The organism is Alteromonas infernus, assembly GCF_902705815.1.
The window spans coordinates 115,343-172,834 of record NZ_CACSIG010000054.1 but is presented as its reverse complement, the minus strand read 5'-3'; the positions used below and the strand labels follow the sequence as shown (position 1 = coordinate 172,834).

Sequence of the window (57,492 nt, the reverse complement as noted above, 5' to 3'; positions counted from 1 at the left end):
CTGTTTTCTCATTAGATCAGTTCCCTGAGCGCGGTGAAGCTGACCAAACCTCAATTGAACTTCAGCTTAACGGCTACATCAACGAGTACACTGACTTTGTTGCTGGTCTTTACTATTTCAATGAAGAAGGTAGCAACCGCCAAGGCGACGACTCTAACTTCGACGGCGGTCCAAACTTACTTGAGCTAGACCAAGAAACCACATCTAAAGCGGTATATGTAAATGTGCGTCGCGACCTAACTGATGAGCTAAGCGTGTCAGGTGGTCTTCGATACACCGAAGACGAAAAAGAAGCCTCTGCTAACGTGTTTTCAGCACTTGGTACAATCTTCGACTCAAACGAATGGGATGAAGTTACTTGGGAACTTGCTACCAACTATACGTTTGAAAACGGCATGACAGGTTACGCAACTATTCAGTCTGGCTATCAGTCGGGTCAGTTCCCAGCACGTCCTTACTGCCTAATCGGCCAGTTTTTCGGTGCGGGTGGCTTCGATGATATCGAAGGTGCGCAAGCTGCCGTACGTGCTAATAACTGCTTCACAGCGTCTGACAACATTACTGCAACTAACTATGAAGTGGGTATTAAAGGTCGCGTTAACGATTACTTCGATATCAGTGTTGCTGTCTTTAACACTGAGTTTGAAGATCTTCCTTACCAAGTAAGTCGCGTGAGCGAAGGTGGCTTCGACACCGCAAACCTTGTGGTAGAGCAAACATCTCGTGGTGTTGAAGCTGACGCTACATTTACCTACGGCAACTTCAGCATGATGACCAGCATTGGTTACATGGATGTTGATGTTGAGGAGCAAGACGGTTTCAACCCTGTTGCACCACTTACGCCAGATCTTACGCTAGCGATTGGCCCGCAGTATACCTTTGAACTAGATGGTGGCGATTCAATTCGCGTACGTGCCGATTACTCGTACCGCGCAGAAATGTATGGCGAGCCAACATCTGCACCTGAACGTATGACGAAGCTAGACAGCCGTGAGCTGGTAAACTTCAACATCGCCTACACGCCAGCGAATGACGCTTACACCGTAGCACTTTACGGTCGCAACATTTTCGATGAGCGTTACGACAACGCGCGCTTGAACACAGGTGACTATATCCTGCAAATTCTAAGCAATGACGCGAGCGAGTTCGGTGTTAGATTCTCAACTGAATTCTAATATCAACAACGAGTTATAATAACAAAGCCAGTCTTACGACTGGCTTTTTTTTGCTTATTTTTTCTTGTTTTATCTTCATTATTAGCATAATTTTAAAACTGTTCTAGCAATGTCCGACGATTATCTATGAAAAAAAGAGCGCTCTACGGCATTACTTTACTTGCAGTATCTATGCTTGTATTTGGCTGCACTTATACTGCGTATCTACCTGACGATGAAGAAAATCACGCTAACAAATACGGCGGAGTAGCGACTGCTAAACCAGAGTTTGGTAATCAATGTCGCTATAGTGGTGATGGCGAATACGGCGTATGCCCTACGTCAAATGGTGAAATGGTAGGAACTTCGTGTTCGTGCCCCACACCGTCAGGGCAAATTATGGGAACGGTGTCGAAATACTAAAGGCGCTTATAGTCGTGAGACCTATCAATCATACGGAGTTGAAGCGTGGGGTTGTTTACCAGTTTTAAGAAATCGAGATTAGAGAACAAATTCAAGAAAAAGGAATGGGTAATTATTCAGCCTATTCCATTCGCTCAATTTGAACAACTTATTATCGACCATGTTGACAGTGGTTGGGAGATTGAGGATGACTATGAAAGGCTGGCAGAAAATACGTCAAAGTGGCAATGCGAATTACGCAAAGGAACCAGTATTCTCACCTGCATTTGGACAGCTAACCACCAAGGTATTGTATATGGGCCTGAACGGGTGCTTACAGGACTATCTGAAAAGCTAAAAGTCTCTACATCTAAAACTATCACGACACCTTGGTTTTAAACTAGCATTTTTGGCCATCGATTAGAGCCAGCCTTTTTGTTTCGCTATGCGGGCAGCGTCTACTCGGTTTGTGGCGTCTAGCTTAGATATCGCTTCTGACAAGTAGTTTCTTACGGTTCCTTCAGATAAAAACAGCGACCGGGCTATATCTTGAGTTTTCAGCCCTTCTGATGCCAGCTTAAGAGCCGACATTTCTTTTTTTGACAGCGGGTTGTTGTCATCTAATGCCATGATCGCAAGCTCGGTGGAAATTACCTTTTTTCCGGCAGACACATCGTGAATTGCCTTTATTAGATAGTCGCTATCCGATTCTTTTAAAATAAACCCTTTAACCCCTAAACTTAACGCCCGCTTGATATAACCTGGTTTTGAAAACGTGGTCATAAGGACCATCTTGGTACTGAGGCTTCCATTGGCGATATGAGCCGCTAAATCTAGTCCAGATACCAGCGGCATTTCTATATCGCTTAAAATGATATCGGGCGCAGGGTGTTCATTTAAGTAATTAATCGCTTCTTGTCCATTGCTGCACTTATCGACAACAGTTAGGTCGTCTTCTAATGACAAAAGCATGGCTATGGCATCGCGAACCAAAGACTGATCTTCAACAATCAAAATAGTAGTGACTTTTGAATTCATAGCGCAGCCTTCATCGACGAAATTTGATCAACATTGAGTTGGAGAATCACAATAGGGTGGGGAGCAAAGGAAATGTCCACATTGGCATGGATAGATGCGGCGCGCTCTCTAATTCCCATTAGGCCGTTCCCTTCTTTTATCGACCCATTGCTCTCAATAATGCCATGGTCTTTATAAGTCACTTTCACTGTCTGCTCGTTAACTTCAACATTGAGTGACACCGTATTTCCTGTTGAGTAGCGCAGTGTATTTGTCGTCAGTTCCTTGATAATAAGAGAGAGCTGACTTTCTTGTTTTGCACTTAAACGTGCGTCTACTTTGTCTTCAATATTGGTAATAACGGTAAAGCCATTTTCTTCTAAAAGCGCCTTATCTTTGGCTATTTCATCGCAAAGCGAAAGCTGCTTAATATCTGATACTGCTTGGCGAATATCGCTTAACAAAGACTGCGAAAGCTGGGCTAATGCTCTCACTTCACGATGAGCCTCTTCAATTTTGTCTTTACTTATCAGTTTATCGGCCAACTGTGCCTTCAAGGAAATGGAGCTGAGAGCGTGTCCTGCTACATCATGTAAATCTCGACCTATACGCTCACGCTCGGCTATCGCTGATAGAACCCGAAGGGCTTCCGCCTGCTGACTTTCTTTTAAGCCGTGAAGCGTTTCTTTTCGCTCCATAACGCCAAAGCCAAATAGAACGATGCTGTTCAACAAGGAGGCAAGAAGGAGGAAACCAGCACCGTTAAATACGGAAAAGTTTAACGATGTAAGTAGTACCATCATGGTGCTGATGGTAAGTATGCCCGTTCTCAGCGAGTTATAGTACCCGACGATGAAAGCAATAAAACCTACAATTGTTGCAGCTCCTGGATTTTGGAAGCTGCAAGCCACTGATAATAAAAACATCAGCAGCAAATAGCTCGGCAGTGTTTTAGCGGGTTGTTTTATAGCTTTAATGTAAAGAGTAACGAAGCAAATATATCCTGCTGATTGAAATATCCATGTTTCAACAGGTAGTGGGCGTGAAATAATTAGTGGGACAAAGAAAAACAGCGAAAAAAACAAACTGCCGTGCGACCAGCGTTTTTTGCGTCCATTTCCCAAAAGCGGCATGACCGGCGCCATTTCGTTCTTGTCTACATGGCTTATAGATTCACCCATTTTCGCAGTGCCTTCACCTACATGAGCGGTAGGCACTGCGCTGGTGTTATTTATTATGTGGTTTTGGCTGCGCATTGCGAGTATTTCGTCCTTACTGAAATACAACGGCTGACTTGCTAGTGATAAGCAAGGTGCCCGAGATAATTAACATAATACCTAGCACGGCATAAATGTCGAAAGTTTGTTTCCAAAATACCACTGATGCAGCGGTGATTAGCGCGATACCCATACCTGACCAAATCGCATAGGCAACGCCAATTCCCATATTCTTTAGTACCATCGCAAAGAGCATCCCTGAGACGGTGTAGAAAAAGATAGCGCCGTAGCCGAACGCCCACTTTTCCCAGCCATTAGACATTTTAAGTAGCAGGGTAGCGGTAACTTCCGTAACGATAGCAATGGCTAATAATAAGTAAGTCATGATGAATTCCTTTTGGTTGTTTTGTTGTAGAGCGTATTCTATTGCGGTAAATCGTGCTTAAATTGATATCTGAGCATTTGCTCTTTTCTTCTCACTGCAGGTTTGAAAGCGACGTTCGAGTGCAATTAAAGAGACGATATAAACTGAAACTATGACCGCAGATATGGCTTCGACACGAGCATCCGGGAACAGATACCAAGCGCCAACAATGCCAAAGGTTCTTGCGATAGTGTGGAAATAACCTACCCAGTGTTCAATAGCCCAAGATAATGGCATCCACATCAGTCCAGCTAAAATTCCTATGCTAAGAGAAACCGTTGTATGGTCTATCGCCGCAACCGGAAGTGCGATGGCAAACACCAAAAGGCTCATTAGCATGCCAACGAAAAAAAGGCGATCGAAGCTATTTGATGTGGCCTTTTTAGCAAAAAATTGCTCGCCAGTGAGGTATGAAAGACCAGCACCTAAGTAAAAAATAGCGCCAGTACCGATATACAGCATCCACGTGATTGTTAATTCTGATACAAAGGGAGCGCTCGCGCCTAATATTGCCCAAACAATAGTACCGGCCAGCGGCATTGCGATGAACCTGTTCTGTTTGAAGCTTTCGCGTTGCTGTTCAAGTGTTGGCTGAGTTCTTTTTAAGCTGACAGCTGTGCGAGATGACGATACCTGTTCCATTTCTTTCTTACCTTTCTTGGTTATTTCGATAGGGCAAGTATGCGTGAGTGTCGTGCTTTGGGTTAGTCACAAAAATCATCAATAGTATGTGACATTTGTCACCAAATGCTTAGAACAGGCTAATTGAAAAAGGTCGAATGGCGAGAATAAATAATTGCTTAGTTTAAGTTACTGCAAGTACTTTAAAGATTATTGCGTTTGATGCTTTTTCTTTGCTTTGCGTTTATTTAACACTGATACACCGTCCTCTTTTGAAAGTAGGAGGCTGTCGTAAATACTGACAAGCGCTATCGCTCCCATAAACAGCATTGCGATAGAAAATGTTTGCAAGTTAGGTGTATCAGGGCTTTGTTCCAATATAAGCGCTGCAGCAGCGATTGCAAGCGCTGATAAGGTAATACCAAGGCCGCGATTCATTTGCATTAGAATAGCGCCTAGCGTGTTCGCATCTCGCAGTTTTTTTTGGAGGGACATCGGCGAAGGCTATGGTGTTTAAGAGCGTTAAGTGCATTGAGCGAGTCATACCATTTACAAACAGTATTGTGGCAATAGCGAAGGAATAAGTATTTTGGTTAACAAAAGCAAATGCGACAAAACCAAGGGCTATTAACACGCCGTTTACTACAAGTACGCGTTTGAATCCGAAGGTATTCATGATCCACGTTGTCGCTGGCTTTATTGCTAGGTTTCCAGCAAAAAGCCACAGTAACAAAGAGCCAGCCTCTACAGGCGAGTAGCCTAGCCCTAGCTGTAGCATTAGCGGTACAAGAAACGGGGCGCTGCCAAGTGCTACACGCACAATAGAACCACCGTAAACAGAAAGCCTGAACGTTTTGTGCTGCATGGCATCAAATGAAAATAGCGGGTTTTTGGCTTTTTTGACATGCCGTATTGCAAATACCATGAGCACTAGGCCAATGGCGATGATGCCTAGCGATTGAAGAAGTTTATCGCTGGTGCTGGCAAGAAATTCAATACCTGCCATAAACAGCGCGAAGCCGACGCCGGTAAGTAGAAAACCTTTAACGTCGAATTTACCCACATCGCCTTTGGTATTTCTAAGCAGATAGAGAGACGCGATGATGGCAATGATACCCAGTGGAATATTCATATAAAAAATCCACTGCCAGCTAAAGTGAGTCGCTATATAGCCGCCTAACACGGGGCCTAATAGCGGTGCACTCAAGGCGGGCCATGTGATAATGGCTACGGTTTTTACTAGTTTTTCTTTGGGCAAATCCCGCAGAACCACTAACCTGCCCACGGGGACCATCATGGCGCCGCCTAAGCCCTGCAGAATTCGAGATAGGGTAAATTCGAATAAGGTTGTGCTTAAGCCACACAGCACCGACGCCAAAGTAAAAACTGGCTATCGCCGCTATAAATATTGTGCGAGCACCAAATTTGTCAGCAGCGTAGCCGCTTAAAGGAATGAAGAGCGTAACGGCCACTAAATAGGCCGACACGCCAATAGAAAGGTGGGCTGCCGGCACATTAAAGTCAGCAGCAATAACAGGGAGCGCCGTTGTAATTACCGTGGCGTCCAGAATTTCCATAAAGAGTGCCCCTGCAACCAGAAGGGCAGTGGCTAACTCTCTATTGAACAATTTCAAAGGCTCTAACGACGCGAGCTACACCCGTGATATTGCGAGCAATATCTACAGCGGCAGTGGCTTCAAGATTAGTTAAACGACCCATTAAAAAGACTTCTGAATCTTGCACAACCACTTTAATTTGAAGAGCAGGAACGCGCTCATCTGCCACAATTTTAGTACGCACCTTTGATGCAAGCCAAATATCGTTAGCTTGTGTTCCCGCGCCGATGGGGTCGCCTATGCGAATTTGATTGTGTATCTTCTTAATATAACTTACTTCCTGAGCGCGCCTAACGGCTTCATCGATGAGACTTTGACTTGGCGCTTGCCCAGTTAACAGCGCTACGCCGTTATATAAGTCCACTTGAAGATTGGCTTGCTCTTTCAGTGCGTCGCTTTTAGACCATTGATAGGATACCGCTGCATCGGCGTTTTGATCGTCAAGCTGCGTACCCACAGTACGTCTGTCATTAGCCACTTTTGCAGCCATGGCACCGGCAGCGCCTACGGCCACAACGCACCCTTGTAATGTAAGAATCAGGGCTAATAAAGAACCCAGTAGTCCTAATTTTTTCACATGCTTCCTCATAGTCTACTTATTTACTCATCGCCGTGATCGGCAGGGAATAAACTGTCATCAATACATTCACATAAGTTGTGAATGACCAACAAATGCACTTCTTGTATACGCGCGGTACGGTTAGAAGGAACGCGAATTTCCACATCGTGTTCGCTTAAAAAGCCCGCCATTTCACCGCCGTCTTTACCGGTAAGCGCAACAATTGTCATATCACGGGAAAGGGCAGCTTCCATTGCCGCAATAACGTTACGCGAATTACCGCTAGTTGAGATAGCTAGAAGGATATCGCCAGGCTGACCAAGCGCGCGAACTTGCTTAGCAAAAATCTCGTCGTAGCTGTAATCGTTGGCGATAGATGTAATTGTCGAAGTATCTGTGCTTAACGCAATGGCCGGTAGGCTCGGTCGGTCGCGCTCGTAGCGGTTCAACATTTCAGAAGAGAAGTGCTGTGCGTCGCCTGCAGAGCCGCCATTACCACAGCTCAATACTTTATTCCCTCTAATTAAGGCTTCAACGATCATGTACGCCGCTTTCTCAATATGCTCTGGCAATATTTCCGATGCCGCTATTTTGGTTTGTATGCTCTCGGTAAAATTCGCTTTTATCTGTTCAATCATGTGTCATCTCTTTGTTTTCACCAAACGGCAGACCATTTAGTGAAATTTTTTGCGCTGCATTACAGCGTCTTGATTTTTGTAATGGCCAGTATCTGAAAGTCAGAGGTTTAAACTGTGGCCTCAGCGCGAGAGAGAAACGGCCTAACGTTTATCACTCGCGATAATCAACCCGCATTTACTATTGAAGCGTGCGAAAAAACTCAACCAGGTTTCTTGCTTCATCTTCAACTTTAAAATTTTTCACAACGTGTTCGCGTCCGGCTTTGCCCATTTCTGCAAGTTTGTCCATATCTGAAAGCAGTAAATCCATCTTTTCTGTGACAGCTTGCTGATCTTTGGTCGGTACAATATACCCATCAACGCCTGGCCTAATGATGTCTTCCCATGCGCCCGCCTGAGTAGCTAATACCGCAGCTCCAGCACTCATGGCTTCAGGTACAGTTAATCCAAACCCTTCGTTATAGCTAAGTGCACTTACTAATGACAGTGCACTGAAGATTTTAGGAATTTGCTCAAACGGCAACTCACCGGTGAAAACAATTCGGTCAGTTAACCCGGCTTTAGAAATTTTTTCTTTAAGCTCGTTTACAAATTCTTGGTTACTCGAGGATATGGCACCTACAACTACCGCGTTCACGTCAGGGTATTTGGGCAATACTTTGATACACGCGTCAACAAATAGGTGAACGCCTTTTTGCTCTCTAACTCTGCCCAGAATACCAATGCCGTACTTGCCGCCGTACCCTAATGCTTGCCATGCTTCTTGCTTGTTTTCTGCTGGCGTGTAGTTGTCTATTTGCACACCGTGGAGATTTATCTTGGCGGGGGGCTTATTTAGATATTTTGCAGAGCGATTACTCATTGCAATAACCGCATCCATTTTATTGCTTAACCACACCGTAGAAGCCGAACGCTTTCGCTGAGCGGCAGAGCTAAATACAAGCTTTATCTTGGCGCGAAACACGTATTTGAGGATCACACCCTGAATCATCTCGTCAACGCGACGCGCATGAAAAATTCGCCACTTACCATTACTAAGCGGGCGTCGACACATCTTGGCGACCTCCCAAAAAGTAATAGTCATTGATGGGTCTGGAACAAAATGCTTGCCCATTATTCGCAAATTAATCATGTGTTTTTGAAGCGATGTCACTTGCAGCATGGTAGACGTTACACCAGAAAAGTTGGCGCTGGAGTTGCCGACTATCAATTCAATTTCTTGGTTATCAACGCTGCTTAGCGAAGTCTTGTTATTGGGATGACTCATTATTTGTGGGAACCTAAGACACTTTCATCAAACAGACAAAAGGGTGCAAATCATAAGATAAAAAAACGAAATATTACTAGCATAAAGACGTTTTCATTGATTCTCGAACGCGATTACCTTTGGCATACGCATTCAGTTCGCTTTCGGCAACGTCAGCCATAGTGCTTTATGTTGTCAGTCTTTAGCCTACGCTCTTCAGCCATTCGAGGTTGTCTCCGTCTATGGCAATAACGTCTATCCTTAAGGGGGTAGACGCTGGATTTAGACCATTATCTAACAAATAGAAACCAAACGCAGCCTGAATTCGCTGAAGTTTTTTGGCCGTGACAAATTCCACTGCACTGCCAAAGCGATTTTGCTTTCGATATTTCACTTCAATACACACTATGGTATTCCCGTCTTGCATTACAATATCGAGTTCACCACGCCTTGTATGGTAGTTGCGACAACGAAGAGTGAGGCCTTGTTGAAGTAAATATTCACAGGCCTTGTCTTCTGCTGCATTCCCTTGCAGTTTAGACATTTCTTTACTCCGAAAGCATGTGCACTTTTTCGTTACGAATAATGGCTTGGGGTTGTTTGCGTATCACTTCGCCTTTCTGGTTGAGTGAAAGTGTTCCTGTCAGCCCGTCGTGGGATAAATAATTCAGCGTGTTAAGCATGCCTAGCTGTGGAAGGAGTTTGTAGGCATCAAAGCCGAACGCAAACAAACGCTTTTGCATAGTATTTTGATTATCCCACGCTTGCTCAACTTCTTTTTGCAACGGCTGCCACTTATGTGAAGGCATTAACCACGGCATATCGATAAAGTGAACGTTTTGCAGATCCCGCCACTGGTTTTTACCACTATCGTAATCCATTGAGCGAGAAGTAGCATAAACAGGCACTTGTTTACCGTCGTAGGGGTTTAGGCTTGCTTCAATAATTGGGTTGAGCAGTTCGGTGTCTTGCGGTGAAGCAAAAGCAACGATAGCGTCGATGTCACGGCGACTACGAGGCATGTTATACACTTCGTCGTTGGTCATGTACTCAATTTGATTAATGCGTTCGTTACTTTGCGCAACGTCTAGCGCTTGGGTAATACCCTCTCGAAGTGAATTACTGTCGTTAAACGTAACAGAGGTAATATTCGTACGCTGCTTGTTCTCTGCGCTATTTAAGGTTTTCCAGTGTTTCTTGAACGTATCATCCATTCGCTGGTACAAGCTACTTTGCGCAGCAATAACGATGGGGGCTCTATACCCCTTATTAAAGATAAATTCGGCAAGCTGCTTTGCTTCATCCTCGGGCGCAAGCCCGTAGTAGTTCAAAGAGGTGGGTAAACCTAATTCACTGAATTCACTTTGCATACTTGGCTGTTTAAGCGCGGTGGCTTCGGCTTTATTATCTGCACGTAATACCTGTGTTGCTGAAGCATCCAGTGGGCTTTTTGACTCACTATGTACTGGTAAGTCATCGGGGCGATTCAAAGCCAGTACATTGACGCCAATGGGTAAATTAGGCACTAAATGCTCGATAGTATCTTTTAAAAGCGGGCCAATGACGAACTTGGTGGAACCAATCTCATCGACGAGCTGTTGGCTATCTGCGCCGTGAGTGTCAATAAATCGCAATCTAGGTAGAAGCTTTTCATCTTGGCGTTTTTCTACATCGGTATAATATGCGGCCATAATGCCGTTTTTCACCACTTGGCCGGTGCGAGCTAACCTTCCTGAAAGAGGAAGAAGCACTACAATGTCATTCGCGCCAGCTTCGGTAAGCTGGGTTGCTTCAAGAACGTTTTCTGGTAACGATGTCGCTAGCACGTGGCCACGATATACTTGTTGGAATTGCTGTAGGTTTCGCGCTAACTCAGCGGGTGATGCGGCATTTTCTTCGGTCAGTTTGCGCAGTGTTATAAAGGGCGAAAGTGCCGGGTACGTTTCTCCTACCCGCGCTAGAGACTCTTTGGGTATTGCCGTTATCCATTGCCACACTTGCTCTACTTTTTGCGCATCAGGCATATTGGTTTTTAGTACACTATTTGCTGCCGCAGCCAAATTACCCTGCTGTGAATAAAGCTGTGCTTGCAACTGTGCTTTTTCGTAACCAGTTTCGCCAGTGCTATCCACACTGTCTAACATCGCAAGTAATGCATCAGGTGACGCATCAGGCATGCCAGCATATGTTCTCGTTACCAGTAAGGAATAGTAAGCGTTGTTCGCATTTGAAACCCCGTCTTCTTTCACTTCATAAAGCACTTGTTGTGCTAAAACAGGCTGATTATTTTGAATGTATAAATCCGCCGCTTGAAGTAAAAGTGCATCGCGCTTATTTTTGTCGCGAGTGCGCTCCCAAGCTCTTTTGGCTTCAAGAAGCTTGTGCTCTGGCGTGACGTTTTCTTCAACCTTTGTGGTTTCAATAGGCGTAGGATTTACCGCCACAGGTTTAGATTGCGGCTTTGGGGTGCTGCTACAGCCCGATAATACCAACACAGAAGCAACGGCTGATAGCGTAAAAATTTTTCCAGCTTGTCCGAGATGACGCACAGTTTCATTCCTTTTACATCGTTATAGGCCAAGTTTATCTTAACCACTGTGAAAATCTACGCTTGCCAGCATAATCTGGACTAATGGCGTGTTACACTTGTGGCATTATCTTCATATTTAACGAAAGACTACACCACTGCTATGACAGACACCGCCACCTTATATATTGTTCCTACGCCAATCGGCAATTTAGACGACATGAGCGCACGAGCAATTCGTGTACTTAGTGAAGTTAACTGGATTGCTGCTGAAGACACTCGCCATAGCGCTCGTCTGTTACAACATTTTAGTATTGGAACCAAAACCCTTTCGCTTCATGAACACAACGAAGATAAGCGAACGGCCATGCTTTGTGAGCGGTTGAAGGGCGGCGAGTCTGTGGCGCTTATTAGTGATGCAGGTACCCCGTTAATTAGCGATCCCGGCTTTATTTTGGTGCGTAAGTGCAGAGAACTGGGTATCTCAGTGAGTGCGCTTCCCGGCCCGTGTGCGGCAATCACGGCGTTAAGTGCTTCGGGCCTACCCACAGATAAATTTATATTTGAAGGCTTCTTACCGGTTAAAACCCAGGCGCGAGAAGGCGCATTGTCAGCGCTTTTAGACAGACCTTTTACCACGGTTTTCTACGAAGCCCCTCGCCGTATTCTCGATACGGTTACCGATATTCAGCGGGTATTAGGAGAGCGCAATATAGTAGTCGCTAAAGAGCTTACTAAGACATTTGAAACCTACGCTAGTGGTAGTGCGCAAGATGTCATCGACTATCTAACCGCAGAACCTGCGCACCAAAAGGGAGAGTTCGTGGTGATGATTGCGCCGGCTCAAATAAATGAACAGGCAATTCCAAGCGAAGCAATGTCGCTATTAAACACGTTATGTGAACATATGCCGCTTAAAAAAGCGGCAGCCGTGGTAGCCAGCCATTACGATTTAAAAAAGAATGCGCTGTATCAAGCAGGGCTCGATGCAAAAGCATAAGCCCTGTTAAGCAAGATTGATCTTAAGTGCCTTTGGCAAAATACAAAGTAGTACGTTCTACGTTAGCCCTCGGTAAATGAAAGGCTAAGTGCTAAAGGAGATGCAGATGATAAAGACACTTAAAATTACTATGCCTGACGGTAAATGGCTGGTAGATATATTTTCTCAAGCCAACGACTCTGGCGTTTACGATTTAATTCATCCAAACGGTGTTACGGACGTTTCATTAAACGAAGGTGAGATGTACGGATTTCGCTATAGCCTGCAAGGCAAGCCAGGTACATCTTTCAAAATCGAGCTAGATAATGAAGTGTTAGCTGAAGGCGAGATTGATAACTCTGAAACCGCGTCGGGAAGCGGCGTGGTTTAGTCGTAAAGCTTAGACAAACAAAACCCGCCAACTGGCGGGTTTTGTGTTTGTAACGTGTTTACGACAAACGTCCTTTAAAGTCTTCGTAGCTGAATTCGCGAACCAGTTCAAAGTCGCCATGAGCTCGTAAAATACCAATAGCAGGGTGCTCTACACCGTTAAAGAACGTGGTTTTTACCATGGTGTAGTGCATCATATCTTCAAACTGCAAGCGGTCACCGGCTTTTAGCGGCTCGTCGAAGGAGTAGGTATCAATAACATCGCCTGCAAGGCACGAATTACCACCAAGCTTCACGTTATACGCTTTTTCATCGGGCATTCCGGCGCCCAGAATTGTAGGGCGGTAGGGCATTTCCAGTACGTCTGGCATGTGTGCTGTCGCTGAAATGTCCAAAATGGCGATATCCCCGTCGTTTTCCACCATATCCACGACCTCACAAATAAGCGGGCCTGTTTGCCACGCAACGGCAGACCCTGGCTCTAAAATCACATCTAAATGAGGGTAGCGCGTTTTGAAATCTTTCAAAGTAGATATAAGGTGGTCAACATCGTAACCTTCGCTCGTCATTAAGTGTCCGCCACCTAGGTTCAACCATTTCAATTGACCGAGCCATTTGCCAAAGCGCTTTTCGATAGCTTCAAGGGTGCGTGCCGTGGCAAAAGAATCACACTCGCAAAGATTGTGGCAGTGAAAGCCCTCTATACCCGTCAGATCCACATCTTCTAGCTCGCTAGCGCGTATGCCTAAGCGCGAACCTGGCGCCGCTGGGTCGTATAAGGGTGTATCGGCTTCTTGATGCTCTGGATTGATGCGAAGACCTAGTGAAACATTAGCTAAGGCTTCTTTATGCGTGTTCCATTGACTAAGGCTATTGAACGATAAGTGATTAACTAAGCCTGCTAGTTCTTTTGCGTCGTTTGCTTTATACGCTGGAGAGTAAGCATGCACCTCTTTCCCCATTTCAGCGGCAAGTTTAGCTTCCCATACCGAACTCGCCGTCGCACCGTGTAAATACTGTTTAATAATGTCAAAGCATGACCACATCGAAAAGCCTTTCAGCGCTAAAATAATGCGGGCACCAGACTCCTCTTGGACTCGCTTCATAAGCTCAAGGTTTCGAATTAGCTTAGCTTCCTCTAACACGTAGCAAGGAGAAGGGATATCAGTGCGTTGGGTTAAATCGGTCAATGGGGTAAAGCTCCAAAAATAAAACTGCTTTTAACATTTAAGAAGCACTACTGTATTACACCTTTTCTCATAGCTCAAAGTGACAATGAGTGAGATTTATATCTGAGGCTTCAATTAAAAAGGGCGCTTAATAAAGCGCCCTTATGTCTTACTTATTTGGTGAAAGGGCTGCTTTCACACTCAAGTACGTGCCATGGTAGGCCGTGCTCGTTAAGCATATCCATGAATGGGTCTGGATCGAATTGCTCCATGTTCCAAACACCGGCTTCTTTCCAAGTACCGTTAAGCATAAGTGCTGCGCCAATCATGGCCGGTACGCCCGTGGTGTAAGACACCGCTTGTGCGCCTACTTCTTCGTTGCACTTAGCATGCTCACAGTTGTTATAAATAAAGATGGTCTTTTCTTTGCCATCTTTAATACCCGTAATGTAGGTGCCAATGCACGTCATGCCGCTATAGCCTTCAGCAAGTGAACCTGGGTTAGGAAGTACCGCTTTTAAGAACTCTAACGGCACAATCTGTTGACCTTGGAATTCCACGGGCTCAATGCTCGTCATACCAATGCCTTCAAGTACACGCAGGTGGTTTAAGTAAGCATCGCCAAATGTCATCCAGAAGCGTGCACGCTTAAGGGTAGGGAAGTGCTTAACAATAGATTCCAGCTCTTCGTGGAACATTAGGTAAGACGCGCGAACACCAATGTTCTGATAATCCAGATCTTCACGAACGCTTAGCGGATCGGTTTCTTTCCACTCGCCATTTTCCCAGAAACGACCGCGCTGGGTAATTTCACGAATGTTGATCTCTGGATTGAAGTTAGTCGCAAAAGCCTGACCGTGGTCGCCGCCATTACAGTCTACGATATCAAGGTAGTGGATCTCGTCGAAGTAGTGCTTTGCTGCATATGCCGTGTAAACGTTAGTTACGCCTGGATCAAAGCCGCTGCCTAGCAGCGCCATAATACCTGCATCTTTGAATTTGTCTTGGTAAGCCCACTGCCACGAATATTCGAATTTCGCTACGTCTTTAGGCTCGTAGTTAGCAGTATCAAGGTAATGCGTATTGGTCGCAAGACACGCGTCCATAATAGGAAGGTCTTGGTAAGGCAACGCAAGGTTGATTACTAGGTCTGGTTTTACTTCGTTGATCAGTGCTTCAACTTCTTTTGCATTGTCGGCATCAACAGCGAAAACGCCTTTTACGCGGTCGGCACCCACTTCTTGTTGAAGTGCTTCACACTTAGATACTGTGCGACTGGCTAAGTAAATTTCGTCGAAATGCTGCGGTAAACGTGCACATTTTTTCACAGTTACCGACGCAACGCCGCCAGCACCAATAATTAAAACGCGAGACATAATAACTAATCCCTAATTTGGCTAATGAAATTTGGGCTGAATGCTAGCAGACCAAGGGGATTTGGCAAGCAAAGACAGCCCAAAAAATTTTAATCGTAACAACGAATGTAAAAGGTAGTACACACCCTGCTGTGTAAACGTTAACGCGTTACTGTGTCAATGGGGGGTGAGATAACTATCTTATTATCTACTCTATAGTAAGGGTAAAGGATAAGGCGTTCCTCGTGATTAGGGGTAGCTGTTGCGATAGCAATGGCGTCTAAGGTTTTGCTGTCCTGTGTATTCACTGTTGCAGCGTATACCAACACACTGTAACTATTTGTATCAGTGGTAGTATCAATAATGCGCCATTGCAGCTGCTCTATAAGCTGAGACTCTCGCTTTTTTTTGCCGGTTTCATCGGCAAAAATACAGCCAATCCGACCATTCTCGTAAATAGCGGCAAAGGGGTAAAACACATCACATACGGGTAGCATGAGCTCACACAACTCTAGTGACTTAGTCACCAGTGTATTTAAAGGCGTTGGCAATGTAACTGGACGGTCGATCATAGCGTATCTCCTTTGAGTTAGCGTTGCTTGACACTTACCAATTCCTACGCTTCCACTGACACATTAGTTTAATAATCGCTTAAGCGATAGTGAAATCAGTCTTATTTTTGGTCGGTAGCCCGCGTTTTTTGCCCTGTTCTGTGACTTTTGGGAAACTTTGATTAGAGTTTTTAATATGTGCGCAACCAAAACAATGCAACGCAACGCTAAAGCACAGTACTCCTGACACGCAGGTTTTGTGTTGGCGCTTATTTAACTAATTGCTTTTGATACCGCAAAGGGGTAGTTGAATACCACTTTTTAAAGGCGTGAGTAAACGAGGACTGCTCCTTAAACCCAAGTAAATCTGCGGTGTCAGCAATGGAGTGGTACGTTAGCAGTTTGTCTAAGCGACATTTTCTTTCATCGTTGAGCAACTGTTGAAAACTAGTTCCGCTTAGCTTTAGTTTTCGTTGTAAGGTGCGAGGGCTAATGAAAAGTGCGCTAGCAATAAGCTGTTGGTTGCACCCTTTTAACGTCGGCTGGGCTTTTAACAGCGCCTCAACGCTAACTCTAATGTGTTCAAATGCATCAGTTTCACCCGGTGAATTACCCTGCTGATAGCATCGACGAAGTTCTGTCTCTGTTACTGCTATAAGCGCGCTAAACATTGCCCTATTTTCGCTAGTAAAGGGTATATGTAATACCGACTGGGGGAAAATGATGGCATTGGTATCAGCTTCACCCATCACATCGCAGTTGAACCACGCTTCCAGCGTGCCCCGTTCACGAACACTGAGCGCAAAGGTAAACGTGATAGCATGTATTTGGCACGCCTGCCCCAATATTTTGTAGACGGTGGCAACCCAAGCGGTTGTATTGCGCAATACCATTTGTTTGCATTCGTCACTTTTTGGTTTCCAATTGATATGCACGTTGGTCGATTCATTAACGACGGTGGTGTTACCTATGTTTGCCACTAATGCGTCGAAGCGAGTTAACGCTTGAATGGCCTGAGCTAAATTTTCACAACTTTCCACCAAGTAGCCGAGTACGCCGTAGTCTTTCGCTTGAATATGTTTACCTAGCTCAAAGCCGAACAGGGAATTATTGGTAAGTAATGCGCCTTTGTTTAATAGCGAAACATAGTCCTGCATAGAAACCCGAGAGGAAGAAGGGGAAACTGCTGGCGCGCTGACTTGGGTTGTAATTTCTATTTCATTAAACCCTAAACTTACAAGATAGTTCACTATACTCTGGGCATAAGGCGGTGAAACTGATGGCATAGGCTTGTCGCAAAATAACAAAAACACTGACGCATTAGCGCAAGATAAATAGTGAATGTCAAATTATGCTTGATAGCGTTGGAGTCACAATAAGAAAAAAAGATAAGTGTCAAATGGTCAATGTTTATTACCAGAAGAAAATAGCAGCGAAACCCCAAGCGCTGCGTGATATTTTGCTAGACCACCACAACTTGAGTGATTTTTTCAACGCCTCTTTTAGTGTGTTACGGCAAGAAAATACAAATGAAATAAGCGGGGGGAAAGGCTGCGTTCGAGAAGTATCAATACTAGGCGTTCGGTTTAAAGAGGAAATGGTTCACGCTGATGATAAGCGTATTGAATATCGTGTTGTCGGTGATTTCCCCGTAAAAGCGCATACAGGGTCTATCGAGTTTGTGCCTCAAGAGAACGCTACCTTGGTTTCTTATCAAATAACGTGTCGTGCGCCTTGGTATATACCACGCTGGCTGCTTCAACGCCTTTTACAAAACGATATTGAGCAATGTTTGAATAGATTAGGAGCCCGTTTTGATTCCCGTTGAGCTTATTTTACTTGGCTTAAGCCCGGTTTTTTTACTTTGTGTTTTTGTGGAGTTCAAAAAAGCACGGCAGTTTTATAACGTAAAAGACAGTGTGAACAATGCCTTACTTGCACTGCTTCATCAGGGCTCTGATGCTTTGGTATTACTACTATTAATGCCTTTGTTTCTATGGTTACACCAGTTTTCGTTATTTAACATAGAGCTTACGGCATTATCACTTTTTGCAGGTTTCATCCTGCAAGACTTTTTGTATTATTGGTTTCACCGAGCTTCACACAACATACACTGGTTTTGGCTGGCTCATGTGGTTCATCACAGCTCAACAAAAATGAATTTCACCACGGCGTTTAGGCAAAGCATTTTGTACCCATTTGTGGGAATGTGGCTCTTTTGGGTGCCAATGATTTTAATTGGGTTCACGCCAAGCTTAGTTTTTGCCATTGTGGCTATAAATTTGGCCTATCAGTTTTTTGTTCACACGCAAACAATTGGACATCTAGGCTGGGTTGAACGTATTTTCAATACGCCTACGCACCATCGCATTCACCACGCGACGAACGCTCCCTATATTGATAAAAATTACGGTGGTGTGCTTATCATTTGGGACAAGCTATTTGGCACCTTTGTTCGTGAAGACAAAACGATAACGATAAAGTACGGCATTGTTGGGAAGATGCCGAAGGATAACCCACTTAGCGCCAATCTCAGTCAGCTTGGCGTACTTGTTGACCAGCTTCAGCAGGATAAAGGATTAAAAGCCAAGCTCAAAAGGCTGTTTGGTTACCCTGTGGCGGATTAATAAAGTGCCGCATAGCGCGACACTTTTTTTACAAATGCGCTTTACTCTTTGCTTGCGATTTTCTGCAAATTGCCGTGAATTTTAAACAGTACGATAAGTAGTTCACACCAGATTCTCGCGCCAATACAGCCAGATACTAAAATAAATAAACCGTAAACAAAGCTAGCGTCGTATCCAACAAACATTGTAGATACGCCACTGACTACAGAGCCCAATAATAGCAGCCAATAGACAAAGGTGATTATTTTGGGAGTAAGCATAGAGTCGAAAAAGAAAATATCTTTCATGATCAGTCCTTGATGAAGTTTGCAGGTAGCAAGCTTTTTTGTGTTTATGCCGCATCCTGCGACAAACTTCTTGTTGTTTTGTTATTAATGATTACGCGGGATTAATCGTCCCACGTGACTAGTTTTAGCACTGCCATAAAAACTATACAAGACTTTGTTATAAAAAGATTTTATCTGGCACCCTGTAAACCACCTGTATGTAAAATAACAATTCGTGCGCCGTCGTTAAATGCGCCTTTTGCAAGCAGGTCTTTCACTGCCCAAAACGCCTTTCCTGAATACACGGGCTCTATCTTAAATGGCATGGTGTTATTAAAGTCGCAGCAGAACGTTTGAAGTTCAATGGGGGCTTTAGCATATCCACCAAAATGGTAGTCGTGATTGATATGCCAAAGCTGTGCCTCTTGGTTTCGGTCAGGTATTTTTGAGCGCTCGCCAGCAGGTATGTTTTGTTGAACTTCACGGCGGGGTGAGTCTGGAAGAAACTGTTCGACCAAGCTTTCCAAATACCCTTCACCCTTGAGTACGCCAACGCCTATAGCTTTACGCTGTGGTGTAGGGGAGGCGTTTTTAATCGAGCCCGTGTTAAAGGTTTTTAACGCATTAACTATCCCCGCCAAGGTTGCGCCGCTTGCGACGGGCGCGACGATAAAATCAAAGTCTACCTCGATTTCATCGACCATATCTTTTATCCCTTGAAGCGCTTGGGCTTGGCTTCCGCCCTCTGGAATGATAATCGCATCGGGAAACTGCAGCTTTAGTTCATTTAAATAAGCGCTATCGCTACGTTTTTTGTAGGTTATACGGTCCACATATTCAATGTGAGTTTGCCACTGTATCAAGTCTTTAATCATCGGTGAGGGGGTAGCCGAATAGTCACCTCGAATAATCGCGGTGAAAGGGATACCCAGCTTAAAGCAGATAAAGCCTAGGGCGTGGAGGTGATTAGAGAAACCGCCCCCGAAACTCACTATTGCCTTGGGTAGAGAAGGGGGAAAAGCGTTTCTTAACTTGCGCCATTTGTTCCCCGACATAATAGGGTGTATGGCGTCGTCTCGCTTAACGAAGAGCGATACCTTCTCAGCCCCTTTCCATTTTGGAAAAAACGGTTCTACAGGCGAAGGAAGTGTGAGTGAAGTTTTGAAATCTTCAAGGGATAGCACGGTAAGCGCCTATCTGTTATTGATCAAATGCATGGTGGAAAGAGTATAACCAGATAGCGAGTTAAGAAAAGAACCTAACTATTATTACACCTAATTCGAGCAAATTTATGGCTATAAAATCGACGTTGATATTTTCTATAGCGCTCATTGCGGGGGCGATGTTCATGGAAGATAACGCTTTTGCGGGGGAAGCGAGCTCAAAACAAGTGCAGTCTGAGCCTATTTCGCAGTATGTGCCTAATGCCAAATTAGTGGGCAAAGGAATGTTTTCTTACTACTTTTGGGATGTTTATACCGGAGAGTTAATCGCGCCTAACGGTACGTACAACAACGAACCGCCCTTTGCGTTGCGTTTAACTTATCAGCGTGACCTTGAAGGGAAGAAAATAGCCAAGCGCTCCATTGATGAAATGAAAAAGCAAGGTGATGTATCTTCGGACAATGCCGAGCGATGGCTGGCGTTGATGGAAGATATTTTTCCTGATGTGACAGAAGGCGATGTCATTACCGGTATTGCGACAAAAGGCGGTAAAAGTGTGTTTTACGTCAATGGGGAAATATCAGATGAAATTCAAGACGCGACATTCACCCAGCGCTTTTTCGATATTTGGCTGAGCGAGAAAACATCAGAGCCTAAGTTTAGGAAAAAGTTACTCGGGGAAGGATAAGAGAATCATCTTCCTTTTAAAATATTGCGGATCTTTTGGTATGTCAGGAATATAACAATGATAAAAAATGCGATGAAAGTAGTGCTGGGTTTAAGCATAGCTAGTTTAAGTGTACTAGGCCTTTCGGGCTGCTCTGTGTCAGTTGAAGGGGAAGATTATCAGTCGATAGCCCCTACGTTTAATATTGAACAGTTCTTCGATGGAAATGTGAAGGCATGGGGTATTGTTCAAAATCGCTCAGGCGAGGTGGTACAGAGGTTTGTAGTTGATATTGACGGTTCAATTAACGGCAATACACTCACGCTAGACGAAACGTTTGATTACGGTGTAGGCGAGGGGCCGGGTTCACGTACCTGGAAAATTGTGAAACAGAGTGATAATACCTATGTAGGGCGGGCTGGTGACATCGACGGACCGGCCAAAGGCACAAGCTACGGCAATGCGTTTAACTTTCACTACGAAATGGATTTACCGGTGGATGACACAACCTATTCGGTGACCTTTGACGATTGGTTTTGGGCATTTGATGACAGCACCATGATGAACCGCTCGTACATTCGTAAGTTTGGTATTGTCATGGCCGAAGTGACCATATTTATGCAAAAGCAGCCTTAAGGCTGCTTCTACGTTAACGTTTGAATGTAAACACGACGCCCAGGCCATGCCCTTTCATTAAAGGGTCGTGGACGAACCATGTTTTCCCTTCATGAAGCCTTACAATAGCCGATACAAGAGATAAGCCCAGCCCATTTCCTTTGGTGGTTCTGCTGCCATCTGCGCGATAAAAACGGCGCTCTAAATTGATAATTTCGTTTTCACCTACGCCCACCCCTTCATCAAAAACAGATATAACGAAATGGTGAGGTGTTTGACATAGCTCAACGGTAACTTCGCTATTGTCATTAGAGTATTTGATGGCGTTATCAAGTACGTTAGCCACTGCTTGAAAAAGCAAATTAGGGTCCACCGTCATGGTGACCGGTGCAAGGCTGCTTGATAAATGAATATTACGCTCTTCTGCCAGTGGATGATAAAGATCGACAACGTCCTCGACAATGGCACGGACATCGGTTGTGCAAAACCCTTCTTTTTTGTTTGTTGTCTCAAGCCCACTAATACGCAGCAAGCTGTTGAACATGTTAAGTAAGTTGTCGGCTTCTTGCGTAGTGTCGATGCGAAGTTCGTCGTCTTCAATTTTTTCTAGGGTGTTGCGAAGTCTTGAAAGCGGGGTACGCAAGTCATGTGCGATGCTATCGGTTACCGACTTGATGTTGTTTACCGAGCTTTCGATAGTATCGAGCATTTGATTGAATACAATGGAAAGGCTGCTTAAATCATCCCAGTTGCTGTCAATTTGAAGTCGCTCCTGCAGGCTACCGGTTTTAATGATTTTATCTGCAGTTTGAGACATACGGTTTATTCGATTCACCACGTAAACCGCAATAGCAAAACTAAGAATACTCAAGGTGCATAAAAGGACAACAATAATCCAGCTGAAGGTTTTTCCAAACCACTGGGCGCTGTACAAATCATCAATGCCACGTCCAACATAAAGCGTATAGTCGCCAAGGGCTTCTTCTCTCATTAGGGCTTGATGGAGTGTTTTGCGAGCCGCGTTACCAGGGCGGGTAATTACTATTTCTGCGGTATCGAAGCTTGCCCCAGTATGGCGTTCTAACACCAATGGAATGGATGATAAATTGCCCGCTACAATCTGGTTATCTTTGCTAAGTACTACGAAAGAGCGTGTATTATCAGAGGGTTGACCATGAGCGGTATCCGAGGCAGTAACGCCAGATGTGAGGCTATTAGAGGCAATAGCCGTTCTCACTGCCTCAATGCCAAGGCTTTCGTACAGGGTGACAAGCGCATTTGTTTTGGCGTTAACGGCAGCATTAGATTCGGAAATAAATAAATCGCTACTCGTTAATCGCCAAAAATAAACAATTAGAACAATGGCTATGCAAGCTAGGGTTGTGAGCAATACGCCTACGCGAAAACTGGAGCTACGCGTAAAGTCGCGTATCGCTATCATGCAAGCCCATCCGCTATGCGATAACCGGTACCGCGAACGGTTTCAATAAGCGGAACATTAAACGTTTTATCAACTTTTTGTCGCAAGCGGCTAATATGCACGTCGATAACATTGGTTTGCGGATCGAAATGATAATTCCAAACTTGCTCTAGCAGCATGCTCCGGGTAACAACCTTACCCTTGTGACGAAGCAAACACTCTAAGAGCTGAAACTCTTTCGATTGAAGATCAATTTCTTGATCGCCTCGCAACACTTTGCGATTTACTAAATCGAGGGTGAGATCGCCGACTTTGATGAGGGTTTTATCTTCGCCGTCTTTGTTGCGGCCAGCTAAACCTTCAACACGCGCCAACAATTCCTCGAAGGCGAAAGGTTTGGTCAGGTAGTCGTTTGCGCCTGTGCGTAGACCTTTTACCTTGTCTTCAACTTGGCTCTTGGCACTTAATAGCAGAATGGGTGTGGTGTTACCTTCCTCTCGTAGTTTTTCCAAGACAGAAAAACCGTCAAGTTCCGGCAGCATTACGTCTAAAATTACCGCATCTAACTCATTACTTGAGGCTTCGTTGAAGCCTGATGCGCCGTCACCAACGGTAATACATTCATGCCCTTCACCCAATAGTCCATTTGCAATGTGCGAGGCAACTTTAGGATCATCTTCTACAAGTAGCACTTTCATTATTACGCTTCTTTTGTTTATCTACATTCACACGCTTGATTGGCATTGCTGCTACCCTAAAAAGGAGATTGTTTTACAGCAAGCGAACTCAAACAGTCGCAAAGCATTAACGCTTTCTTATGCTTTTACGAGTGTTAAGTAATGAAACGATCACTTTTAAGCCTTGGTATGTAGCTCGGAATTAGTCGTGTTTACCAAGGCTTAGACTTATGGCTAAGCCTTACTCGTCTCGGTCAAATCGCCTGTTTGCCCGGTATGGCGTAAAATGTTGAACATCGCCCCGGGCGCACTTTTTTTGTACTTCATGCCAGTACTCGGGGGTCATAAGGTCACCATGTAGCGACTTTAGAATATCTTTAAACTTGCGCTTCCCTACAATGAAGTGTTCGAATTGTTCGGGAAATACGTCGTTTGGGGCCACGGAAAGGGTATCAATAGCATACGGGTCATCCGACTTTGGCAATGTCCTAAAGTTACGCTCATTCATTAAACATATTTCATCATAGTCGTAAAATATCACACGGCCATGACGGGTGATGCCAAAGTTTTTGTGTAGCATGTCTCCCGGAAATATATTGGCCATTGCTATTTGTTTTATGCAAAGCCCCAACTCGTCTAACGCTCGTGTTACCTTTTCTTCGTCTGTTTCTTGCTGTAGATATAAGTTAAGCGGCGTCATTTTCCGCTCAATGTACATATGTTTAATGATGAGTTCAGATTCAGTGAATTCTAAGCTCGAGGCGCACGTCTCTTTTAGTTCTTCGATTAATTCAGGCTCAATTCTATCTAGCGGAAATCTAAAGTTTACGTATTCGTGGGTGTCAGCCATTCGGCCCACGCGGTCTGACATTTTTACCAGCTTGTAGCATTCTTTAACGTGCTGGCGCGTGATCTTTTTACTTTCAGCGAATTCGTCTTTGATGATTTTAAACACCACACCATAAGAGGGTAGGTGGAATACCATCATAACAAGGCCGCGTATTCCCGGGGCCGCTTCAAATTTATCGGTTGACTCACTCAAGTGCTGCAAAAAGTTACGGTAGAAAACCGTTTTGCCGTGTTTGTAGTGGCCCATCGACATATAAAGCTCAAAGTGCTTTTTGTTGGGAAGTAGTTCTTGAAGAAAGGCAGCCACTTCTGCAGGGTTTTGAGTATCAGCCATAAAGTAGCTGCGGGCAAACCCGAATATAACGCTTAAATCTTTGCGGTCGGTAAGCAGTGCATCAACGAACATGTTGGGGTCATTGTATCGTCGCATGGCGATAACAAAAGGCAGGGTTTCATCTGGCATGCAAATACGCCCAATGAGGTAAGCTGCTTTACCTCTGAAAAACGTAGGTTTAAGAATTTCTACTGCCTGAACACTTGCTAGTTGCGCTTTGTCAAGGCGTGCGCGAAGAGCTTCTTCTAAGTGCTGAAGGTCGCGCTCAAAATTCTCGAATGGAATATTGTAGCGGTAAATTTTGAAAATAGACTCGTACATCTCACGCACGGTTGTTGTTGTATCGAAGCTATTAACTACCTTGTCCCTGTCTTGCCCTGGTAAAAAGCAACGGCTGGGCAATACGAACATCATGTCATTGTCAATTTTGCGATGCTTGAAAAGTCTGCCGATAACAGAATTATAAAAGGTTTCTGCCAACTCGAACTGCGGGTGGCCCTCTAGCTGTAAGGCGAACACTTTTTTAAGCTGTTGCCAGAAAGCGTCGTCTTTTTGATGGACCTGCGTTAACTGATAAATTTCAGCAACGGCATCAGATAAACTTTGCTCGTATATGGTGATGCGTTCTTTTGAGGCGAGTTGGGTTTCTTTCCAATTGCCCTTTTCAAACCGCTCTTGAGCGCCACGGGTGATGCGGGTGAACCACCGATAACTCTTGTCGAAATGGGATAAAATTTGATAGGCCACCTTTCGCACCAAATTCTTATCTTGGCTTGCAGCTAACTCTTGCATGGGCATGTATTCCTTTTTTCACTCCACGTTATATCTACCACAAAACCGGCCCTTAAGTGAGGGGAGTTTGCTGAACATAGCGCGTAAGTAGCCATAAATCAGGTACTTTTTGTTTTATTATACTTTCGTTTAAGGTATTCTGATGACGGATTAATAACCAATTATACGATTGAAGCTGATGGGTTTTAATATATTAATTTGTGATGACTCAGCGCTCGCACGAAAAATGGCAAGAAGCAATTTACCTACGGGCTTTGCTGAAACCATTTATGAAGTGTCTAACGGTATGGACGCTTTAGAAGTACTAGCGCATCACACCATAGATTTGGTATTGCTCGACCTCACCATGCCTATCTTAGGTGGTATTAGTGTTCTAAGTGAAATTAAACACCGTCAGTTAGAAACCTTTGTCATCGTGGTTTCCGGCGACATTCAGCCAATGATGCAAGAAAAGGTAATGTCGTTAGGTGCATTGGGCTTTATAGAAAAGCCCATTAAGCAAGACGAGTTAAAAGCCTTGTTACACCGCTTCGGTTTTATTCTTCCTGATACCTATCAAACTGCTATTGCTGTGTAGCTGCAAAACCGCGTAACTGGTTAAAAAAGAAGGGCGAACCCATGGTTCGCCCTTCTTTGTTATCTCTTCGTTAAAGCGCTGCTTTTACAATCGCGCTGGTATCCACAATGTTACACCAGCGCAGTGTTTACTGGTCTGAAACGATATCAGTTCGCCCCATCGAACCAGTGACGCGTTCTGTTAGCAAACCACACAAGCGACAACATTACTGGTACTTCAACCAGAACGCCCACTACGGTCGCTAACGCGGCACCGCTGTGTAGCCCGAACAGGGAAATTGCTACGGCTACGGCCAGTTCAAAAAAGTTAGACGTACCAATCATGCATGCAGGGGCTGCAATGTTGTGAGGCAGCTTCAGGCGTTTTGCGGCAAAATAGGCGATAGCAAAAATACCGTAGGTTTGAATAAGCAAAGGTATTGCTATTAGCACAATATCCTGTGGCTGCGAGAGAATAGTTTCTGCCTGCAGGCCAAACAGAATCACAATGGTCAAGAGCAAGCCAATAACTGAAAACGGCTTAAACTTATTTACCAGTGCATCGATAGCGCCTGTGTCTGTGCCAGCATTTTGGCCTGACGTAGTCGCCTTCTTCTTTTCTAAACTACGACGGGTTATATAGCCAGCTACAAGGGGAAGTACCACGTAAAGGGCCACCGAAAGAAGCAGCGTATCCCAGGGTACCGTAATATCTGTTACGCCCAGCAGCATGGCGGTAAGTGGCGCAAACGCAATAACCATAATAAGGTCGTTAATCGACACCTGAACCAGTGTGTAGTTAGCATCACCTTTGGTTAAATGACTCCATACAAATACCATGGCTGTGCAAGGTGCTACACCAAGTAAGATCATACCGGCGATATATTCAGTGGCCGTTTGCGGGTCTACCCAGTCGGCAAAAATGCCTTTAAAAAATAGCCAGCCTAAAAGGGCCATGGTAAAGGGTTTGATTAGCCAATTCACAACAAGGGTAAGCACTAAGCCTTTTGGCTTTTTACCCACGTCTTTGATAGAGCCAAAGTCAATCTGCACCATCATCGGGTAAATCATTAGCCAAATAAGTACGGCAACCACTAAGTTAACATGCGCGTATTCTAACGCCGCAATCGACTCGAATAGGTCCGGAACAGCATAGCCTAAGCCAACCCCGGCTATAATACAAAGGCCGACCCATACCGATAAATAACGTTCAAAAAATCCCATTTTATAACTCTCTTATATCGATTTTTGGTTAACGCGTTTGCTGACTTCTTCGGCGCTTTCGACGCGCTCAGAGTAGCGATCAACCAAGAACGCTTTGTTGTCGCGGGTAAGCAAGGTGAATTTAACTAACTCCTCCACCACGTCTACTATGCGGTTATAGTAGGGAGAAGGTTTCATTCGGCCATCTTCTTCAAACTCGAGAAACGCTTTTGCTACCGAAGACTGATTAGGAATAGTTAACATACGCATCCAACGACCTAAAATACGCATTTGGTTTACCGCGTTAAACGATTGAGACCCCCCTGAGACCTGCATAATTGCCAAGGTTTTACCTTGCGTAGGGCGCACGCCGCCAAGGCTGAGCGGCACCCAATCTATAATGCTTTTCATGATCCCAGTAATGCTGCCGTGACGCTCTGGTGAGCACCATATTTGCCCTTCAGACCACATCATCAATTCCCGTAGCTCTTTAACCTTCGGGTGTGAATCATCTTCGGTGTCGGGTTGGGGTAAACCGCGAGGATCAAAGATTTTGGCTTCTGCACCAAAGTATTCAAGCAAACGCGCGGATTCTTCAATGACCAAGCGGCTGTATGAGCGTTCGCGAAGTGAGCCATAAAGCAATAAAATACGGGGTTTATGCTGTGAGAACGTTGAAGCAAAGTTTGCCATTATGGGTTTGTGCATGTGTTCCATTACCGCATTATCAGACGGTGATTGCACAGAAGGTGTGCTGTTGTTTGATACCTCCTTGCTCATTAATTCGCTCCTAAATTTGATAGCGCCTCTTTAAGCGCGGATTTATCTAGATTTTTGTCAGCAAGCTCAGCTAACGCGGCAACACGCTTTTCGATAATATCGATGGTGGTATTGAACGCCTTCGCTTTTTCTTCCTCTGTGCCTTCTAGTTTCGAAGGGTCTTCCAAGCCCCAGTGAACTTTAAGTGATTTACCAAAATACACGGGGCACGATTCGCCTGCTGCCGAGTCACATACCGTCACCACAAGGTCGGCATTATAGTCTTCAAACTCATCCCAAGATTGGCTTCTAAGGCCCTGGGTATCAATCCCACGCTCGGCCAAATATTTAAGGGAGAGCGGGTGTACTTCACCTACAGGCTGGCTTCCCGCGCTGCGTGCTTCCACATTACCTTTAGATGCATTGGTGATAGCTTCGCACAGGATGCTGCGACAACGGTTATGCGTACAAATATATAGAATCTTCATTAAGCACCTTTTAATAGTCTTGTGTTACCGAAGTAACCTCTATAGATATGAAATGGTTGATGGTGAACACCGGTCTTAAACTAACGTTTTATGGTTAATGTTGTGGGTAGAAATATTAACAGTCTGCGCACGTTAAATTGGCCAATGGGCCGTTGATGTACTCACCGTTGTGTGAGGCTGTATTGGTTATAACCTCTAATGCCCAAGACGGTAATTCAGGGTGGAGTTTGTAGTACACCCATTTACCTTTACGCGTATCAAGCACTAAGCCGCACTTGCGAAGGTCTGCAAGATGTCGAGAAATTTTTGGCTGGCTTAATTGCAGGGCATCGGTAAGGTCACACACACACAATTCACCTTTCACGCTAAGCATAAGAAGCGTTTTTAGACGGGTGTCTTCCGACAGGCACTTAAAAAATGTTAAGGGCGAAAGTAAGCACGTAGACATAAGTTTCATCACATATGAAATTTCGTATGTGATGTATCGTATATGAAATTTCGTATGTGTCAATAAGGCATCTGAAATTTCATATATGTGTAATAGGAATGAAGTGGTTTAAAAACTAATTAAGGAAGCGCTGAAATTTATTGGCTTTCAGAGGCGGCCTCAAACGACATCGCTACTTGTTTACCGTTTACCCCATTGTAGTGAGTGATAACTTCATTCATAAAGGCATACCACGTAGGGTTAGGGTGCCAAATAGCCATAAGATCTTTCTTGGCAGTTTGTTCATTTTCTCCAAGTACGTTAATTCTGTATAGGTAGGTAAAAGCGGCACCCCGCCAATTCAGTTTACAGTGAGTGAGTACCTTATCTTTATTGACATCTACGTTTTGCATAAACGCTGCGTAATTTAAAAAGTTAGCGAGCGTAGGGCCTTCCCAATCAACGGGTACATTAAAGTAATCAAGCCCTAATTCTGAGGTAGTTAAAATCTCACTCGCTCGATCTCCCGGGATCAAATCTATAACGTGAGTTACCCCTTTCTCTTTTAGCAAAGAAAGATGAGAGGCATCAGGCAAGCCAGAAGAATACATAAAGGGCGCGTTTTGTTGGTAGTTGGTGAGTGTTGTAAGGGTCGGTGCGGTACTCATCGGCGTTTCGTCACTTGCTTGCTGTGTTGAACTGTCTTCATGATAAGCGTTTGCGCATAAACTCAATCCTAGCCCTACGCTAATACACGCAATAGTAACAACGCGACCTAATTTAGACTTTTGAAGCGATGGTGTATTTTTCATTTTTGCAAGTACTGCAAGTTGGGTCTTTTTCATAATGGAAAGCTCAATGCTGACAAGGCTAAATAGTGACGTTGTTAATACCTTCTTACGTTACACATTTGCTTACTTATTGTCCAAGGTATAAAAGCCATTGTTAAGTATTTACTATCGGCTTTAGCATTAAGTACCATGGGGCGTTAGAGCAGGGCGTGATTTGAAGAGAATAAAAAAAGGAGAGGTCTAACCTCTCCTTTGCGTTCTTACAAGTAGCTAACGCTTACTTATCCATATGCACAACAGAGCGAATACTTTCACCTTTGTGCATTAAGTCGAAGGCGTCATTGATTTCATCAAGGCCCATGGTGTGAGTAATGAACTCTTGAAGACCAAAGTCACCATTGAGGTATTGTTCAACAATGCCAGGAAGCTCTGAACGACCTTTTACACCACCAAAGGCAGAGCCGCGCCATACACGACCTGTTACTAGCTGAAATGGACGAGTTGAAATTTCTTGGCCCGCACCGGCTACACCGATAATTACTGACTCGCCCCAGCCTTTGTGGCAGCACTCAAGGGCAGAGCGCATTACGTTCACATTACCGATACACTCAAACGAGTAGTCAACGCCACCGTCGGTCATTTCAACAATGACTTCCTGAATAGGCTTGTCGAAATTGTTAGGGTTTACTACATCAGTTGCGCCAAGCTGTTTGGCTAGGTCGAATTTGCTTTCGTTGATATCAATACCAATGATGCGACCCGCGCCTGCCATGCGTGCGCCGATAATGGCTGATAAACCGATGCCGCCTAAACCAAAGATAGCAACCGTGTCACCTTCTTGAACCTTAGCCGTTTTAAGTACTGCACCCATACCTGTAGTTACACCACAACCCAGTAGGCAAACTTCGTCCAGCGGGGCATTTTTGTTTACTTTCGCTAGCGATATTTCAGGTAGAACCGTGTACTCAGAAAACGTTGAACAGCCCATATAGTGATAAATTGGCTCGCCATCTTTAGAGAAACGGCTTGTGCCGTCTGGCATTAGGCCTTTACCTTGGGTTTCGCGTACCGCTTGGCAAAGGTTAGTTTTACCTGATTTACAGAACTTACACTCGCCACACTCAGCGGTATAAAGTGGAATAACATGATCGCCAACGTTTACACTAGTAACACCTTCACCGACCATCTCAACGATACCGCCACCTTCGTGCCCTAAAATGGAAGGAAATACGCCTTCTGGGTCGTCACCTGAAAGGGTAAACGCGTCAGTGTGGCATACGCCAGTTGCAACGATGCGAACGAGAACTTCGCCTTTTTTAGGCAGCTCTACATCGACTTCTTCCATTTTAAGTGGCTCACCTGGGCCCCAAGCAACGGCGGCTTTTGACTTAATGTGAGTTTGACCTTCTTGCAACGAATCTTTGAACGATGCCATGTTATGACTCCTTTATATCAATTATTTGATAACGCTTTATAAGCCAAAGTATAGGAGACAGATTACTATTGATAAATACAATTTTAGTAAATCACTTTTGCATATTTGTAATAATGTCGACGAATGAATAATATTAGGGGAGTGGAGCGCGACGTGCGTGTTAATGGCTGACGAATTTACGGGTAGCATTGATGAAATATTTAGAGGGCATAGCGGAGTTTTGCGCCGTTGCTGAGGTAGGTAATTTCACCGGCGCAGCTAATAAGCTTGATACGTCGGTGGCACAAATAAGCCGAAAAGTGGCGTCTTTAGAAAAGCAGCTTGGCGTAAAATTACTGCATCGTACTACGCGAAGCGTTTCACTCACCGAAGCCGGTACTTTATATTGTGAACAAGCACTGCCAGCATTAAAGGCGCTCGAAGATGCCCAGCTATCAGTTAGCGCTTTGCAAAACTCACCGCAGGGTTTAATTAAACTCACAGCGCCTGTAGCATTTGGCGAAGCATTTATAGCACCGCTACTCAATGCATTTATGCAGAAGTATTCAGGTATTAGCGTGCAGTGCATATTCTCGAATGAAAAGCTCGATATCGTGGATATGGGCCTCGATTTAGCCATTCGCATTGGAAAGTTGGAAGACTCGACGCTGGTGGCTAAAAAGCTTGCCACACGTCATTTATACGTGTGCGCAAGCGAGCAATACTTTAAGGAAAATGGTCGTCCAAAGACCTTAGAAGACTTAAAAAAACACACACTATTGGTGGGGTCGCAGCCCTATTGGCGTTTTCTAGTTGATAAAACCATACGTGCGCTACCGGTACAGGGGCGCGTTAGATACAACAGTGGAAATGCGCTGTGCAGTGCAGCTATTGCAGGTTTAGGGCTCGCCCAGCTGCCTGGCTTTTATGTGCGAGAGGCGTTGGCTTCGGGTAAGTTAATTGAAGTATTTCCCCAATACAAAGATAAGCAAGAAGCGATATGGGCGGTGTTCCCTTCAAACCGTAATGTCGCACCTAAAATTAGATTATTAGTGGATTTTTTGGCTCAACATATCGTCTCAGATAGTTAGCAAGCTGCCTGATTTACTGATCGAAAAAAAGCCAAAATCTCTACACACTATAACGTCTGTCGGCCTTTACATTGTTAAAAAGGGCCGCAGTTTCAGTGCAAATAACGATATAGGTGAATAGGTGCATAAGGATGAAGGGCGAATTCAGATACGCGGTGCTCGCGTACATAACTTAAAGAATATCAACGTTGATATACCTCGAGATTGCGTTGTCGTTTTTACCGGCGTATCTGGCTCAGGCAAGTCCTCGTTGGCGTTTGGTACGCTGTACGCCGAGGCGCAGCATCGTTATTTAGATTCCATATCGCCCTACGCCCGGCGTCTAATAGAACAAGTCGAAAAGCCAGAAGTTGATGCCTTGGAGGGATTACCGCCAGCCGTTGGCTTACATCAGCGTCGCCAAGCGCCATCAGTGCGTTCATCTATTGGCAGTATAACTACCCTTTCTAACAGCCTGCGAATGCTTTATTCCCGAGCAGGGGATTACCCTGAAGGCCAAGCTATTATTTATGCAGACGGATTTTCCCCCAACACACCTGAAGGCGCATGCGAGCGGTGCGACGGTATCGGTAAAGTGTTTGATACTCAAGCTCAGCTTTTAGTGCCTGACGATACCCTAACCATTCGAGAAGGGGCTGTGGCGGCTTGGCCCGGTGCGTGGCAAGGTAAAAATCTTGTGCGGGTGCTGCTGTCTCTTGATATTGACGTGGATGTGCCGTGGCGTGAATTGCCGAAAGCGACGCGCGATTGGATCTTATATACAGACGAGGCGCCACAAATGCCTGTCTATCGAAATTACAACCTAGAACAAACGCGCAAAGCGCTAGCAGAGGGCGAACCTGCTAGCTATAAAGGGAAGTTTATAAGCGCCAGGCGTCACGTTTTAGATACCTTTAAAACCTCACAAAAAGAAAAAGTTAAGCAGCGTATTTCCCGTTTCCTCTCCGTTAAACCGTGCCCCCGTTGTCATGGTAAAAAGCTTAAGAAAAAAGCCCTTAACGTTACGGTAGAGGGTGTCGATATTATTGACTTTTCAAGGCTACCGCTGCGCGAGGTTAATGAAAAAATGAATAAGCTGCGGGGTTCAGTAGCAGGTAATACTTCAGAAAGGGCACAAGTCATAAGAAACATAGCGGACGATGTCATCGATAGAATTAAACCTATTATCGCGCTAGGTCTGCATTACCTTTCACTAGATAGAAGCACTACTACTATTTCGGTTGGCGAGTTACAGCGACTGCGCCTCGCTACTCAGCTAAAATCCAATTTATTTGGCGTGGTTTATGTTATGGATGAACCTTCGGCTGGGTTGCACCCTCGCGATGTCGAGTCCTTAGTTAATGCGCTTCATGATATTACTAAAGCGGGTAATTCTCTGTTGGTTGTTGAGCATAACCCCTATGTGATTAAAGGGGCTAAGTGGGTAGTAGATATTGGCCCTAGTGCCGGTAAAGAGGGTGGTGAGCTGATATTCAGTGGGCCAGTTGATGAACTCGCGAAGGTAGAGACTTCGCCAACCGCAGAATTTGTTTTCAATGACAAACCCCTCGTATCAAGAGAAAAATGTAACTCATCATTGACGCTAAGTCTTAAAAACGTGAGCAGAAACAATGTAAACAACATTGATATTGATATTCCCCTTGGCGTTATGACAACGGTTACTGGCGTTTCAGGCTCTGGAAAGTCGAGTCTTATTAGCCAAGCATTGGTGGAGCTAGTAAAAGAGGGATTGGGTAGCGTTAAAGATAAAACTGACGGTGAAGTTAATGAGGTCGCGTTACTTTCATCCGAAGATAAGGTTACCCAAGAGGGCTTTATCGCCAGCGGGTTAGATAATATAAGTCGCTTAGTGGTTGTAGATCAGTCTCCTATAGGCAGAACACCACGCTCGACGCTCGCAACCTACACGGGCATGTTCGACCAAATCAGACGCTTATTTGCTACCACTGACGACGCCAAAAGCCGTGAGTATGATGCCGGTCATTTTTCTTTTAACGTGACCAAAGGCCGATGCCCCAACTGTGAAGGACTAGGTGTAGTGTCGGTAGAATTACTATTTATGCCCAGTGTGTATTCACCTTGTTCGGTCTGTAATGGTTCACGGTTTAAGGATGAGGTTTTAGATGTTCACTATAAAAAACACTCTATTGCCGATATTTTATCTCTTACAGTCAACGAGGCGCAGGATGTATTTGAGGATAACAGCGCAGTTTTGCGAGGGCTTAAAACACTAATTAACGTTGGCCTTGGTTATCTTACACTGGGGCAAAGTGCCACCGAGCTATCAGGAGGTGAGGCCCAGCGTATTAAGTTGGCCTCTGAACTTAAGCGTGCGCAAAACAATAACACCCTTTATGTGCTGGACGAACCGACCACAGGTTTGCACCTTTCAGATACTGCACTGCTTTTGGAGCACTTAAGTACGCTTGTGGATAGCGGTAATACCGTGGTGATGGTTGAGCATAATATGCAAGTGGCCGCCGCTAGTGACCACGTTATTGATATGGGGCCGGGAGCTGGCGAGGACGGTGGACAAATCGTGGCGTGGGGCACACCAAAAGACGTTGCGAAGAATAAGGAAAGCGCAACTGCGCCCTTTTTGAAGCAAGCTTGCAAAATAAATTAATCGGCAAAGGCCGCCGGTCGCTCATTTGTTTACTCATTTTGCATGCCGCACCTTTGTCATAGCAGCAAGCACCGTGCAATACGGCTTTGAGAAGCCAATGTGTAGTATCACACTTAAACGGCGTAGTGAGGTAAAACGGGTTTGTACCTTAAAAAGAAATGTTTTTTAAAGAGTGTTTCACTTTTTGCAATACAGTGTGGTGAAAACTGCGGTTGACTTATAGACGTCTATACGGCAAATTGCTTGTATGAAAAAGATTCTACTTACTCGCACCACCATGATGTCGATTACCACCTTAAAAAGGGCGGTCGCTGGCTAGTGCAAGTAAGCAAAAGACAACGAAAGCCCGCCTAACACAGAGCGGGCTTTTTTTTACACACGTTTTAGCATGCGTAACCTTAAGGAGCAGCATATGAAAGTCTTAAAGTTTGGGGGTTCTTCTCTAGCCGATGCACCGCGATACATGCGCGTTATGGAAATTAGCACGGCCACCCACCAAACCGACGGTGCTGCGGTTGTACTCTCTGCCCCTAAGGGGGTAACGAACGCGCTTTCACTATTGTGTGAACAAGCAGCCGCGGGTGAAGATTTCCAACCGTTATTCACTAAACTGAACGACACGGTTACCGGCATTGCCAACAACCTTAACGAAGAACTCGACGGCTTTGCCCACGCAAGCGTGGTAGATTTCATCAACAGTCACCTCAGTGTATTAAAGCAGCACCTTGAAGGCATAAAGTTGCTTGGCGTAGCGCCAGATAATGTTGCAGCGGGTATCCTAAGCATTGGTGAATATATTTCGGTTACGCTTTTCAGCGCCATGCTTTCAGCGAAGGGCATCGCTAACCGCGTTATCGACCCGGTAAAATATGTGCTTGCCGATGGCGAATACCTAGACAGCATTGCCGACGTGTCGCTAAGTAAGGCGCGTTTTTCAGACGTACCAAACGATGGCAGTGAGTTCTTAATAATGCCGGGTTTCGTCGCCGCTAATGAAGCGGGCGAAAAAGTGACGTTAGGCCGCAACGGTTCAGATTATTCCGCAGCAATTTTAGCGGCGTGTATCGATGCAAGCTGTTGCGAGATTTGGACAGACGTAGATGGTGTTTACAATGCTGACCCGAACCAAGTAGAAGGTGCGGTACTGCTTGATAAATTGACTTATCAAGAAGCCATGGAACTGTCTTATTTTGGCGCTAAAGTTCTTCACCCTAAAACCATTGGCCCTATCGCTCAACATCACATCCCGTGTTTAATTCGCAATACGCTTAATCCAGCGGCGCCGGGTACGCTTATCAGCAACGAAAAAAGTGAAGTATGGACGTCGGTTAAAGGTATTTCACAGCTTGATAACGTTACTATGTTTAACGTTGCAGGCCCTGGTCTTAAAGGCATGGTAGGCATGGCAAGTCGCGTGTTTGAAGTCATGTCGAATGCGAATATCTCTATCAGTTTAATTACTCAGTCTTCCTCTGAGTACTCAATCAGTTTTTGTATTCAAAGCAAGGACGCCCAGCGTGCGTTAACCTTACTTGAAGATGCGTTTGCACTAGAGTTACAAAATCAGCTGCTTGATCCAATCGAAGTGCGTCATGATCTTGCCATTGTTACCTTAGTGGGTGACGGTATGCGTCAAACCAAAGGCTTGGCGGCCCGTTTCTTTAACTCGCTTGCGCAAGCGAGAGTTAACAACGTAGCCATCGCGCAGGGCTCTTCTGAGCGCTCAATCTCTACAGTTATTGAAAGCAAGCGTGCGAAAAAAGCGGTAAAAGTCATTCATCAGAATTTTTTCTCTGACCGTCATACCATAGACGTATTCCTAGTAGGGTGTGGCAACGTGGGGACTGAACTGCTAGGGCAGATTGAAAAGCAGCAGCCGGCACTGTTAAAGCGCAATATTCAGCTGCGTGTCTACGGTATTGCCAATAGCCGTAAGCTACTGTTAAACAGCCAAGGTATAGATTTAAGCGGTGACTGGAGCGCAGCACTTGATTCAGCGAGCGAAGGGTTGAGCGTTGAGCGCTTACACCAGTTTGCTAATGACAACAGCTTAGTGAATCCAGTTATTGTTGACTGCACCAGCCATGAAGCCATTGCCAATCAGTACGTTGATATGATGGAAAGTGGTTTCCACGTAGTGACGCCGAACAAAAAGGCGAATACCAGCGCCATGGCTTATTACCGTAAGCTGCGCAAAACGGCACTTTCTACTAACCGTCAATACCTTTATGAGACGACAGTGGGCGCAGGCCTTCCGGTTATTGATAACCTGCAAAAGCTGTTTAGCGCCGGTGACGTTCTGCACCGCTTTGAAGGTATTTTATCAGGCAGCTTGTCTTACGTGTTCGGCAAGCTTGACGAGGGCATGAGCCTGTCGCAAGCGACGCAAACAGCAAAAGACAATGGCTTTACCGAGCCAGATCCTCGCGATGATTTAAGCGGTATGGACGTAGCGCGTAAGCTGCTTATTATGGCCCGCGAAGCCGACCTAGAACTTGAGCTTTCCGATATTGAGATTGAGTCAGTATTGCCAGCAGGCTTTGCTGAAGATTGTTCCATCGACGAATTTATGCAGCAGCTACCTGAATTAGATGCTGCGATAAATGAAAAAGTGGAAGCAGCCAAAGCAGAAGGCAAAGTACTTCGCTATATCGGCAGCATTGAAGACGGTAAGTGCAAAGTAAGCATTCAGGCTGTGCCGGCAAGCAACCCGCTTTCACAAGTAAAAGACGGTGAAAACGCGCTGGCTATTAACAGTGACTACTATAGCCCAATTCCTTATGTGATAAGAGGCTACGGCGCTGGTGGTACGGTGACCGCAGCGGGTGTGTTTGCAGATATTTTGCGTACCATGCCGTGGAAGCAAATGGCGCACTAAAGGCTAACTCAAGCCTTGTAAAAGCGAAACGTAAATAATAAGCGGTTTAAGTAAGTCATTCGATTAGGCGAGCTAAGCAAAGCATGTGGCAGATGCTTAGTCGCCAGCGAAGTAAGAGAAATAATATGAAAGCATTAAAGGCCTTCGCGCCGGCATCAATAGGAAATGTAAGCTTAGGCTTTGACGTACTTGGCGCGGCCCTTGCGCCTGTTGACGGCACTAAGCTAGGTGACGAGGTTGAAATAACATCCGCTGAATCATTTTCGTTAGAAACAGTAGGGCGCTTTGCCCATAAGCTTCCAGGTGATGCAGATAGCAATATTGTCACTAAGTGCTATCACTATTTTTGTGAGCAAATGGAAAAAGCAGGTAAGCCAACATCGCCGGTTGCTCTGACACTTCACAAGAACTTGCCTATCGGCAGTGGCCTAGGATCAAGCGCCAGTTCAATAGTGGCGGCGTTCGCAGCGCTAAATGCTTACTTCGATACGCCGTTTGACCAGGATACGTTACTTATCATGATGGGCGAGCTAGAAGGTCAAATTAGCGGTAGCGTTCACTATGACAACGTAGCACCGTGTTATTTGGGCGGCATGACGCTAATGACGGGGAGCGAGGCGCCTGTCACACTGTCATTACCTCTGAGCGACGACTGGTACTACGCCATTTGTTACTCGGGCATTAGCGTGTCGACAGCGGCTGCGCGAGATATATTGCCTAAGCAAGTAGACATGGCAACAGCACTTACGTTTGGCCGCCAGCTTGGCGTATTTGTACACGCGTTACATGCAGGCAACTTTGACTTAGCTGCGTCGGTCATGAAAGATGTTATCGCCGAGCCTTACAGAAAGTCGCTACTGCCAGGCTTCGATGAAGCCCGCGCGTTTAGCGAAGAAACCGGCGCGCTGGCGTTCGGTATTTCCGGCTCAGGCCCAACGGTGTTTGCGGTTTGCTCATCGAAAGCGCAGGCAGAAAAAGTCGCAGCCTATTTAACTGAGAACTACATTCAGAACGAAGACGGTTTTAGTCATGTGTGCAAAATCCCTAGCCAGGGCACGCTAATTTCTGAATAGTTGACGCAATAACTAAATCTGCCTAATTTCACTACATAGAAAACTGGGCAGCGCAACGCTCGCAAGCCAATGCGAACAACGCAGGCCATGCGAGTAAGCAAAGAAACAAATTAAAAGTTTGAAAGGGCGGAGAATTCGCCCAATAAAAAAGGTAACAGCAAGTGGAATTGGTAAATTTAAAAGATTCATCGGACACAGCGAGCTTTGCTGAAGCGGTAAAGCGTGGTTTAGGTAAGAACCAAGGGCTTTATTTTCCAGAGCATATTCCTACCTTAGACAATATTGACGAATTGCTGGAAAAGCCATTTGTAGAGCGCAGCATTGATGTGCTTCGTGCGCTTATTGGAGACGAGCTTAATAACGGCGAGCTTGAAGAAATTGTCAAAACAGCTTTCGCATTTGGTGCGCCGGTTGAGCAGGTTAACGATAACGTTTATAGCCTAGAGCTTTTCCACGGCCCAACCCTTGCGTTTAAAGACTTTGGTGGCCGTTTTATGGCACAAACGCTCTCGCGTATAAGCGAAGGTAAGCCTGTGACCATCCTAACTGCCACGTCAGGCGATACAGGTGCAGCTGTTGCTCATGCGTTCCACGGTATCGACAATATCAACGTGGTTATCTTGTTCCCTAAGGGCAAGATCAGCGCGTTGCAAGAAAAGCTTTTCACTACGTTGGGCGGTAATATTCACACTGTAGCAATCGAATCAGATTTTGATGCATGCCAGTCCCTTGTGAAAACTGCGTTTGACGACCCAGATGTGCGTGAAGGTCTTCACCTCAACTCTGCGAACTCCATTAATATAAGTCGTTTACTGGCACAGGTATGTTACTACTTTGAAGCGGTTAGCCAACTGCCCAAAGAGAAGCGCGACCAGCTTGTTATTTCGGTACCTAGCGGTAACTTCGGTAATCTTACGGCAGGCATGATCGCTAAATCGTTAGGCCTACCGATTAAACGCTTCATTGCCGCAACTAACTTAAACGATACCGTGCCTCGTTACTTAAAAACGGGGGAGTGGGACCCGAAAGCGACGGTTGCCACTATGTCGAACGCAATGGATGTTAGCCAGCCGAACAACTGGCCGCGTATTGAAGCGTTAATTGAGCGTGGTTACATCGACAAAGCGTGCCTTAAGGGTGAAATGGTTGATGAAGAATATACTCAGCTTGCCATGCGCCAGCTAGCGCAGCAAGGCTACACCAGTGAGCCACACGCTGCTATTGCCTATCGCGCGGTAAGCCACGACCTGCAAGACGGTGAAATTGGCCTGTTTTTAGGTACTGCTCACCCAGCTAAGTTCAGAGAAACGGTAGAAAACGTATTGGGTAACCCAATAAGCTTGCCAAAGCCGTTAGCAGACGTAGCGGGCGAAGACAGCCTAGCGGTAGACTTACCTGCGTCCTATGATGCGCTTAAGCAGCACATGATTAACTTGCTTAAGTAATGACATCACTAACATGGCAAAGCGCGCTAGGTAACGAGAAACAAAAAGAGTACTTTGTTGAGTTACTTGAGCGCGTAAAGCAAGCGCGTGAAGCGGGTAGTGTTATTTACCCGCCTCAGCCTGATGTATTCAATGCGCTAAAATACACGCCGCTCGATAAAGTTAATGTGGTGATACTAGGGCAAGATCCTTATCACGGCCCTAATCAAGCCCACGGCCTTTGTTTTTCTGTTCAAGCAGGTGTGAAAACGCCGCCGTCGCTTAAAAACATGTACAAGGAACTATTGACCGATATCGACGGCTTTGTCGAGCCTAATCACGGTACGCTCACGTCATGGGCAGAGCAAGGTGTGTTGTTACTTAATACCGTACTTACCGTAGAGCAGGGCAAGGCACACAGGCCATGCGAAGTGGGGGTGGGAAACCTTCACCGACAAAGTTATCGATGTAGTAAATGCGAACTGCGAGAACGTGGTATTTCTTTTGTGGGGCAGTCATGCGCAAAAGAAGGGTAAGCATATAGACCGCGAAAAACACAAAGTGTTACACGCACCGCACCCTTCGCCGCTTTCAGCCCATAGAGGCTTTCTAGGGTGTAAGCATTTTAGCCAAACCAACGAATACCTTGTTGAGAAAGGCAAAACCCCAATCAACTGGCAGGTGTAAATCTAGTTAGCATCGTGCTCTATTTAGAAGAATATGTAGCAACGCAACCAACACCTTGGGTAGCAGAACATCTACACATTGCGGTATAGCATGCAGCGCTAAATATGAGCTTATATAAGTACCTGCATGCGTACTTACATGAGTGATAGGTAGCACTATTCAAAGCACAGCTATGCCTAGCACACATGACTGCAGCACGCTTTCCAAAGCCAGAAAGTAAAAAGGCCGCCTGTTTTATCAGGCGGCCTTCAGTTTATCTTTCCAGTGTTTCTAGCTCGTACTCGAAACCACAATCGAGTTCAGCCAGTTCTTTTTCTAATTTGTAGCGATCTTGTAGCGCTTCGATTTCTCTCCACTTACGTTTTTTACTTTTGGTTTTTGCTGGGCTTGCTTCGATGTCTAACATGGCAAATAGATCTGATTTATCCACTGGGATCTCCTTTTTATACCACTACAACTAATACAGAGTTTTATGTTTTTAATTCCCTCTGTACGATTTTGTATCACAGCCGTCACTAAAATAAAATAGTTTAATTTACCTTTTATTAACAAATTGTGACGATATGATGACAACGGTAAGAAAATGTCCAGTGTGTTTAAAGCGTAAACAAATGCTGTATGTATATGATCCTATTTGTTTTATTAGTGACCAAATACACAGTGTTACGGATGTCAAAAAGTGTCTGTCGTATAGCCGATGAATACCGCAACAAAAAACGGCCAGCTTCCGAAAAAGCTGGCCGTTCAGTTTGTTATTTGCACCAAGTGGGTGATTTTACATCACCTCTCATTCCTTATTTTGGTGCATTCGCTGCTCTGAATTTGGCAATCAATTGTTGTGTTGAAGCATCGAAATTGTCTTTGTCTGCTTCGCCTTGAATGCCAGCAAGTACTTGGTTTCCTAATACTTTACCTAACTCTACGCCCCATTGGTCGAATGAGTTAAGGTTCCAGATAACACCCTGAACGAATACCTTATGCTCATACATTGCAACCAACGCGCCAAGTGTTTGAGGCGTGAGTGAATCAAACAAGAAGGTGTTGCTTGGCTTGTTACCCGGCATGGTTTTGTGAGCCGCTAAACGCTTACGTTCTGCGTCGTCTAGGCCCTTGCCATCTAAGTCCGCATAACACTCTTCAAAGGTTTTACCCTGCATCAGTGCCTGAGTTTGTCCGAAGCAGTTAGACGCGAGCATGGCGTGGTGCGTATCATCTTGGTTTGGTACGTTAAGCGGCAGCATGAAATCAGCTGGAATAACGCCTGAACCTTGGTGAATAAGCTGGTGGAAGCTATGCTGACCGTTAGTCCCTTCACTACCCCAAATAATTGGGCCAGTAGGGTAGTCTACGCTTTCCCCTTCTTGAGTCACTTCTTTACCGTTACTTTCCATATCTAACTGCTGTACGTAGGCAGGTAGACCGCGCAGGTAATGGTAATAAGGCAGTAATACATGAGACTGTGCATCGAAAAAGTTTCTGTACCAAATACCTAATAGGCCAAGCAATACGGGCATGTTTTCTTCTAAAGGCGCGGTAGTGAAATGGGTATCCATTTCAAACGCGCCTTCAAGTAAGCCCTTAAAGTTTTCAAAACCCAATGCTAATGAAATAGGCAGGCCAATAGCAGACCAGAGTGAATAGCGCCCGCCTACCCAGTCCCACATTGGGAAGATGTTGTCTGCGCTAATACCGAAGTCGGTAGCTGCTTTTACATTTGAAGACACTGCTACAAAGTGTTTTGCGATATCTTCCTGAGTACCGCCAGACTTTAAGAACCAGTCTTTAGCTGTAAGTGTATTTTGAAGCGTCTCTTGAGTAGAGAAAGACTTCGATGACATCACCACCAAGGTCTCTTCAAAATCAATGCTAGATAGCACGTCGTGAATATGACAGCCGTCAACGTTGGCAACGAAGTGTACTTTCACTGCGTCAACCGTATGGGGTTTTAACGCCTCGGTCATTATTTTAGGCCCAAGGAACGAGCCTCCAATACCAATTGCCACAATGTGCTTAATAGGCTTGCCGGTGTACCCTTTATGCTCGCCGCTGTGAATAGACGCGGTAAACGCTTCAATTTTTTCAAGCGTTGCATGTACTTCAGGCATTACGTCTTCGCCGTCTACCAACACTTTGCGGTCAGAGAAGTTACGAAGCGCGGTGTGAAGCACAGCGCGACCTTCGGTTGAGTTGATTTGCTCACCAGAAAACATCGCGTCGCGAAGGGTTTCTAACTTACAGGCACGAGCAAGATCAAATAGGCCTTTTAACGCGTCTTCGTTTACGCGGTTTTTCGAGTAGTCTAGAAAAATACCGCAAGCTTCTAGCTGCATCTTATCCGCGCGGCTAGTGTCTTGTGCAAACCAGTCGCGCATATGCGCACTTTTCACTGATGCAGCAATATCAGATAAGTTTTTCCATTCAGGAAGAGAAGTTAAAACACTCATTGTTTCAATAGCCCTTATGCGCTTAGTTTTTCGCGAAGCGTAGCTTCAAGTTTTTCTTGGTCGGCAGCAAAGTTGCGAATGCCTTCAGATAGCTTTTCAGTTGCCATCGCATCTTCGTTCATTGCCCAGCGGAATTCGCTTTCAGTTAAACGCTCACCTGGTGTTTTGGTTGCGCCGTTGTCTTTAAGTTTCACTTCCAAGTCGCCTGGCTCGTTTGCCAATTCTTCAAGTAGTGCAGGGCTTATGGTTAAGCGGTCGCAGCCCGCTAGCGCCTGAATTTCGCCAATGTTACGGAAGCTTGCGCCCATCACTACCGTCTTGTAGCCATGTTCTTTGTAGTAGTTGTAAATTTTCGTTACAGATACTACACCTGGGTCTTCATCTGGTGCGTAAGATTCGGTACCGGTTGCTTTCTTGTACCAGTCTAAAATACGGCCTACGAAAGGCGAAATAAGGTATACGCCCGCTTCGGCACACGCTTGAGCTTGGGCAAAGCTAAATAGCAAAGTAAGGTTGCATTGAATACCTTTTTTCTCTAGTGCTTCTGCCGCTTGAATACCTTCCCACGTTGATGCAATTTTAATTAAGATACGTGACTTATCGATGCCAGCGTCTTCATAAAGCTGAACCAAGCGCTCTGCTTTTTCAATCGTTGCCGCGGTATCAAACGATAGGCGAGCATCAACTTCGGTAGAAATTCGGCCCGGGATAGTGCCAGAAATTTCCTTACCAATAGCCACGGCAAGCTTGTCAGACGCGTCTGTTAGTTGCTGTTCTGCATCGTTAGACTGCAGCTTTGCCCATGCTACTGCGTCATCAATTAGGCTTGCATATTGAGGAAGACCAGCCGCTTTCAAAAGTAGCGACGGGTTGGTAGTGGCATCAACCGGCTGATATTTTTTAATGGCATCGATGTCGCCCGTGTCGGCAACTACGGTGGTGATATCACGTAATGAAGCTAACTGATTGCTCATAATTCTCTCTGTTCTTTATCAATAATAAGTTTGGACAACTCGCTGGAAAAGCCAGTTGAATAAAACGGTTCGCTTGCGCGTGTGTAGGGTTTTGCGCTTGCGTTTTCTTTCTGCTCTCTTTTGTATCCCATGGGGAAAAGGGCAAATGCGAATATAGCGCTTTGATCTTCAAGACACACAATTAGAGGTGTATCTGAATTATTGTTTGAATAATTATTTGTAATGCTATTTATATCAAACCCGTGTGACAATTTATACATAAGATAATGACAAAATGGCTAATCGGATTTCTCTGTTAAGCCAATTTGCGTCTTTCTTATGCCATTTTGCTTTTTCAAGCGTATCAGGTGGTACAATTATAAAATTTAAGGAGTCGAAATGTTAGTTGTAGTATCCCCAGCGAAAAATCTAGATTTTGAAAGCGACATTCCAGTAAAACAGTTTACTCAGCCTGTCATGCTCGAAGACACGGAAAAGCTGATGGAAGTCTGTCGCACGTTATCGCCTGCCGATTTATCATCGTTAATGAAAATCAGCGACAAGTTAGCCACCTTAAATGCTAACCGCTTTGCCGAGTTTACTACGCCATTTACTCCTGATAACGCGCGTCAAGCTATGTATGCGTTTAACGGCGATGTGTATACCGGGCTGGACGCATACTCGCTAGATAGCGACACAGTTGAGTACGCACAGAAACATTTACGCATTTTGTCAGGCCTCTATGGCTTATTACGCCCCCTTGATTTGATGCAGGCTTATCGCTTGGAAATGGGCACTAAATTAGCGAACCCTGAAGGCAAAGACTTATATGCGTTCTGGGATGATCGTATTACCTATGTGTTGAATAAAGCATTAGAAGCACAGGGCGATAATGTACTTATTAACCTTGCCTCTAACGAGTACTTCAAAGCCGTGAAGAAAAAGTCTCTAGACGGCATGATTATTACGCCAACGTTCAAAGATTGCAAAAATGGCCAGTATAAAATTATCAGCTTCTTTGCAAAGAAAGCGCGGGGTCTTATGGCGCGTTACATCCTTGAAAATCGTGTTGAAGATGTAGAAGGCTTGAAAAACTTCGATGTAGACGGCTATGTGTTTAGCGAAGAACAAAGCTCATCGACGGAACTGGTGTATCTTCGCAATCAAGAAAGCGAATAATGCGTTTCAGCGGATAGTGATAAATCAATCAAATTGGCGCTAACACGCAAAGTTAGCGCGAGTTCGAACCTCTATGCTCCTAAAACATTGCCATCGCACTTCTGCGGTGGTGATGTAAATGTTTAGATTCAATCTGAAGCCCAATTTGATACCAGCTATGCCTTCCCGCTTCTTTGTCAGAACGAATCCTCATCTACTAACAGACAGTAAGATTAGCAAACAAACACACTGCTGCATGCTACACTATGTTCAGTACCAATCACCCACCAAGTAGGGCATAACCTTGAGCATATTAGTTCGCAATTTACCTAAATCATTCACTCAGGAAAACCTTGAGGATCTGTTTTTTGAGTTTGGCACCATAGCATCGTGCGATCTGGTAATGGATGAGGCTACAAACCTATCTAAAGGCTTCGGTTTCGTTGAAATGAGCACACAGGAAGAAACCGATAAAGCGATTGAAAAGCTTAACGCCAAGGTTATCGACGGTAAGAAAATTCGTGTTAAGTGGTCAAATCAAGAGAAAAAGCAAGCTGCAGCGATAGATGATGCGCCTGCGCCTAAAAGAGATATTCCTGACAATGTGTGGGGAACGGCTTCTAGTAACAGTTCTGAGAGTGAAAAGGACGCGGAATAGCTCTGAGAGTAATTGAGTTAGTTAGTGCTGACAACTGAGGTTGTCAGCACTAACTGGTAGCTCAACCAGATACGGTTGCTGTCTGTACTTGGGTATTGCGTGCAGTCATAACAATGGCTAGCCATACCAACACGCCACCACCGGCCAGCGCTAAACCTACCCAACCTGTTGAAGCATAACCATAGCCGGCTGACAACGTCATACCCGCCAGCCAAGGGCCCAAGGCGTTTGCCGTATTGAAAGCGGCATGGTTCATGGCTCCTGCTAAGGTTTGCGCTTCGCCCGCCACATCCATTAAACGGGTTTGCAGTGGCACTACCATACCGCCGCCGATGCCGATGAAAAACAATGAGGCTGCCATTATATATGGCTGACCCATAGACGCGGCGTACGCGGCTGCAGATAAACCAAGTAGAACCTGAAAAACGATGGCTGAAGTTAGCAGTCGGCCTTCAGAATAGCGCCCAGCGATAATGTTGCCCAGGGTCACGCCAATGCCATAGATAAGCAAGGTCGCAGAAATTCCCCATTCGGGTGCCGAGGTCGTGTTTAAGTACGAGGCACTAAAATAGGAGTACACCGAGAACATGCCCCCAAAGCCAATAGCGCCCATGAGCAATACCAGCAGTACGTCTTTATTTTTCAGCGCTTTAAGTTCAGTCAGTGGCTTGGCATCTGGGTTTGGACCGCGGTAAGGTGCAGTTTTCCAGACCATTAAAGCGGTCACTAGTGCAAAGGCAGAAATCATGAAAAAGCCGGTTCTCCAGCCAAACATTTGCCCGATACCGCTAATTGATGGCACCCCAATAATATTAGCAATAGCTAAACCCATGATGACGTTACTCACCGCCTGAGCCCGTTTATTTTTACCCGCAATGTCAGCTGCAAAAAGCATGGCAATCCCGAAATAGGCACCGTGAGGCAGGCCAGCAATAAAGCGCGCTATATTCATTGTCCATTCTGACCATGCTAGTGCTGTTAGCAGATTCCCACCGGCATAAAATATCATCATTGAAATAAGCATGGTGCGTCTGGCAAGGCGAGAAAAGAAGATAGTGATAAGCGGTGCGCCTACTACAACGCCAATGGCATAGGCACTAATTGCATGACCTGCAACCTTTTCAGTAATACCAAAATCTTCAGCGAAGTAGGGCAGTAACCCCATAGCAGCAAATTCGCTGCAACCTATTACAAAAGTGCCGAAAGCTAGCCAGAATGTAATAGTCGCCAGTGAATATTCTCCCGTCGCAGAACTTTCTTCTGAACAGACCCGATGAGAAGCTGTCTGAGTAGAAGTGATATCGTCAGTTTGATTTGCCATAAGCTACCTTTGTTCCTTCATTTCTTACCATACAGTCGCCTGCTAGCTGCTTGAGCACGGCGCACTGGCACAAGATTAAAATACAAAAACCGGCAAATGGTATGTTTGCCGGTTTTCTATGTTTGAAAGCCATTGCTTTGGCTATTCAGAAAGGCCAAAAGCCCCAAGCTTGTGCTTTATTGGTTCATCTATTACGTAAGATCCTAGCAGTGAATGAACGTTAAGTAACGGTAGATGATAAGATTTCTTAATCATTTCAACGATTTAAATGTAGTGTGTTTGTTAATGACTTGAGTCGCGTTATTTGCTTAGCGATGCGCATGGATTTTCTATCAACACTAAAGTAATTGTTTTCTGTGCGTAAATGTTTGTGATTGAAAAAGCTGGCATTTAGTCGCTTATTAACATTTTCAGTCGGGTTAACCGCTATATTCGTGTTTATGTTTTCAAACCTACAATCACATTAAAAAACAAACTTCTTGACTTTAAATTGTTCTATATATAGAACATTCCATAAATAGAACAAATATAAGTTGGCGCCGTGTGAATCAAGCCACCCTTAATATTCTAGGTAGGCATCTTAAGAAACTTAGGCAAGATAAAGGTGTCTCGCTGTCGCAATTAGCCGCAGGGGCAGGTATTGCCAAGTCAAATCTTTCTAGGCTAGAGCAGGGTAACGGTAATCCTACGTTAGATACTATTTGGCGATTAGCTAAGCAATTAGACGTGCCATTTGGTCAACTTGTGCAGCCCCTTAGCACAAGCGTGGGAGAGAACGGAGTAGAAGTGCGTCTCATTGAGCAAGGGCAGGGAGTACCCAATGTCGATGCTTACTGGATGTCTGTTGCACCTAATACGCGGCGAGAAGCCGAGGCTCACGCGACTGGAACACAAGAAACCATTACCGTGATAAGCGGTACGTTAGAAGCAGGGAATATTGGCAGTACCCAACTACTGCTACCCGGTCAAAGTATTGCTTTCAGCGCCGATTTACCTCACGTCTACAAAACTCAAGATGAGTGGGTAACGTGCCTTATCACTATCGTTTATCACAAAGAGGCAATAAAATGAGCCAGGTTTCATCAAAAAGTGGGCTAAAGCAGGGGATCATAGATGGGTTACCCTTGCTCGGAGGGTATATCCCGGTAGCCATTTCATTCGGCGTTATTGCCATTCAAGCTGGCTTTTCAACATTAGAGGCTACGCTAATTTCTGTGTTCATTTACGCAGGTGCGTCGCAATTTCTTTTAGTTGCCATGGTGGCATCAGGTGCTCCCCTTTGGCTAGCCGTGTGTATGACACTATTGGTCAACGTACGCCATGTGGTTTACGCGCCCAACTTAGTGCCTTATTTACCGCAAAGCAAAGCGTGGCCCTATTTAATGCATGGCCTTACTGATCAAATTTTTGCGCTAGCCCATACACGTTTACCTTCTATGGAAGACACCAAGAAAGTAGATTGGTTTAAAGGTGTATCAATGGTGGCGTGGTTTAGTTGGATTCTGGGTACAGCACTTGGAGGTATAGCGGGAGACTCGCTTACACAGAAATGGCCAATTCTTGATAGCGTGATGCCCTTTGCCTTACCGGCGTTGTTTGTTGTGTTATTAGCGCCAAAATTTTCTAATAAACTGTGGAGCGTTACCTTGCTGGTAACGATATCCATAGCGCTTTTTTGTTGCGCTTAGTAGTTTTTAAAAATGCAGCTATTCCGCTGGCGGCGCTATGCGGTGCGCTCACGTTCTATTTGCTTACTTCCCATGTTGAAAGGACGCAGTCTCATGCAAACTGATATTTGGATAGCAATTATCGTGGCGGCGATAGGCACCTACGTGTTGCGCGTAGCGCCGTTATTATGGACACAGCGTCACTTCAACAAACACAAGGCCAACAATACCCAAGCGCGCTTGCCTACTTGGTTAAGTGTGCTAGGTCCATTGATGATTGCAGCTATGTTGGGCGCTTCGCTTATTCCTAAAGCCCCGTCTGCGGCCAGTTGGATAGCCACAGGCGTTGCAACTGTGATAACAATACTCGTTTGGCGTAAGACCAAGGCATTGGGCCTGCCTGTATTCTTCGGCGTCGCCGTTTTTGGCGTAATATACTGGTGCGCTTTGCATTTCTTATAGTTATTACGCAGGCTAAACGGGCGATAAATAGTTAGCTTTTTATGCTTTTCGTACCTTTTAGCAAGGCTTCTGAACAGTGCTCGCCATGGAGCACCGAGATGTCGCCAGTAGTTTCAAGGACTACTGCTCTCACTTCATTTAAGTCTAATACGTTAGCTTCCCGAAGCTTAGCGAGCAAATCGCTGCGTGCCACCCGAGTTTCTTCAAGCGCGCCGTCAATAATTTCGCCGTTTCTCATTAAAATAACCGGCGTGTTTTGCATTATTGCTTCAATTTTATCAGACCGTCTACGTAGTCTGGCGCTAACCGATTGCACAATAAATAGGGCGGCCATAGCAACCATGGCTTGCAAAAACGCTTCCCACGTGGTCGTTTGAGAAGCGCTGGCGAGCAATGAGCCTACCGCTACCGTCATTACGAAGTCGAAGTTTGTCATTTTCGAAAAAGAACGTAAGCCGTTAATACGAATCAGTAATACTACCCATACCATTGCCATAACAGTTAGGAAAAAGCCTCTACATATCAAGTCGAGCGTTGGGCTAGCGCTAAACATACACATCTCCTCATATTGCTATAGCATCAATATCCATTTGTTTACATAGAGTATTAGCAATACGTTGAGTCGAAGCGTTGAGATTTATGCTTAGACAAACTCGCTGTACACTATTTTATTTTCCCATGGCTTTGTCGCCCCAGATTTCTTTTAAGCGCTGGTCGCGACCACAGTTCCAACGGTAGAATTTGTACCGAACAGGACTTTTCTTATAGAAATCTTGGAGACCTATTTCATCACCTTTAATTGGATAAAAAGTAGATGCATCAAGTATTGGTGTCACCACGTCTTTATTCGGAAACTGGGTGATTACGTCAGCTTTTGTTTTTTCGGCGATAGCACGTTCTTTATCGTTCGCAACAAAAATAGCGCTTAGGTAGCTGGGACCTTTGTCGCAAAACTGCCCTCTGTCATCAAAAGGGTCAAAGAACGGTTTAGGCTGCAATTAATTTCATCGCAGTTTGAAACATCACCTTTTCTCGCTTACAAATGGAAGAGCTTAGCTAGCGATTAACAGTATCGCACTAGAATCGAAAACAATTAATGCCAAAAGAGGGTAAGTAAAATTTTCATCAGACTCTGTAGTCTGCATTCACTGGTAGCAAAGTGAACGCCATCCTATTTCGCCCGACTGCTCTGTAGCCCAGCCATGACAGGGATTGTAGTAAGAGTCTTTCGATCGGCAGAGCACTTGCATCTCAGCAATTACGTGTGAGTCAAAATACGCGACAACGTGTGATTTCACTCTGTGAAGTAGTTCAGTTTTGCTTAACGCTAATCAAACGTTGCTTTACTTCGTGCAGCCGGTTGTCGTTTGTTCAGGTCTCTAAAAGAGCTTGGCTCAGATTTAATTAAGTAGAAAGTAAGGAAGATAATATGTCGATAGTCAAATCAGGTAGTGCAGCATACAAACCGTTGGGTAAAGAAGGAAAGGGCAGTATTTCTACGGAAACGGGCGCCTTATCTAATCAGCCCTATGGTTTTAATACACGTTTTGAAGATGGAAAAGGGACTAACCCCGAAGAATTGATTGGTGCCGCCCATGCGAGTTGTTTCACCATGGCGCTTTCTTTTGCATTATCCGATGCAGGGTATGATGACGGCGAATTAAATACCACTGCCAAAATAAGCCTAGACAAAAGTGATGACGGTTTTGAAATTACCAAGTCGGCGTTAACATTAGACGCTGAAGTTGAAGGTATCACAGAAGACGAGTTTGAGAAGATTGCTCAGGAAGCGAAAGAAAACTGCCCTGTGTCTCAATTACTTAATGCCAACATTACGTTGGAATATAAGCTAAATAATAGCTGAGGTGTTAGCACTGAGCGTTGAGGTAAACGCGCTAGGCGCTAGAAAACAGTAAACACATTTAAAAAAGCTCGCTTCTGTTAGCGAGCTTTATTTATATCCGCTTAAAAATTTAGATGTAAAAAGCCCCCAGTAATTGAGATGTTTGATTACCGGGGGCTTTTAGTTTAAACGCTTCTGTTAGGGTAGCTAGCGGTTAACTGCCATTAACCTATTTACCGATTAGGCCACAAGCAACGCGTTCGCCGCCACCACCTAGTTTTTTAGGGGAGTCTGAGTAGTTGTCGCCGCCTGCGTGAATCATAAGTGCACGACCTTCAATATCTTCAAGCTCTAGCTCTGGGGCGAAAATAGGCTGCGTGGCTTTTCCGTTTTCATCAACATACAGCACGGGAAGATCGCCTTCGTGCCCTTTCTCAGACCATGGAGCTCTGTGTTTATTGGTATCTTCTGGGTCGAAGTGTCCGCCGGCAGCACCACCAAGTATTTTTTTACCCGTCTTTCATAGCCGTTGAGCAATCACCATTTTGATGAACATGAAACCCGTGTATACCCGGCGTTAAACCGGAAAGGTTAGGCGTAAAAACCACACCATCATCGTCGTAACTGCTTACCTTTACAGTACCCATGCTCTGGTTGGTTTTAAGGTTATTCATCACCACCTCTTTTCCTTCGTGTTGGTGATGACCTGCTAAGCTGCCTGCACTTAGAATCAGTGAGATAGACCCTGCTAGGGTAGATAATAAACGTTTTTTCATCGTGTTCTCCTTCACTAGATTAATGACGTATTTTTGAAAACTACAAACCTTAACGAGCATAAAGTAAACCAGTTGCGCGAACTCTACAGCAAAGCTGTTAAGGCCTTTACCAATGTAGACTCTAAGGAAGCCAGCGTTTAGCTAAACAAAATTAACCGCAGCGCATAATGAAAGGGTTATACCCTGTGTATGAAAAAGTTACTGTATGCTTTACCTTGGACGTTTCATTTCTTTGAAGACGTACAGATGGAAGATTCATGTTACGGCGGTAAAACTCAGTAACAATATCTAAGTAGCACTTTTATCCTATTAGCCTTACAGTTAGCGCATATAAATTCACATTAGAGGCAAGGGCATGTATACACTTTACGGTTACCCTAAAACCCGCTCGGTTCGTGTAGCGTGGGCGCTGGAAGAAATTGGTTTACCTTACGAATACAAACTAATCGACTTGAAACAAGGTCAGCATTTGTCTGATGAATATAAAGCAGTAAGCCCATCGGCGAAAATACCGGTATTGGCAACCCCCGAGGGCACACTGTCTGAGTCAGCTGCCATTGTCACTTACTTGGCTGAGCGCCACGGTATGCAAGAATTTATTCCCGAGCCTGGCAGTTTCTCGCGGGCTAAGTACGAAGAGATGATGCTATTTCTCACCAGTGAGCTAGAACAGCCGGTTTGGAATTTAGCCAAGCACACGTTTGCTTTACCCGAATCGCAAAGATTGGAGGAAATGCACGGCGTTAGTGCGTGGGAGTTTCAGCGTGCGCTCAGGGTGTTTGCTTCTATGCTTGGCGGTAACGAATTTGTTTGCGGTAACATGTTTACTATGGCCGACGTTATTGCAGGGCATATTTTAGCGTGGGCTAAGGGCAGTAAGTTAGCAATCGACTTTCAAAATATAAGTGACTACGCACAACGTGTACTGTCACGAGAAGCCTATGAGCGTGCGTGGCGCGGCGAAATGTCGCACTTACCCGCTCAATAAGATAGGTTTTATTGTTTAGCCTATATAGTGCCAATAATAATTACGACAGAGCAAAAGCTCCTATCCAAGGAAATATCATGAAATTATTCAAAACGTTGCTAGTTAGCAGTGCAGTTGCAATTGCGTTAAGTTCACCGCTTGCGGTTACCTATGCGCACAATCATCAGGGTGATAATGAAATGGTCGCCAAAGCGGCGCACACTGAGCATGAGAAGCTCTTCGCCTTGTTTGCTGCCGCTGATCAGCGAAATATAGAGCTTAATCCGATTATGGCGATTTTCCGTGGTGATATGCGCTATGCCGACAGAATGGGTGACTTCTTGACAGACTCCCACGCATTAGCGGGAAAAACGGCTACACAGCTTAATTTGTCAGAACTTAAACAAATTGACCGCAGCAAGTTAAGCGATACTGATAAGCTTGCCTACGATGTATTTAAATACAACCAAGAACGCTCGCTAAAGATGTCGTCAGACGAAATTGAAGCGCTTACAGAAGTACGTCCTGTGAACCACTTCAGTGGATTCCATACCTTTTACCCTACGTTTGCGAGCGGAAAGGGCGCTGCACCATTTAAAACGGTAGAAGATTACGAGAACAATTTATCTCGCCATAAGGATTACATCGCGATTTCTGACCGTGCTATTGGTAAGTTTCGCGAAGGGATGGAAAGTGGGGTGCTTGAAACTAAGCTAACTATCGACCGTGTGATAAAACAGTTTGATACTCAGCTGGCTATCCCTATCAAAGAGTCGCAGTTCTGGGGACCAATCACCATGTTTCCAGAGAGCTTTTCCGACGAGGAAAAAGCGCGTTTGAGCGCTGACTACGAGAAAGCGACGCAAGAGATTTACGATGCAACCACGCGTATGCGCGACTTTCTTCGGGATGAGTATTTGCCTGTTGCCCGTGAAAGTATTGGCCTTAGCGATATGAAAGGTGGTGCAAAGCTTTATCAATTGATGGTAGAAGGTTCAACGACACTGCCAATGACGCCTGATGAGCTTCACAAGCTGGGCTTAAAAGAAGTTAAGCGTATCAAAAATGACATGCTTGAAATTAAAGACGAAGTAAAGTTTGAAGGCACGTTAAACGAGTTCTTCGACTATGTGCGCACCGATCCCAAGTTTAAGCCTGAAAGTCGTGAGGCGCTAACCCAGAGCTATTATGATATTGGTCGTGAAGTGGACGAAAAAATTGACCAATACTTTTCATTGCTGCCTAAGTCTGAGTTAGAAATAAAGCCCTACGACCCTGCTATTGAGCAATTTAGCGCGGGTGGCTCTTATCAGCCGGGCACCCCAGATGGTTCTCGCCCGGGAACCTTCTACTTTAACGCGTACGACTTGCCAAGCCGCTTAACAACGGGCAACGTTACCTTATACCTACACGAAGGCGCGCCAGGTCATCATTTCCAAGTGAGTCTTGCGCAAGAAAATGAAGCGCTACCGTCGTTCATGCGCTTTAGTTTCCTACCTGCGTTTGGCGAGGGGTGGGCGCTGTATTCTGAAACGCTAGGCTATGAAATGGGCTTCTTTGAAGACCCGTGGAACCGTTACGGCACGCTTCAAGACGAACAACTTCGCGCAATGCGTTTGGTAGTAGATACCGGTATTCATGCTAAAGGTTGGACCCGTGAACAAGCCATCGACTTCATGCTTGATAACTCAGGTATGACGCGTACGGAAGTGGTAGCAGAAGTAGAGCGTTATATCGCTATTCCTTCGCAAGCGCTGTCTTATAAAGTTGGCGCACTTAAGATTCAAGAGCTGCGCGCTCGTGCTGAAAAAGCCCTTGGCGATGATTTCGATATTCGTGAATTCCACGCCCAAGTACTCAACACAGGCGGTATTCCACTGGCTATTTTAGAGCAGAAAATTGACCGATGGATCGCGAGTCAAAAAAGCGCGTAAATAACCAGAAAATAAGTAAATCTTAAAACATCTTAAAGCCAGTAAGTATAGACCTTACTGGCTTTTTAGTTTTTGCGACCAATGGCAGTGATCTTGTTGCATCCCTTCACTAGAGTAATAAGTAGACAGTTTTTTACTAAAAGTAATGGAGAGAAAACGTGGAATTAGGGCTTTTTTCGTTGAGTTTAGCCGTTAAGGATATCAGTAAATCGAAAACATTTTATGAAGCACTGGGTTTCGAAGCCATGCCCTCCTGTGGATCTATTGAAGATAAATGGTTAATGATGAAAAACGGGTCTACCATGATTGGCTTGTTTGAGGGGATGTTTGAAGACAACATCATGACTTTTAATCCCAATGACGTGAGAGCCCTTCAAGCTAACTTAGTGGAGCAGGGGGTAGCCCTAGAAGTTCCTGTAAAAGGTGATAGCGGCCCTGGGCATTTAATTGTCAAAGACCCAGACGGCAACGCTATCATGTTCGATCAGTTCTAGATTCGGGCTGCTAGCTCAGCGCCTTGGCGAATAGCCCGTTTAGCGTCGAGTTCAGCCGCTACGTCGGCACCGCCAATAATGTGAACACTTACGCCAGCCTCTTCAAGCGGTTGCTGTAGTGGCTTAAAGGGCTCTTGCCCTGCACACACGATAATATTGTCTACAGGCAACACCTTCGGCGCGTCGTTAATAAAGACGTGTAGACCTTCATCGTCCACCTTTTCGTAGCTCACGCCATTTATCATTTGAACATTGTGATGTTTCAATGACTGACGATGGATCCAGCCCGTTGTTTTGCCAAGTCCTTTTCCGACTTTTGAGGTCTTACGTTGTAGTAAATACACTTCACGCTCAGAGGGCTCTATGGCTTTTTCTTTTAGCGCGCCAGGCGCTGAATAACCTTTATCGATTCCCCAATGGTCCAGCCATTTTTCCTTGTCTTGTGCCAAGTGCTCATGTTCAACTAAGAACTCGGCCACATCAAAGCCTATGCCGCCCGCACCAATAATTGCGACTTTTTTTCCAACCGGTTTATGGTCGCGAAGCACATCCAAGTAACTCATTACTTTTCGGTGATCGTGCCCTTCAATTGTCAGCTTGCGTGGGTTTATACCTGTTGCCAACACAACTTCATCAAAGCCCATATTTAAAAGGCTTTCAGCATTAACCTCGTGGTTAAGATGAATCGTCACGCCAACGCGAGCTAGCTGGTTATCGAAATAGCGTAGAGTTTCGTAAAACTCTTCTTTGCCAGGTACTTGTTTTGCATAATTAAACTGGCCGCCAATTTCACTCGCTTTATCAAATAGGTGTACCTCGTGCCCACGGTCGGCGGCATACATAGAAAACGCCAACCCAGCAGGGCCAGCTCCTACAACCGCTAGCTTTTTCTTGGCTTGGGTAGGCGTAAAGGTCAGTTCGGTTTCATAGCAGGCCTGAGGGTTTACCAGGCAACTAGCACGTTTTTGTTCAAATGCATGGTCTAGGCACGCCTGATTACATGCAATACACGTGTTGATAAGCTTAGATTCATTGCGCATGGCCTTGGCAACGAAATGTGCATCGGCAAGAAATGGTCGTGCCATCGACACCATGTCAGCATGGCCTTCAGCCAACACCGACTCTGCTACCTCTGGAGTATTAATTCGGTTAGTGGTAACAAGGGGAATAGACACTTCCTTTTTCATACGCTGGGTGATCCAGGTAAACGCTGCGCGCGGTACGGAAGTCGAAATTGTTGGCACTCGCGCTTCATGCCAGCCAATGCCGGTATTAATAAGCGTTGCCCCTGCCTTTTCAATTTCTTTGGCTAAGTAGACCACCTCATCCCACTTTGCCCCGCCTTCAACCAAATCCAGCATAGACAAGCGATAGATTATAATGAAGTTAGTGCCCACTTTTTCACGAACGCCTTTTACTATCTCTAGGGCTAAACGCGCACGATTTTCTAAACTGCCGCCCCACTCATCGTTTCTGTGGTTGGTGCGCTCACAAAAAAACTGGTTAATGAGGTAGCCTTCAGAACCCATGATCTCAACGCCATCGTACCCCGCCTTTTGCGCAAGGCTTGAGCACTTAATGTAATCTTTAATGGTGCCTCTTACGCCGCGAGAGGAAAGCTCACGAGGTTTAAATGGCGTGATAGGCGATTTCATAGGCGAAGCAGAAACCGCTAAAGGGTGATAGCCGTAGCGACCTGAATGCAGTATTTGCATACAGATTTTACCGTCTTCTTGGTGCACGGCATCGGTAATTACGCGGTGCTTTTTAGCATGACGAGAGCGGGTCATTCTGCCGGCAAAAGGGGCTACCCAGCCTGAAATGTTAGGGCTTATCCCACCGGTTACGATAAGACCTGCGCCTCCTTTAGCTCGCTCGGCGTAAAACGCCGCAAGCTTGTCAAACCCGCCTTTTTCTTCTTCCAGACCCAAGTGCATAGAGCCCATTAGCGTGCGGTTTTTCAGTGTGGTGAAGCCCAAGTCTAGCGGGGCTAATAAGTTAGGGTAAAAAGGCGAAGGCTGCGGTGAGGGCGTGCTCATAATTATTCTCTGTTGTTATTGGTTATGAGGGCAGTTGGCGCACAACGTTTTATTATGGCGCGTGAGTAGGTGAACTTGCCCGAC

54 protein-coding genes and 4 pseudogenes (1 of these 58 running past the window's edge) are annotated in these 57,492 nt (G+C 45.2%); 25 read left to right on the top strand and 33 right to left on the bottom strand.

The genetic code is table 11. The features are described from left to right. From ACX5J7_RS13420 to ACX5J7_RS13410, 3 genes are all read left to right on the top strand, one after another. Positions 1–1,175: the 3' portion of a TonB-dependent receptor gene (locus ACX5J7_RS13420; protein ID WP_498707322.1), read on the top strand. Its footprint begins 1,090 nt before the window's first position; the window shows 1,175 of its 2,265 coding nt (coding positions 1,091–2,265); the start codon falls outside the window, past its left edge; the stop codon is at positions 1,173–1,175. A gap of 126 nt (positions 1,176–1,301) precedes the next feature. Continuing rightward, positions 1,302–1,577: a hypothetical protein gene (locus tag ACX5J7_RS13415; RefSeq protein WP_015067884.1), complete on the top strand. Its 276-nt coding sequence runs from the start codon at positions 1,302–1,304 to the stop codon at positions 1,575–1,577. A gap of 45 nt (positions 1,578–1,622) precedes the next feature. Beyond that, positions 1,623–1,955 (top strand): hypothetical protein, encoded by a 333-nt coding sequence (locus tag ACX5J7_RS13410; protein WP_141152595.1) that lies wholly within the window; start codon positions 1,623–1,625, stop codon positions 1,953–1,955. 21 nt (positions 1,956–1,976) lie between these two features. On the opposite strand, the gene ACX5J7_RS13405 is transcribed toward ACX5J7_RS13410, so the two are convergent. The 10 genes and pseudogenes from ACX5J7_RS13405 to ACX5J7_RS13360 form a co-directional block, all read right to left on the bottom strand. Then, the gene (locus ACX5J7_RS13405; RefSeq protein ID WP_015067882.1) at positions 1,977–2,594 is read right to left on the bottom strand and encodes a response regulator transcription factor; all 618 of its coding nucleotides are present in this window, start codon (positions 2,592–2,594) and stop codon (positions 1,977–1,979) included. Continuing rightward, positions 2,591–3,829 carry a sensor histidine kinase gene (locus ACX5J7_RS13400; protein ID WP_498707321.1) on the bottom strand — a complete coding sequence of 413 codons (1,239 nt, stop codon included), beginning with the start codon at positions 3,827–3,829 and terminating at the stop codon, positions 2,591–2,593. Before ACX5J7_RS13400 ends, ACX5J7_RS13405 begins: the two co-directional genes overlap by 4 nt. 16 nt (positions 3,830–3,845) lie before the next feature. Further along, positions 3,846–4,175, bottom strand: coding sequence for a DMT family transporter (locus ACX5J7_RS13395; protein ID WP_012519556.1), 330 nt, complete (start codon positions 4,173–4,175; stop codon positions 3,846–3,848). Positions 4,176–4,232: 57 nt separating this feature from the next. Next, positions 4,233–4,856, bottom strand: a complete 624-nt coding sequence (locus ACX5J7_RS13390) for a DUF7010 family protein (protein ID WP_015067880.1) — start codon at positions 4,854–4,856, stop codon at positions 4,233–4,235. A gap of 189 nt (positions 4,857–5,045) precedes the next feature. Then, a pseudogene (locus ACX5J7_RS13385) lies at positions 5,046–6,412 on the bottom strand (MFS transporter). Positions 6,413–6,452: 40 nt separating this feature from the next. Next, entirely contained in the window at positions 6,453–7,028 is a 576-nt protein-coding gene (locus ACX5J7_RS13380; protein ID WP_015067878.1) for a BON domain-containing protein, read from the bottom strand. Between the two features lie 23 nt (positions 7,029–7,051). Continuing rightward, a complete protein-coding gene (locus tag ACX5J7_RS13375) occupies positions 7,052–7,648 on the bottom strand; it encodes a phosphoheptose isomerase (protein ID WP_015067877.1) in 597 nt (198 codons plus the stop codon). A gap of 178 nt (positions 7,649–7,826) precedes the next feature. After that, a complete protein-coding gene (locus tag ACX5J7_RS13370) occupies positions 7,827–8,915 on the bottom strand; it encodes a glycosyltransferase family 4 protein (protein WP_012519551.1) in 1,089 nt (362 codons plus the stop codon). Positions 8,916–9,096: 181 nt separating this feature from the next. Further along, positions 9,097–9,438, bottom strand: coding sequence for a YraN family protein (locus tag ACX5J7_RS13365; protein WP_012519549.1), 342 nt, complete (start codon positions 9,436–9,438; stop codon positions 9,097–9,099). Between the two features lie 4 nt (positions 9,439–9,442). Next, positions 9,443–11,443, bottom strand: a complete 2,001-nt coding sequence (locus ACX5J7_RS13360; protein ID WP_498707320.1) for a penicillin-binding protein activator — start codon at positions 11,441–11,443, stop codon at positions 9,443–9,445. 141 nt (positions 11,444–11,584) lie between these two features. On the opposite strand from ACX5J7_RS13360, the gene rsmI reads away from it, so the two are divergent. Further along, complete coding sequence (gene rsmI / locus ACX5J7_RS13355; RefSeq protein ID WP_041703509.1) at positions 11,585–12,421, top strand: 16S rRNA (cytidine(1402)-2'-O)-methyltransferase; 837 nt, start codon at positions 11,585–11,587, stop codon at positions 12,419–12,421. Between the two features lie 106 nt (positions 12,422–12,527). After that, complete coding sequence (locus ACX5J7_RS13350) at positions 12,528–12,791, top strand: hypothetical protein (RefSeq protein WP_278384446.1); 264 nt, start codon at positions 12,528–12,530, stop codon at positions 12,789–12,791. Between the two features lie 58 nt (positions 12,792–12,849). Here ACX5J7_RS13350 and nspC read toward each other — a convergent pair whose 3' ends face one another. The 4 genes from nspC to ACX5J7_RS13330 form a co-directional block, all read right to left on the bottom strand. Then, complete coding sequence (gene nspC, locus ACX5J7_RS13345) at positions 12,850–13,980, bottom strand: carboxynorspermidine decarboxylase (RefSeq protein ID WP_278384445.1); 1,131 nt, start codon at positions 13,978–13,980, stop codon at positions 12,850–12,852. 152 nt (positions 13,981–14,132) lie between these two features. Then, a complete protein-coding gene (locus ACX5J7_RS13340; protein WP_012519544.1) occupies positions 14,133–15,335 on the bottom strand; it encodes a saccharopine dehydrogenase family protein in 1,203 nt (400 codons plus the stop codon). A 140-nt stretch (positions 15,336–15,475) separates the two neighbouring features. Then, positions 15,476–15,886, bottom strand: coding sequence for a hypothetical protein (locus tag ACX5J7_RS13335; protein ID WP_278384444.1), 411 nt, complete (start codon positions 15,884–15,886; stop codon positions 15,476–15,478). A gap of 248 nt (positions 15,887–16,134) precedes the next feature. Continuing rightward, complete coding sequence (locus tag ACX5J7_RS13330) at positions 16,135–17,151, bottom strand: AraC family transcriptional regulator (RefSeq protein ID WP_498707319.1); 1,017 nt, start codon at positions 17,149–17,151, stop codon at positions 16,135–16,137. 113 nt (positions 17,152–17,264) lie between these two features. Here ACX5J7_RS13330 and ACX5J7_RS13325 point away from each other — a divergent pair, with 113 nt between their 5' ends. Then, a complete protein-coding gene (locus tag ACX5J7_RS13325; RefSeq protein WP_278384441.1) occupies positions 17,265–17,693 on the top strand; it encodes an SRPBCC family protein in 429 nt (142 codons plus the stop codon). After that, positions 17,680–18,492 carry a sterol desaturase family protein gene (locus ACX5J7_RS13320; protein WP_278384440.1) on the top strand — a complete coding sequence of 271 codons (813 nt, stop codon included), beginning with the start codon at positions 17,680–17,682 and terminating at the stop codon, positions 18,490–18,492. Before ACX5J7_RS13325 ends, ACX5J7_RS13320 begins: the two co-directional genes overlap by 14 nt. A gap of 41 nt (positions 18,493–18,533) precedes the next feature. Here ACX5J7_RS13320 and ACX5J7_RS13315 read toward each other — a convergent pair whose 3' ends face one another. Next, positions 18,534–18,779 carry a DUF4282 domain-containing protein gene (locus tag ACX5J7_RS13315; RefSeq protein WP_020744159.1) on the bottom strand — a complete coding sequence of 82 codons (246 nt, stop codon included), beginning with the start codon at positions 18,777–18,779 and terminating at the stop codon, positions 18,534–18,536. A 170-nt stretch (positions 18,780–18,949) separates the two neighbouring features. Further along, entirely contained in the window at positions 18,950–19,942 is a 993-nt protein-coding gene (locus tag ACX5J7_RS13310; protein ID WP_278384439.1) for a 1-aminocyclopropane-1-carboxylate deaminase/D-cysteine desulfhydrase, read from the bottom strand. A 107-nt stretch (positions 19,943–20,049) separates the two neighbouring features. Between ACX5J7_RS13310 and ACX5J7_RS13305 the strand changes: the two genes are divergently transcribed. Beyond that, the gene (locus ACX5J7_RS13305) at positions 20,050–20,610 is read left to right on the top strand and encodes a chalcone isomerase family protein (RefSeq protein ID WP_278384438.1); all 561 of its coding nucleotides are present in this window, start codon (positions 20,050–20,052) and stop codon (positions 20,608–20,610) included. A gap of 57 nt (positions 20,611–20,667) precedes the next feature. Continuing rightward, positions 20,668–21,225, top strand: coding sequence for a DUF3833 domain-containing protein (locus tag ACX5J7_RS13300; protein WP_012519533.1), 558 nt, complete (start codon positions 20,668–20,670; stop codon positions 21,223–21,225). Between the two features lie 13 nt (positions 21,226–21,238). On the opposite strand, the gene ACX5J7_RS13295 is transcribed toward ACX5J7_RS13300, so the two are convergent. The 3 genes from ACX5J7_RS13295 to aceK all read right to left on the bottom strand — a co-directional run bounded on the left by ACX5J7_RS13295 (position 21,239) and on the right by aceK (position 25,276). Further along, positions 21,239–22,645, bottom strand: coding sequence for a HAMP domain-containing sensor histidine kinase (locus ACX5J7_RS13295; protein WP_278384437.1), 1,407 nt, complete (start codon positions 22,643–22,645; stop codon positions 21,239–21,241). Next, entirely contained in the window at positions 22,642–23,322 is a 681-nt protein-coding gene (locus ACX5J7_RS13290; RefSeq protein ID WP_278384436.1) for a response regulator transcription factor, read from the bottom strand. The genes ACX5J7_RS13295 and ACX5J7_RS13290 overlap by 4 nt, the downstream gene beginning before the upstream one ends. A 220-nt stretch (positions 23,323–23,542) precedes the next feature. Next, positions 23,543–25,276 carry a bifunctional isocitrate dehydrogenase kinase/phosphatase gene (aceK, locus tag ACX5J7_RS13285; RefSeq protein ID WP_278384435.1) on the bottom strand — a complete coding sequence of 578 codons (1,734 nt, stop codon included), beginning with the start codon at positions 25,274–25,276 and terminating at the stop codon, positions 23,543–23,545. A 178-nt stretch (positions 25,277–25,454) separates the two neighbouring features. Here aceK and ACX5J7_RS13280 point away from each other — a divergent pair, with 178 nt between their 5' ends. Next, positions 25,455–25,853 carry a response regulator gene (locus tag ACX5J7_RS13280; protein ID WP_012519529.1) on the top strand — a complete coding sequence of 133 codons (399 nt, stop codon included), beginning with the start codon at positions 25,455–25,457 and terminating at the stop codon, positions 25,851–25,853. 146 nt (positions 25,854–25,999) lie between these two features. Here the strand turns inward: ACX5J7_RS13280 and arsB are convergent, their stop codons facing one another. The 6 genes from arsB to ACX5J7_RS13250 all read right to left on the bottom strand — a co-directional run bounded on the left by arsB (position 26,000) and on the right by ACX5J7_RS13250 (position 30,934). Continuing rightward, positions 26,000–27,055 carry an ACR3 family arsenite efflux transporter gene (arsB, locus tag ACX5J7_RS13275; RefSeq protein WP_278384433.1) on the bottom strand — a complete coding sequence of 352 codons (1,056 nt, stop codon included), beginning with the start codon at positions 27,053–27,055 and terminating at the stop codon, positions 26,000–26,002. 12 nt (positions 27,056–27,067) lie between these two features. After that, positions 27,068–27,751: an arsenical resistance protein ArsH gene (gene arsH, locus ACX5J7_RS13270; RefSeq protein ID WP_231125194.1), complete on the bottom strand. Its 684-nt coding sequence runs from the start codon at positions 27,749–27,751 to the stop codon at positions 27,068–27,070. A gap of 62 nt (positions 27,752–27,813) precedes the next feature. Next, positions 27,814–28,281, bottom strand: coding sequence for an arsenate reductase ArsC (locus ACX5J7_RS13265; protein ID WP_020746475.1), 468 nt, complete (start codon positions 28,279–28,281; stop codon positions 27,814–27,816). Positions 28,282–28,396: 115 nt separating this feature from the next. Continuing rightward, a complete protein-coding gene (locus tag ACX5J7_RS13260; RefSeq protein ID WP_278384432.1) occupies positions 28,397–28,729 on the bottom strand; it encodes a metalloregulator ArsR/SmtB family transcription factor in 333 nt (110 codons plus the stop codon). 137 nt (positions 28,730–28,866) lie between these two features. Continuing rightward, positions 28,867–29,553 (bottom strand): protein-tyrosine phosphatase family protein, encoded by a 687-nt coding sequence (locus ACX5J7_RS13255; RefSeq protein WP_474376373.1) that lies wholly within the window; start codon positions 29,551–29,553, stop codon positions 28,867–28,869. Positions 29,554–29,776: 223 nt separating this feature from the next. Further along, positions 29,777–30,934 carry an S-(hydroxymethyl)glutathione dehydrogenase/class III alcohol dehydrogenase gene (locus ACX5J7_RS13250; RefSeq protein WP_071952501.1) on the bottom strand — a complete coding sequence of 386 codons (1,158 nt, stop codon included), beginning with the start codon at positions 30,932–30,934 and terminating at the stop codon, positions 29,777–29,779. Positions 30,935–31,125: 191 nt separating this feature from the next. Between ACX5J7_RS13250 and ACX5J7_RS13245 the strand changes: the two genes are divergently transcribed. From ACX5J7_RS13245 to ung, 6 genes and pseudogenes are all read left to right on the top strand, one after another. Beyond that, positions 31,126–32,004, top strand: a complete 879-nt coding sequence (locus tag ACX5J7_RS13245) for a LysR substrate-binding domain-containing protein (protein ID WP_474376372.1) — start codon at positions 31,126–31,128, stop codon at positions 32,002–32,004. A 121-nt stretch (positions 32,005–32,125) separates the two neighbouring features. After that, the gene (locus ACX5J7_RS13240; RefSeq protein ID WP_474376371.1) at positions 32,126–34,630 is read left to right on the top strand and encodes an excinuclease ABC subunit UvrA; all 2,505 of its coding nucleotides are present in this window, start codon (positions 32,126–32,128) and stop codon (positions 34,628–34,630) included. A gap of 412 nt (positions 34,631–35,042) precedes the next feature. Continuing rightward, positions 35,043–37,508: a bifunctional aspartate kinase/homoserine dehydrogenase I gene (gene thrA / locus ACX5J7_RS13235; RefSeq protein WP_015067861.1), complete on the top strand. Its 2,466-nt coding sequence runs from the start codon at positions 35,043–35,045 to the stop codon at positions 37,506–37,508. Between the two features lie 125 nt (positions 37,509–37,633). Beyond that, positions 37,634–38,581: a homoserine kinase gene (thrB, locus tag ACX5J7_RS13230; protein ID WP_020744153.1), complete on the top strand. Its 948-nt coding sequence runs from the start codon at positions 37,634–37,636 to the stop codon at positions 38,579–38,581. Between the two features lie 161 nt (positions 38,582–38,742). Further along, positions 38,743–40,026 carry a threonine synthase gene (gene thrC / locus ACX5J7_RS13225; RefSeq protein WP_015067859.1) on the top strand — a complete coding sequence of 428 codons (1,284 nt, stop codon included), beginning with the start codon at positions 38,743–38,745 and terminating at the stop codon, positions 40,024–40,026. After that, positions 40,026–40,692 (top strand): annotated as a pseudogene (gene ung / locus ACX5J7_RS13220) (uracil-DNA glycosylase). The gene thrC and the pseudogene ung overlap by 1 nt, the downstream one beginning before the upstream one ends. A 253-nt stretch (positions 40,693–40,945) precedes the next feature. Here the strand turns inward: ung and ACX5J7_RS13215 are convergent. From ACX5J7_RS13215 to tal, 3 genes are all read right to left on the bottom strand, one after another. Further along, positions 40,946–41,122 (bottom strand): DUF3545 family protein, encoded by a 177-nt coding sequence (locus ACX5J7_RS13215; protein WP_012519516.1) that lies wholly within the window; start codon positions 41,120–41,122, stop codon positions 40,946–40,948. 364 nt (positions 41,123–41,486) lie between these two features. Beyond that, complete coding sequence (gene pgi, locus ACX5J7_RS13210) at positions 41,487–43,136, bottom strand: glucose-6-phosphate isomerase (RefSeq protein ID WP_015067857.1); 1,650 nt, start codon at positions 43,134–43,136, stop codon at positions 41,487–41,489. A gap of 14 nt (positions 43,137–43,150) precedes the next feature. Next, positions 43,151–44,110, bottom strand: a complete 960-nt coding sequence (tal, locus tag ACX5J7_RS13205) for a transaldolase (protein ID WP_020746471.1) — start codon at positions 44,108–44,110, stop codon at positions 43,151–43,153. A gap of 378 nt (positions 44,111–44,488) precedes the next feature. On the opposite strand from tal, the gene yaaA reads away from it, so the two are divergent. After that, positions 44,489–45,268: a peroxide stress protein YaaA gene (gene yaaA / locus ACX5J7_RS13200; protein ID WP_020746469.1), complete on the top strand. Its 780-nt coding sequence runs from the start codon at positions 44,489–44,491 to the stop codon at positions 45,266–45,268. 283 nt (positions 45,269–45,551) lie between these two features. Further along, positions 45,552–45,905, top strand: coding sequence for an RNA recognition motif domain-containing protein (locus ACX5J7_RS13195; RefSeq protein WP_012519510.1), 354 nt, complete (start codon positions 45,552–45,554; stop codon positions 45,903–45,905). Positions 45,906–45,966: 61 nt separating this feature from the next. Here ACX5J7_RS13195 and ACX5J7_RS13190 read toward each other — a convergent pair whose 3' ends face one another. Next, complete coding sequence (locus ACX5J7_RS13190) at positions 45,967–47,226, bottom strand: MFS transporter (RefSeq protein ID WP_474372017.1); 1,260 nt, start codon at positions 47,224–47,226, stop codon at positions 45,967–45,969. A 543-nt stretch (positions 47,227–47,769) separates the two neighbouring features. On the opposite strand from ACX5J7_RS13190, the gene ACX5J7_RS13185 reads away from it, so the two are divergent. The 3 genes from ACX5J7_RS13185 (at position 47,770) to ACX5J7_RS13175 (ending at position 49,355) form a co-directional block, all read left to right on the top strand. Further along, positions 47,770–48,297 (top strand): helix-turn-helix domain-containing protein, encoded by a 528-nt coding sequence (locus ACX5J7_RS13185; RefSeq protein WP_020744144.1) that lies wholly within the window; start codon positions 47,770–47,772, stop codon positions 48,295–48,297. Continuing rightward, positions 48,294–48,914: an AzlC family ABC transporter permease gene (locus ACX5J7_RS13180; RefSeq protein ID WP_498707318.1), complete on the top strand. Its 621-nt coding sequence runs from the start codon at positions 48,294–48,296 to the stop codon at positions 48,912–48,914. The genes ACX5J7_RS13185 and ACX5J7_RS13180 overlap by 4 nt, the downstream gene beginning before the upstream one ends. A gap of 93 nt (positions 48,915–49,007) precedes the next feature. Continuing rightward, complete coding sequence (locus tag ACX5J7_RS13175; protein ID WP_012519506.1) at positions 49,008–49,355, top strand: AzlD domain-containing protein; 348 nt, start codon at positions 49,008–49,010, stop codon at positions 49,353–49,355. A gap of 31 nt (positions 49,356–49,386) precedes the next feature. On the opposite strand, the gene ACX5J7_RS13170 is transcribed toward ACX5J7_RS13175, so the two are convergent. Both ACX5J7_RS13170 and ACX5J7_RS13165 read right to left on the bottom strand, forming a co-directional pair. Further along, entirely contained in the window at positions 49,387–49,908 is a 522-nt protein-coding gene (locus ACX5J7_RS13170; protein ID WP_024016802.1) for a DUF421 domain-containing protein, read from the bottom strand. Positions 49,909–50,023: 115 nt separating this feature from the next. Then, positions 50,024–50,332, bottom strand: a pseudogene (locus ACX5J7_RS13165) (peptide-methionine (S)-S-oxide reductase); the annotation flags it as partial. A gap of 452 nt (positions 50,333–50,784) precedes the next feature. Between ACX5J7_RS13165 and ACX5J7_RS13160 the strand changes: the two are divergent. Then, positions 50,785–51,219: an OsmC family protein gene (locus tag ACX5J7_RS13160; protein ID WP_012519503.1), complete on the top strand. Its 435-nt coding sequence runs from the start codon at positions 50,785–50,787 to the stop codon at positions 51,217–51,219. A 208-nt stretch (positions 51,220–51,427) separates the two neighbouring features. Here ACX5J7_RS13160 and sodC read toward each other — a convergent pair. Next, positions 51,428–51,974 (bottom strand): annotated as a pseudogene (gene sodC / locus ACX5J7_RS13155) (superoxide dismutase [Cu-Zn] SodC). Positions 51,975–52,329: 355 nt separating this feature from the next. Here sodC and ACX5J7_RS13150 point away from each other — a divergent pair. From ACX5J7_RS13150 to ACX5J7_RS13140, 3 genes are all read left to right on the top strand, one after another. Next, on the top strand, positions 52,330–52,962 hold the full coding sequence (locus ACX5J7_RS13150) for a glutathione S-transferase family protein (protein ID WP_020744141.1): 633 nt from the start codon (positions 52,330–52,332) through the stop codon (positions 52,960–52,962). A gap of 77 nt (positions 52,963–53,039) precedes the next feature. After that, the gene (locus tag ACX5J7_RS13145) at positions 53,040–54,875 is read left to right on the top strand and encodes a DUF885 domain-containing protein (RefSeq protein ID WP_012519500.1); all 1,836 of its coding nucleotides are present in this window, start codon (positions 53,040–53,042) and stop codon (positions 54,873–54,875) included. Between the two features lie 158 nt (positions 54,876–55,033). Next, entirely contained in the window at positions 55,034–55,369 is a 336-nt protein-coding gene (locus ACX5J7_RS13140) for a VOC family protein (protein ID WP_024016798.1), read from the top strand. Here ACX5J7_RS13140 and ACX5J7_RS13135 read toward each other — a convergent pair. Then, complete coding sequence (locus ACX5J7_RS13135; protein ID WP_012519498.1) at positions 55,366–57,408, bottom strand: NADPH-dependent 2,4-dienoyl-CoA reductase; 2,043 nt, start codon at positions 57,406–57,408, stop codon at positions 55,366–55,368. The two genes, ACX5J7_RS13140 and ACX5J7_RS13135, sit on opposite strands and share 4 nt — an antisense overlap. Positions 57,409–57,492: the final 84 nt, after the last annotated feature.

Excerpts from the sequence above, each read along its gene's own strand:
- ACX5J7_RS13415 (WP_015067884.1), top strand. The coding sequence starts at position 1,302 with ATGAAAAAAAGAGCGCTCTACGGCATTACTTTACTTGCAGTATCTATG.
- ACX5J7_RS13405 (WP_015067882.1), bottom strand. The coding sequence starts at position 2,594 with ATGAATTCAAAAGTCACTACTATTTTGATTGTTGAAGATCAGTCTTTG.
- ACX5J7_RS13400 (WP_498707321.1), bottom strand. The coding sequence starts at position 3,829 with ATGCGCAGCCAAAACCACATAATAAATAACACCAGCGCAGTGCCTACC.
- ACX5J7_RS13395 (WP_012519556.1), bottom strand. The coding sequence starts at position 4,175 with ATGACTTACTTATTATTAGCCATTGCTATCGTTACGGAAGTTACCGCT.
- ACX5J7_RS13390 (WP_015067880.1), bottom strand. The coding sequence starts at position 4,856 with ATGGAACAGGTATCGTCATCTCGCACAGCTGTCAGCTTAAAAAGAACT.
- ACX5J7_RS13375 (WP_015067877.1), bottom strand. The coding sequence starts at position 7,648 with ATGATTGAACAGATAAAAGCGAATTTTACCGAGAGCATACAAACCAAA.
- ACX5J7_RS13370 (WP_012519551.1), bottom strand. The coding sequence starts at position 8,915 with ATGAGTCATCCCAATAACAAGACTTCGCTAAGCAGCGTTGATAACCAA.
- ACX5J7_RS13365 (WP_012519549.1), bottom strand. The coding sequence starts at position 9,438 with ATGTCTAAACTGCAAGGGAATGCAGCAGAAGACAAGGCCTGTGAATAT.
- rsmI (WP_041703509.1), top strand. The coding sequence starts at position 11,585 with ATGACAGACACCGCCACCTTATATATTGTTCCTACGCCAATCGGCAAT.
- ACX5J7_RS13350 (WP_278384446.1), top strand. The coding sequence starts at position 12,528 with ATGATAAAGACACTTAAAATTACTATGCCTGACGGTAAATGGCTGGTA.
- ACX5J7_RS13340 (WP_012519544.1), bottom strand. The coding sequence starts at position 15,335 with ATGTCTCGCGTTTTAATTATTGGTGCTGGCGGCGTTGCGTCGGTAACT.
- ACX5J7_RS13335 (WP_278384444.1), bottom strand. The coding sequence starts at position 15,886 with ATGATCGACCGTCCAGTTACATTGCCAACGCCTTTAAATACACTGGTG.
- ACX5J7_RS13330 (WP_498707319.1), bottom strand. The coding sequence starts at position 17,151 with ATGCCATCAGTTTCACCGCCTTATGCCCAGAGTATAGTGAACTATCTT.
- ACX5J7_RS13325 (WP_278384441.1), top strand. The coding sequence starts at position 17,265 with ATGGTCAATGTTTATTACCAGAAGAAAATAGCAGCGAAACCCCAAGCG.
- ACX5J7_RS13315 (WP_020744159.1), bottom strand. The coding sequence starts at position 18,779 with ATGAAAGATATTTTCTTTTTCGACTCTATGCTTACTCCCAAAATAATC.
- ACX5J7_RS13305 (WP_278384438.1), top strand. The coding sequence starts at position 20,050 with ATGGCTATAAAATCGACGTTGATATTTTCTATAGCGCTCATTGCGGGG.
- ACX5J7_RS13300 (WP_012519533.1), top strand. The coding sequence starts at position 20,668 with ATGATAAAAAATGCGATGAAAGTAGTGCTGGGTTTAAGCATAGCTAGT.
- ACX5J7_RS13295 (WP_278384437.1), bottom strand. The coding sequence starts at position 22,645 with ATGATAGCGATACGCGACTTTACGCGTAGCTCCAGTTTTCGCGTAGGC.
- ACX5J7_RS13290 (WP_278384436.1), bottom strand. The coding sequence starts at position 23,322 with ATGAAAGTGCTACTTGTAGAAGATGATCCTAAAGTTGCCTCGCACATT.
- aceK (WP_278384435.1), bottom strand. The coding sequence starts at position 25,276 with ATGCAAGAGTTAGCTGCAAGCCAAGATAAGAATTTGGTGCGAAAGGTG.
- ACX5J7_RS13280 (WP_012519529.1), top strand. The coding sequence starts at position 25,455 with ATGGGTTTTAATATATTAATTTGTGATGACTCAGCGCTCGCACGAAAA.
- arsB (WP_278384433.1), bottom strand. The coding sequence starts at position 27,055 with ATGGGATTTTTTGAACGTTATTTATCGGTATGGGTCGGCCTTTGTATT.
- arsH (WP_231125194.1), bottom strand. The coding sequence starts at position 27,751 with ATGGAACACATGCACAAACCCATAATGGCAAACTTTGCTTCAACGTTC.
- ACX5J7_RS13265 (WP_020746475.1), bottom strand. The coding sequence starts at position 28,281 with ATGAAGATTCTATATATTTGTACGCATAACCGTTGTCGCAGCATCCTG.
- ACX5J7_RS13260 (WP_278384432.1), bottom strand. The coding sequence starts at position 28,729 with ATGTCTACGTGCTTACTTTCGCCCTTAACATTTTTTAAGTGCCTGTCG.
- ACX5J7_RS13255 (WP_474376373.1), bottom strand. The coding sequence starts at position 29,553 with ATGAAAAAGACCCAACTTGCAGTACTTGCAAAAATGAAAAATACACCA.
- ACX5J7_RS13250 (WP_071952501.1), bottom strand. The coding sequence starts at position 30,934 with ATGGCATCGTTCAAAGATTCGTTGCAAGAAGGTCAAACTCACATTAAG.
- ACX5J7_RS13245 (WP_474376372.1), top strand. The coding sequence starts at position 31,126 with ATGAAATATTTAGAGGGCATAGCGGAGTTTTGCGCCGTTGCTGAGGTA.
- thrA (WP_015067861.1), top strand. The coding sequence starts at position 35,043 with ATGAAAGTCTTAAAGTTTGGGGGTTCTTCTCTAGCCGATGCACCGCGA.
- thrB (WP_020744153.1), top strand. The coding sequence starts at position 37,634 with ATGAAAGCATTAAAGGCCTTCGCGCCGGCATCAATAGGAAATGTAAGC.
- pgi (WP_015067857.1), bottom strand. The coding sequence starts at position 43,136 with ATGAGTGTTTTAACTTCTCTTCCTGAATGGAAAAACTTATCTGATATT.
- tal (WP_020746471.1), bottom strand. The coding sequence starts at position 44,110 with ATGAGCAATCAGTTAGCTTCATTACGTGATATCACCACCGTAGTTGCC.
- yaaA (WP_020746469.1), top strand. The coding sequence starts at position 44,489 with ATGTTAGTTGTAGTATCCCCAGCGAAAAATCTAGATTTTGAAAGCGAC.
- ACX5J7_RS13190 (WP_474372017.1), bottom strand. The coding sequence starts at position 47,226 with ATGGCAAATCAAACTGACGATATCACTTCTACTCAGACAGCTTCTCAT.
- ACX5J7_RS13180 (WP_498707318.1), top strand. The coding sequence starts at position 48,294 with ATGAGCCAGGTTTCATCAAAAAGTGGGCTAAAGCAGGGGATCATAGAT.
- ACX5J7_RS13175 (WP_012519506.1), top strand. The coding sequence starts at position 49,008 with ATGCAAACTGATATTTGGATAGCAATTATCGTGGCGGCGATAGGCACC.
- ACX5J7_RS13170 (WP_024016802.1), bottom strand. The coding sequence starts at position 49,908 with ATGTTTAGCGCTAGCCCAACGCTCGACTTGATATGTAGAGGCTTTTTC.
- ACX5J7_RS13160 (WP_012519503.1), top strand. The coding sequence starts at position 50,785 with ATGTCGATAGTCAAATCAGGTAGTGCAGCATACAAACCGTTGGGTAAA.
- ACX5J7_RS13150 (WP_020744141.1), top strand. The coding sequence starts at position 52,330 with ATGTATACACTTTACGGTTACCCTAAAACCCGCTCGGTTCGTGTAGCG.
- ACX5J7_RS13145 (WP_012519500.1), top strand. The coding sequence starts at position 53,040 with ATGAAATTATTCAAAACGTTGCTAGTTAGCAGTGCAGTTGCAATTGCG.
- ACX5J7_RS13135 (WP_012519498.1), bottom strand. The coding sequence starts at position 57,408 with ATGAGCACGCCCTCACCGCAGCCTTCGCCTTTTTACCCTAACTTATTA.